Origin of the sequence: Streptomyces africanus, from assembly GCF_002150735.1 — a bacterium.
Taxonomy (GTDB): domain Bacteria; phylum Actinomycetota; class Actinomycetes; order Streptomycetales; family Streptomycetaceae; genus Streptomyces; species Streptomyces africanus.
The window spans coordinates 1-57,671 of the sequence record NZ_MUKA01000100.1 but is presented as its reverse complement, the minus strand read 5'-3'; the positions used below and the strand labels follow the sequence as shown (position 1 = coordinate 57,671).

General features: G+C 70.0%; 44 protein-coding genes and 1 pseudogene (1 of these 45 running past the window's edge). 14 read left to right on the top strand and 31 right to left on the bottom strand.

All coding sequences use genetic code 11. The annotated features are described in order from the left end of the window. Nucleotides 1-220: the start of an ATP-binding protein gene (locus CCL05_RS15490; RefSeq protein WP_086561087.1), read on the bottom strand. The gene continues 281 nt to the left of window position 1, outside the view; 220 of the gene's 501 nt are visible here — the first part of the coding sequence; the start codon lies at nt 218-220; the stop codon falls past the left edge of the window. A 235-nt stretch (nt 221-455) separates the two neighbouring features. Here CCL05_RS15490 and CCL05_RS15485 point away from each other — a divergent pair, with 235 nt between their 5' ends. Further along, on the top strand, nt 456-2,198 hold the full coding sequence (locus tag CCL05_RS15485; protein ID WP_086561086.1) for a SpoIIE family protein phosphatase: 1,743 nt from the start codon (nt 456-458) through the stop codon (nt 2,196-2,198). Nucleotides 2,199-2,213: 15 nt separating this feature from the next. Here the strand turns inward: CCL05_RS15485 and CCL05_RS15480 are convergent, their stop codons facing one another. Further along, complete coding sequence (locus CCL05_RS15480) at nt 2,214-3,221, bottom strand: zinc-dependent alcohol dehydrogenase (protein WP_086561085.1); 1,008 nt, start codon at nt 3,219-3,221, stop codon at nt 2,214-2,216. 102 nt (nt 3,222-3,323) lie between these two features. Here CCL05_RS15480 and CCL05_RS15475 point away from each other — a divergent pair, with 102 nt between their 5' ends. Beyond that, entirely contained in the window at nt 3,324-5,039 is a 1,716-nt protein-coding gene (locus tag CCL05_RS15475) for an IlvD/Edd family dehydratase (protein ID WP_086561084.1), read from the top strand. Nucleotides 5,040-5,060: 21 nt separating this feature from the next. Here the strand turns inward: CCL05_RS15475 and CCL05_RS15470 are convergent, their stop codons facing one another. Beyond that, the gene (locus tag CCL05_RS15470) at nt 5,061-6,272 is read right to left on the bottom strand and encodes a cytochrome P450 (RefSeq protein ID WP_086561083.1); all 1,212 of its coding nucleotides are present in this window, start codon (nt 6,270-6,272) and stop codon (nt 5,061-5,063) included. A gap of 139 nt (nt 6,273-6,411) precedes the next feature. Between CCL05_RS15470 and CCL05_RS15465 the strand changes: the two genes are divergently transcribed. Further along, nucleotides 6,412-7,068, top strand: a complete 657-nt coding sequence (locus CCL05_RS15465) for a TetR/AcrR family transcriptional regulator (RefSeq protein WP_244204281.1) — start codon at nt 6,412-6,414, stop codon at nt 7,066-7,068. A 9-nt stretch (nt 7,069-7,077) separates the two neighbouring features. Here CCL05_RS15465 and CCL05_RS15460 read toward each other — a convergent pair whose 3' ends face one another. The 3 genes from CCL05_RS15460 to CCL05_RS15450 form a co-directional block, all read right to left on the bottom strand. Then, the gene (locus CCL05_RS15460; RefSeq protein ID WP_086561082.1) at nt 7,078-7,725 is read right to left on the bottom strand and encodes an FMN-binding negative transcriptional regulator; all 648 of its coding nucleotides are present in this window, start codon (nt 7,723-7,725) and stop codon (nt 7,078-7,080) included. Between the two features lie 16 nt (nt 7,726-7,741). Beyond that, nucleotides 7,742-8,449 (bottom strand): B3/B4 domain-containing protein, encoded by a 708-nt coding sequence (locus CCL05_RS15455; protein ID WP_086561081.1) that lies wholly within the window; start codon nt 8,447-8,449, stop codon nt 7,742-7,744. Nucleotides 8,450-8,523: 74 nt separating this feature from the next. Then, nucleotides 8,524-9,360: an EamA family transporter gene (locus tag CCL05_RS15450; RefSeq protein WP_086561080.1), complete on the bottom strand. Its 837-nt coding sequence runs from the start codon at nt 9,358-9,360 to the stop codon at nt 8,524-8,526. A 118-nt stretch (nt 9,361-9,478) separates the two neighbouring features. Here CCL05_RS15450 and CCL05_RS15445 point away from each other — a divergent pair, with 118 nt between their 5' ends. Together CCL05_RS15445 and CCL05_RS15440 are read left to right on the top strand one after the other, a co-directional pair. Further along, complete coding sequence (locus CCL05_RS15445; RefSeq protein WP_086561079.1) at nt 9,479-10,063, top strand: helix-turn-helix domain-containing protein; 585 nt, start codon at nt 9,479-9,481, stop codon at nt 10,061-10,063. Between the two features lie 256 nt (nt 10,064-10,319). Next, nucleotides 10,320-12,209 carry an ATP-binding cassette domain-containing protein gene (locus tag CCL05_RS15440; protein WP_244204280.1) on the top strand — a complete coding sequence of 630 codons (1,890 nt, stop codon included), beginning with the start codon at nt 10,320-10,322 and terminating at the stop codon, nt 12,207-12,209. A gap of 30 nt (nt 12,210-12,239) precedes the next feature. On the opposite strand, the gene CCL05_RS15435 is transcribed toward CCL05_RS15440, so the two are convergent. From CCL05_RS15435 to CCL05_RS45590, 4 genes are all read right to left on the bottom strand, one after another. Continuing rightward, the gene (locus CCL05_RS15435; protein ID WP_086561107.1) at nt 12,240-12,830 is read right to left on the bottom strand and encodes a TetR/AcrR family transcriptional regulator; all 591 of its coding nucleotides are present in this window, start codon (nt 12,828-12,830) and stop codon (nt 12,240-12,242) included. A 115-nt stretch (nt 12,831-12,945) separates the two neighbouring features. After that, the gene (locus CCL05_RS15430) at nt 12,946-13,761 is read right to left on the bottom strand and encodes an oxidoreductase (protein ID WP_086561077.1); all 816 of its coding nucleotides are present in this window, start codon (nt 13,759-13,761) and stop codon (nt 12,946-12,948) included. Nucleotides 13,762-13,864: 103 nt separating this feature from the next. Continuing rightward, complete coding sequence (locus CCL05_RS15425; protein ID WP_086561076.1) at nt 13,865-14,680, bottom strand: oxidoreductase; 816 nt, start codon at nt 14,678-14,680, stop codon at nt 13,865-13,867. A 312-nt stretch (nt 14,681-14,992) separates the two neighbouring features. Further along, nucleotides 14,993-15,187, bottom strand: coding sequence for a hypothetical protein (locus CCL05_RS45590; RefSeq protein ID WP_208641522.1), 195 nt, complete (start codon nt 15,185-15,187; stop codon nt 14,993-14,995). Between the two features lie 83 nt (nt 15,188-15,270). Between CCL05_RS45590 and CCL05_RS45585 the strand changes: the two genes are divergently transcribed. Together CCL05_RS45585 and CCL05_RS15415 are read left to right on the top strand one after the other, a co-directional pair. After that, nucleotides 15,271-15,486, top strand: a complete 216-nt coding sequence (locus tag CCL05_RS45585; protein ID WP_208641520.1) for a hypothetical protein — start codon at nt 15,271-15,273, stop codon at nt 15,484-15,486. A gap of 119 nt (nt 15,487-15,605) precedes the next feature. Continuing rightward, nucleotides 15,606-16,829: an acyltransferase family protein gene (locus CCL05_RS15415; protein WP_086561075.1), complete on the top strand. Its 1,224-nt coding sequence runs from the start codon at nt 15,606-15,608 to the stop codon at nt 16,827-16,829. A 77-nt stretch (nt 16,830-16,906) separates the two neighbouring features. Here CCL05_RS15415 and CCL05_RS15410 read toward each other — a convergent pair whose 3' ends face one another. From CCL05_RS15410 to CCL05_RS15385, 6 genes are all read right to left on the bottom strand, one after another. Then, a complete protein-coding gene (locus CCL05_RS15410; protein WP_086561074.1) occupies nt 16,907-18,118 on the bottom strand; it encodes an NAD(P)/FAD-dependent oxidoreductase in 1,212 nt (403 codons plus the stop codon). A gap of 105 nt (nt 18,119-18,223) precedes the next feature. Then, nucleotides 18,224-19,168 carry an RNA polymerase sigma factor SigJ gene (gene sigJ, locus CCL05_RS15405; RefSeq protein ID WP_086561073.1) on the bottom strand — a complete coding sequence of 315 codons (945 nt, stop codon included), beginning with the start codon at nt 19,166-19,168 and terminating at the stop codon, nt 18,224-18,226. A gap of 19 nt (nt 19,169-19,187) precedes the next feature. Then, the gene (locus tag CCL05_RS15400) at nt 19,188-20,192 is read right to left on the bottom strand and encodes a TAXI family TRAP transporter solute-binding subunit (protein WP_086561072.1); all 1,005 of its coding nucleotides are present in this window, start codon (nt 20,190-20,192) and stop codon (nt 19,188-19,190) included. Further along, nucleotides 20,189-21,580 carry a sensor histidine kinase gene (locus tag CCL05_RS15395; RefSeq protein ID WP_086561071.1) on the bottom strand — a complete coding sequence of 464 codons (1,392 nt, stop codon included), beginning with the start codon at nt 21,578-21,580 and terminating at the stop codon, nt 20,189-20,191. Before CCL05_RS15395 ends, CCL05_RS15400 begins: the two co-directional genes overlap by 4 nt. A gap of 27 nt (nt 21,581-21,607) precedes the next feature. Continuing rightward, nucleotides 21,608-22,267, bottom strand: coding sequence for a response regulator transcription factor (locus CCL05_RS15390; protein ID WP_086561070.1), 660 nt, complete (start codon nt 22,265-22,267; stop codon nt 21,608-21,610). A gap of 21 nt (nt 22,268-22,288) precedes the next feature. Further along, a complete protein-coding gene (locus tag CCL05_RS15385) occupies nt 22,289-23,638 on the bottom strand; it encodes an MFS transporter (RefSeq protein ID WP_086561069.1) in 1,350 nt (449 codons plus the stop codon). Nucleotides 23,639-23,818: 180 nt separating this feature from the next. Here CCL05_RS15385 and nshR point away from each other — a divergent pair, with 180 nt between their 5' ends. Continuing rightward, complete coding sequence (gene nshR, locus CCL05_RS15380) at nt 23,819-24,628, top strand: NshR/TsnR family 23S rRNA methyltransferase (RefSeq protein WP_086561068.1); 810 nt, start codon at nt 23,819-23,821, stop codon at nt 24,626-24,628. Between the two features lie 55 nt (nt 24,629-24,683). Here nshR and CCL05_RS15375 read toward each other — a convergent pair whose 3' ends face one another. The 13 genes from CCL05_RS15375 to CCL05_RS15315 all read right to left on the bottom strand — a co-directional run bounded on the left by CCL05_RS15375 (nt 24,684) and on the right by CCL05_RS15315 (nt 40,860). After that, nucleotides 24,684-25,052, bottom strand: coding sequence for a hypothetical protein (locus tag CCL05_RS15375; RefSeq protein WP_086561067.1), 369 nt, complete (start codon nt 25,050-25,052; stop codon nt 24,684-24,686). A 5-nt stretch (nt 25,053-25,057) separates the two neighbouring features. Beyond that, on the bottom strand, nt 25,058-25,630 hold the full coding sequence (locus CCL05_RS15370) for a DUF5825 family protein (RefSeq protein WP_244204283.1): 573 nt from the start codon (nt 25,628-25,630) through the stop codon (nt 25,058-25,060). Nucleotides 25,631-25,747: 117 nt separating this feature from the next. Beyond that, nucleotides 25,748-27,685: a RiPP maturation radical SAM C-methyltransferase gene (locus CCL05_RS15365; RefSeq protein WP_086561065.1), complete on the bottom strand. Its 1,938-nt coding sequence runs from the start codon at nt 27,683-27,685 to the stop codon at nt 25,748-25,750. An 89-nt stretch (nt 27,686-27,774) separates the two neighbouring features. Next, the gene (locus tag CCL05_RS15360; RefSeq protein ID WP_208641518.1) at nt 27,775-28,827 is read right to left on the bottom strand and encodes a hypothetical protein; all 1,053 of its coding nucleotides are present in this window, start codon (nt 28,825-28,827) and stop codon (nt 27,775-27,777) included. Between the two features lie 204 nt (nt 28,828-29,031). Next, nucleotides 29,032-29,220, bottom strand: coding sequence for a thiocillin/thiostrepton family thiazolyl peptide (locus tag CCL05_RS15355; RefSeq protein WP_086561063.1), 189 nt, complete (start codon nt 29,218-29,220; stop codon nt 29,032-29,034). A gap of 83 nt (nt 29,221-29,303) precedes the next feature. Next, on the bottom strand, nt 29,304-30,245 hold the full coding sequence (locus CCL05_RS15350; protein WP_086561062.1) for a thiopeptide-type bacteriocin biosynthesis protein: 942 nt from the start codon (nt 30,243-30,245) through the stop codon (nt 29,304-29,306). Next, nucleotides 30,226-32,895 (bottom strand): lantibiotic dehydratase, encoded by a 2,670-nt coding sequence (locus CCL05_RS15345; protein WP_086561061.1) that lies wholly within the window; start codon nt 32,893-32,895, stop codon nt 30,226-30,228. The genes CCL05_RS15350 and CCL05_RS15345 overlap by 20 nt, the downstream gene beginning before the upstream one ends. A gap of 29 nt (nt 32,896-32,924) precedes the next feature. Beyond that, nucleotides 32,925-34,796: a YcaO-like family protein gene (locus CCL05_RS15340; RefSeq protein WP_086561060.1), complete on the bottom strand. Its 1,872-nt coding sequence runs from the start codon at nt 34,794-34,796 to the stop codon at nt 32,925-32,927. Then, on the bottom strand, nt 34,793-36,517 hold the full coding sequence (locus CCL05_RS15335; protein ID WP_086561059.1) for a hypothetical protein: 1,725 nt from the start codon (nt 36,515-36,517) through the stop codon (nt 34,793-34,795). Before CCL05_RS15335 ends, CCL05_RS15340 begins: the two co-directional genes overlap by 4 nt. A gap of 87 nt (nt 36,518-36,604) precedes the next feature. Beyond that, on the bottom strand, nt 36,605-37,303 hold the full coding sequence (locus CCL05_RS15330; RefSeq protein ID WP_086561058.1) for a tpaF: 699 nt from the start codon (nt 37,301-37,303) through the stop codon (nt 36,605-36,607). A 4-nt stretch (nt 37,304-37,307) separates the two neighbouring features. Next, on the bottom strand, nt 37,308-38,912 hold the full coding sequence (locus CCL05_RS15325) for a tpaE (protein ID WP_086561057.1): 1,605 nt from the start codon (nt 38,910-38,912) through the stop codon (nt 37,308-37,310). A 33-nt stretch (nt 38,913-38,945) separates the two neighbouring features. Then, nucleotides 38,946-39,518, bottom strand: coding sequence for a TOMM precursor leader peptide-binding protein (locus CCL05_RS15320; protein ID WP_244204279.1), 573 nt, complete (start codon nt 39,516-39,518; stop codon nt 38,946-38,948). Nucleotides 39,519-39,570: 52 nt separating this feature from the next. Further along, nucleotides 39,571-40,860 (bottom strand): YcaO-like family protein, encoded by a 1,290-nt coding sequence (locus tag CCL05_RS15315; RefSeq protein WP_244204278.1) that lies wholly within the window; start codon nt 40,858-40,860, stop codon nt 39,571-39,573. 548 nt (nt 40,861-41,408) lie between these two features. Here CCL05_RS15315 and CCL05_RS15310 point away from each other — a divergent pair. The 5 genes and pseudogenes from CCL05_RS15310 (at nt 41,409) to CCL05_RS15290 (ending at nt 52,972) form a co-directional block, all read left to right on the top strand. Continuing rightward, nucleotides 41,409-42,041, top strand: a complete 633-nt coding sequence (locus CCL05_RS15310) for a class I SAM-dependent methyltransferase (protein ID WP_208641516.1) — start codon at nt 41,409-41,411, stop codon at nt 42,039-42,041. Nucleotides 42,042-42,151: 110 nt separating this feature from the next. Continuing rightward, entirely contained in the window at nt 42,152-43,342 is a 1,191-nt protein-coding gene (locus CCL05_RS15305; RefSeq protein ID WP_086561054.1) for a cytochrome P450, read from the top strand. Nucleotides 43,343-43,654: 312 nt separating this feature from the next. Next, a pseudogene (locus CCL05_RS15300) lies at nt 43,655-48,865 on the top strand (family 43 glycosylhydrolase); the annotation flags it as partial. A 72-nt stretch (nt 48,866-48,937) separates the two neighbouring features. Beyond that, nucleotides 48,938-50,980 carry a DNA/RNA non-specific endonuclease gene (locus CCL05_RS47275; protein ID WP_341868262.1) on the top strand — a complete coding sequence of 681 codons (2,043 nt, stop codon included), beginning with the start codon at nt 48,938-48,940 and terminating at the stop codon, nt 50,978-50,980. Between the two features lie 54 nt (nt 50,981-51,034). Beyond that, nucleotides 51,035-52,972 carry a S41 family peptidase gene (locus CCL05_RS15290; RefSeq protein ID WP_086561053.1) on the top strand — a complete coding sequence of 646 codons (1,938 nt, stop codon included), beginning with the start codon at nt 51,035-51,037 and terminating at the stop codon, nt 52,970-52,972. 19 nt (nt 52,973-52,991) lie between these two features. Here the strand turns inward: CCL05_RS15290 and CCL05_RS15285 are convergent, their stop codons facing one another. Both CCL05_RS15285 and CCL05_RS15280 read right to left on the bottom strand, forming a co-directional pair. Beyond that, complete coding sequence (locus CCL05_RS15285; protein WP_086561052.1) at nt 52,992-54,212, bottom strand: metallophosphoesterase; 1,221 nt, start codon at nt 54,210-54,212, stop codon at nt 52,992-52,994. A gap of 138 nt (nt 54,213-54,350) precedes the next feature. Continuing rightward, complete coding sequence (locus tag CCL05_RS15280) at nt 54,351-55,793, bottom strand: non-reducing end alpha-L-arabinofuranosidase family hydrolase (protein ID WP_086561051.1); 1,443 nt, start codon at nt 55,791-55,793, stop codon at nt 54,351-54,353. 348 nt (nt 55,794-56,141) lie between these two features. Between CCL05_RS15280 and CCL05_RS15275 the strand changes: the two genes are divergently transcribed. Further along, nucleotides 56,142-57,572, top strand: a complete 1,431-nt coding sequence (locus CCL05_RS15275; protein ID WP_086561050.1) for an endo-1,4-beta-xylanase — start codon at nt 56,142-56,144, stop codon at nt 57,570-57,572. The last annotated feature ends 99 nt before the right edge of the window (nt 57,573-57,671 follow it).

Here is a 57,671-nt window from a genome sequence, read left to right as displayed (position 1 = left end):
TGGTCACCAGTTCGCTGACGACGAGTTCGGCATCCATGGCCGAGGAGGCCGGAATCGGCGTGAGGGCGGTGCGCGGGCCATGGGCGAGGAAGGCGCGCAGGGCCAGACGTGCGTCGACGGCGCTTGCCGCGCCGTCCGCCCAGGCCGCGCCGAAACGCAGCGTGGCGTGCTCGTCCGCGCCCGGCCGATCTGCCGCCTGCTTCCCAAGCGGGTGGACCATACGGAGGCTCTTTCGTTGTGTTCGCCCATGTCGGGCTGCTCTGTCGCCCTGCGTTTACCCGGGTGCGGACCACACATACCAGGGCAACCCCCGGGCATTCCGGGGCTGCCCGGATCGGCAGAGCCACGCGGGGCTGGTTTCGCCACGACGGGGCACACGGGGAACGCCGGTCGGCAGCCCGCGGGGGACGGGCCGACGGCCGGCAGGGGCGACCGATCAGCAAGGAGGCGACGACATGGCAGGGCCGGACCGTACGGAGACCGCCGCGCACCAGCCCGTGGCCGTGCTCGACACCTCGCTGACCCGAGGCCTGGAGGCCATCGGAACCGGGGCCTACGTCGTGGACGAGGAGGGCCGCATCCTCGCGGTCAACACCCGCGCCCGGGACCTGCTCGCCCGCACCACCGAGGACCTGCTCGGGCACGACGCGCACGACCTGCTGCACCGGGACGCCCACGGGCAGCCGCTGCCCACGTCCCGGTGCGGAATGCGGCAGGCCTTCCACGCCGGGCGGACCGCCCAGGGGGAGGAGGACTACTTCGCACGCGGAGACGGCTCCCTGCTGCCCATCGCCTGGCTGCTCACCCCTTACGACATCGGGGACGCCGGAGCCGGCACGCTCGTCGTCTTCCACACCGTCGGACACACCCCGGAAACCGGCTCGCGGCCGGAGCCGACGGCCGGGCCGTTGCGGGAGCTGGAACGACTGGCCCTGCTGGCCGACGCCACCACGCGGCTGACCTCCACGCTCGACGACGACGAGGCGCTGGAACGCCTGGTGAGCCTGGTCGTGCCCCGGCTGGCGGACTGGGTGATCGTCGACCTGATCACCGAGCACGACGAAGTCTGGCGGACCGCCGTCGTCCACGCCGAGGGCGGCGCCCTGGTGCGCCGGGACGACCTTCAGGGCCCGATGCCACCGGTCCCGGAGGAGTCCCCGATGCCCCTGTCCAGAGCCCTGCGCGGCGTGGCCTCCACGGTGGCCGGGCCGGGCACCTACCAGCGCGAACCGGATTCCGGCATCGCGGTCGAGCAGCGCCGGCTGTTCGACGCCACGGGCATGCACTCGGCGGCCATCGCGCCCATCCGCAGCACCCGCGCGGTGCTGGGGGCCCTGACCCTCGGCCGGGCCGAGGACCCGGTCGCCTTCACCTCCGCCGATCTCCCGCTGGTCGAGGACATCGCACGCCGGGCCGGCCTCGCCCTGGACAACGCCCGCCTGTACCAGCGCCAGCGCAAGGTCGCCGAGACCATGCAGAACCACCTGCTGCCCCAGATGCCGGGGGTCCCGGGCCTCCAGATGACCGTCCGCTACCTGCCCGCCCCCGACGCCTCACAGGTCGGCGGCGACTGGTACGACGCCTTCCCCCTGTCCGACGGATCCACCGCCCTGGCCGTCGGGGACGTCGTCGGGCACGACCTGGAGGCGGCGGCCGGCATGGCCCAGGTGCGCAACATGCTCCGCGCCTACGCCTGGTCCCAGCACGAATCGCCCAGCCGGATCGTCACACGGCTCGACGAAGCGCTCCAGCACATCACGGACGTCGACATGGCCACGATGGTCTTCGCCCGGATCGAGGCGGCCGGCGACGGCCAGTGGCGGCTGTCCTGGACCAACGCGGGCCACCCGCCGCCCCTGCTGATCAGCCGCGACGGCCTGGCGCGCTACCTCACCGACGGCCACGGCATCGTCCTGGGCACCGGGGCCGATCACAGCCCGCGCCCCGACGCCACGACCCTGCTCGCGCCCGGATCCACCCTCGTGCTGTACACCGACGGTCTGATCGAAGCACCCGGCCACAGCCTCGACGAGGGCCTGAACCGGCTGCGCCGGCACGCCGCCGCCCTCGCCCACCGCCCCCTGTCCTCCTTCACCGACCACCTGCTGGGCCGTGTCCGCCCCGCCGACAACGACGACGACGTCGCCCTCCTGGCCCTGCGCACACCTGCCCCCAAGGCATCAGCCGCCGGTCGGTGACCCGACGTCGGGCCCTCAGGGTTCGACATGGATCTTGGGGCCGGGCCCGGAGCCGGCCGGGCGCTCGCCGGCGAGGACGGGGCCCACCGCGTCGAGGCCCACGGTGGTGGCGACCAGCGGTCTGGGATCGACCGATCCGTCGGCGTACGCCCGGATGGTGGCGTCGAGGCCGGGGGAGGCGGACAGGACACCGGTCGCGGTCACGTCCTTGAGGACGAGCGTGCGGGTGTCGACCTTGCTGGGCTCGCCGGCCAGCCCGATGTACACGAGACGGCCCCCGGGCTCGACCAGCTCCAGGGCCAGATCCGGCAGCGAGGCGGCGTTCGAGGCGTCGACCACCGCGTCGAACGGCACGTCCGGGACGGAGTTCCGCGTCCACACGTGCTCGAAGCCCAGGGAGCGGGCGAAGTTGAGGGAGCTCTCCGTCGTACCCAGGAGGTGCACCTCGGCACCGGACGCGCGCAGGAACATCGCCACCAGCAGCCCGATCGTCCCCGGGCCCAGGACCAGGGCGCGTTCCCCGGGCGCAGGCTTGGCGGCCCGGGCGGCGCGCAGGGCGTTGCCGCCGGGCTCGACGAGCGCGCCGAGCACGGCGTCGACGGAGTCGGGCAGGGCGTGCAACGAGGAGGCGGGTACGGCGAGTTGCTCCGCCAGCGCACCGGGCAGGCCCCCGCGTATGCCGACCTCCCGCCGCCGCTCGCACACATGCCGGCGGCCGCGCCGGCAGCGGCGGCAGGAGCCGCAGCCGAGCATGGTGTCGCCCATGACGCGGCGGCCGAGCCAGGCGGGATCGACACCGTCACCGACGGCCGCCACCCGCCCGGCCCACTCGTGGCCCGGCCGCATCGGGTAGGTGGAGTGGCCTTGGCGGAGGTAGGCCATCGTGCCGGTGAAGAACTCCGCGTCCGTGCCGCACACCCCGACCCGCTCGACGTCGACGACGACCTCACCGGGACCGGCCACCGGCGCCGGGAGCTCCTGGACCTCGTACGCGCCGGGCCCGGTCAGGACGAACGCGCGCATCACAGGGCGGCGCACGGTGGGCGTGTCGCTCGGTCGACCGTCTGCCTATGCTTCATGACGTTCCGGAATCTAGACCGCTGTACCGTCCATTGGAAGGGCTCCATGGAGAGACTCCGCAGCGCGCAGTGGTACGAGGGACAGGACCGCAACGCCTACATCCACCGGGCATGGATGCGGCGCGGCGTGCCCGGCGACGCGTTCAGCGGCCGGCCGCAGATCGCCATCGCCAACACCGCCTCGGACCTGACTCCGTGCAACGCGCATCTGAACGAGGTCGCGGCCTCGGTGCGCAACGGCGTGTACGAGGCGGGCGGCATCCCGCTGGACCTGCCCGTGGTGTCGCTGGGCGAGACCCAGGTGCGGCCCACCGCCATGCTGTGGCGGAACATGGCCGCGATGGCCACGGAGGAGATGCTGCGGGCCAACCCCGTCGACGGCGTCGTCCTGCTCGGCGGCTGCGACAAGACGATCCCCTCGCTGCTCATGGCCGCCGCCTCGGTGGACCTGCCCGCGGTGGTGGTCCCCGGCGGTCCCATGCTCAACGGCACCTTCCGCGGCGGTCTGCTGGGCTGCGGCACCGGGGTGTGGCAGCTGTCGGAGGAGGTCCGCGCGGGCACGCTCTCCCAGGAGGAGTTCACCCGCTCCGAGTCGGCGATGATCCGCAGCCGCGGCCACTGCAACACCATGGGCACGGCCTCGACGATGGCGCTGGTGGCGGAGGCGCTCGGCACGGTCCTGCCCGGCACGGCCGGGACCCCCGCCCCCGACAGCCGGCTGCTGGAGGCCGCGCACCACACCGGCCGGCTGGCGGTGGACATGGTGGGCGCCGGACGGCGGCCCGCGACCTTCCTGACCGAGGCGTCCTTCCACAACGCGATCGTCGCGCTGGCCGCCATCGGCGGCTCGACCAACGCCGTCGTCCACCTCCTGGCCATCGCGGGCCGGCTGGGCGTCGACCTGTCGCTCGACGACTTCGACCGCATCGGCTCCCGCGTGCCGGTCCTGGTGGACCTCCAGCCGGCCGGCCGCTTCCTCATGGAGGACTTCCACCGTGCCGGGGGTCTGCTCGCCGTGCTGCGCGAGGTGCGCGACCTGCTCGACCCCGACGCGCTGACCGTCACCGGCAGGCCGCTCGTCGCCTGCCTGGACGACGCCGGGATCTGGGACGGCGAGGTCATCCGCACCCGCGGCCGGCCGCTGGTCGCCGAGGGCGGCATCGCCGTCCTGCGCGGCAACCTCGCCCCCGACGGCGCGCTCGTCAAACCGGCCGCCGCCTCCCCGCACCTGCTCCGGCACCGGGGCCGGGCCGTCGTCTTCGACAGCATCGAGGACTTCCGCGCCCGGATCGACGACCCCGGTCTCGACGTCGACGCCGACTCCGTGCTGGTGCTGCGCGGCTGCGGCCCCAAGGGCTATCCGGGCATGCCCGAGGTCGCCAACATGCCGTTGCCGAAGAAGCTGCTGGAACAGGGCGTGCGGGACATGGTCCGGGTCTGCGACGGCCGGATGAGCGGCACCGCGTACGGCACGGTCGTCCTGCACGTGGCCCCCGAGGCCGCGGCCGGCGGCCCTCTCGCCCTCGTACGGACCGGGGACTTCATCACCCTCGACGTCGAGGCCCGCCGCATCGACGTCGACGTGCCCGACGCCGAACTAGCCCGCAGAACCCCCGGCCAGGCCACCGTCACCGGCTTCGCCGCTCCCCGGCGCGGCTGGGAACGCCTCTACGTCGACCACGTCCTGCAGGCCGACACCGGAGCCGACCTCGACTTCCTCGTCGGCTCCAGCGGCTCCGAGGTGACCCGTGAGTCGCACTGACACCGGGTCACCCCGGGGCATTCACCACGTCACGGGCAGCTCCGTGACGCCACCGGTGAGGGTGGTGCGCACCTCCAGCTCGTCCAGCTCCTTGGCGAGCCGCAGCCCGGGCAGACGGCGGGCCAGCGTGGCGAACACGATGCGCAACTCCACCCGGGCCAGGCTCGCGCCGATGCAGAAGTGCACGCCGTGGCCGAAACCGAGGTGGGTGCGCTCGGGGCGGTCGGGGTCGAAGGTCTCGGCGTCCGTGTAGACGGAGGCGTCGCGGTTGGCGGCGTTGACCGACAGGACCACGGCGTCGCCGCGCCGGATGGTGACACCGGCGACGTCGACGTCGGTGTGCGCGTACCGCAGCAGCCCGAGGTCGCCGGGCGCGCCCAGCCGCATGATCTCCTCGACGGTGGCGTTGACCCGGCCGTCGGGGTCGGCGGTCAGCGCCCGCCACTGGTCGAGACGCGTGAGCAGGAAGAGGATGCCCAGGCCGATGCGGTTGACGGTGGTCTCGTGGCCGGCGAACAGCAGCCCGACGCAGAGCTGGATCATGTCGGCGTAGTCGTAGTCCGCGTCGGTGCTCTGCGCGCGGACGAGGTCGGAGATCACGTCCTCGCCCGGCTGCGCGCGCTTGGTCTCGGCCAGTTTGGTCATGTACGCGTTGAACTCGTCCCGCGCCCGGTGGGCTTCGTCGCCGATGGCGTAGTTGGACATGCGCTCCGACAGCGAGGCGAAGAGCTCACGGTCGCTCTCCGGCACCCCGAGCAGCCGGCAGATGACCGCGACCGGCAGCGGGAAGGCCAGCCCGGCATGCAGGTCGACGACCCGGTCGGGGGCGGCGGCGTGCTCGGTGATCAGCCGGTCGACGCACGTGTCGACCAGGTGCTGGACGTGGTCGGAGAGCATCCGCATCCGCTTGGCCGAGAACGCCGGTGTCAGCAGCCGGCGCATCCGCGTGTGGTCGGCCTCCTCGGTGGCGTAGTTGCCCGTGGGTCCGTCCAGGACGGCGGCGGACGTCAGCCGGGAGGCCCGCTCCGGCTCGGGGTGGGAGCGGCCGAGTCGCTTGTCGCCGAGCAGGTCGCGCACCTCCTCGAAGCGGGTGACCAGCCAGGCGGGGTCACCGGCCGGTGTGGTGACCGGCGTGACCGGCGCCTCGCGGCGCAGGACGTCGTAGAGAGGTGCGAGGTCGAGAACGTTCGGCCTCGGGAAGGGCAGTTGCTGACGCTCGGCGGTAACGCTCATGGCGCTCCTCCTGTGATCTCCGCATGCGATCTTCGAGCCGTCCCGACCGTAGCAGTTTATTGGCAGTAACTGTCATTAAAGTTTCGGCCAGTCGTCTCCCTTGTCGCGCGCGTGTTTAGATCGCCTGATGGAGGACGTCATGGTGGACAGCGGTCGTACATCCCGCCGGGGCCGGCCGCCGGTGAGCGAGGAGCAGCGCGGGCGGCAACGCCTCGACATCTCCCGCCACGCGGTCCGGCTGTTCGCCGCGCAGGGCGTGGCCGCCACCTCCGGCGAGCAGATCGCGCGGACCGCCGGAGTCTCCGAGCGCACGCTGTGGCGCTACTTCCCCACCAAGGAGAGCTGCGTCGAGCCGCTGCTCACGAAGATGCTCGACGCGTTCCGGACGGTCCTGCACGCCTGGCCGCCCGGATCCGGCCTGATCGAGCACCTGCGCGCGGCCTACCAGCCCGTCCTCGGCTCGTCGTCCGGTGAGGACGTCGAGGCGGTTCTCGCCGTGATCCGCATGACCCATGACGAACCCGCGCTGCGGGCCGCCTACCTCGTGCTCCGGGAGCGCGCGGAGGAGACGTTCACCGAGGTGCTCTCCGCGCGCATGAGCATGCCGCCCGAGGCGTTCGAGGTGCGTGTGCAGGCCGCCGCCATGAACGCCGTGCTCAAGGTCGCGGCCGACGAGTTCGCCCGGGAGACGGCCGGCCGGGGCATCACCCCCGAGGTGCTGAACGACCACCGCGAACAACTCGCCCACGCGCTCGGCCTCGTCACCAGGAGGCTCTCGGGCACGGACGGCGACTGAGGGGTCCTTTCACCATGTCCGGGCGCGGTGCGGGTCGTGGGCGCGTACCGCTGCCGCGACCGCGGCGTCGCCGGCCCGGCCGCGTGCTTCTAGGCCCGCGGCGACGCCCTCGACGGCGCCCTGCGGCTGGTTCTGGCTGAGCTTGAACTTGGCCTCGACGCGGCTGATGACCACCTCGACGCCGACGACGGCGCGCAGTTGCCGCTCGACGAACTCCGCCGGGGCCTGGCCGACGGACCAGGGGTCGGCGCGCCCGGCCTCGTGCCGGTCGGTCAGGCGGCGTATCCGGCTCTCGATCCAGGCCGGGTCGTCGTGCACGACCAACTGCCCGTACACATGGGCGGTGATGTAGTTCCAGGTCGGCACCACCCGGTGGTGCTCCTCCTTGGCCGGATACCACGACGGCGTCACGTACGCCTCGGGTCCGCGGACGATCACCATGGCCTCGCCCTGCACCGGCCGGCGCCACTGGTCGTTGCCGCGCGCCATGTGGCCGACGAGAGCGCCGTGTTCGCCCGCCTCCGGGTCGTACTCGAACGGCAGCAGGGTGGCCACGAGGCCCTCAGGGGTCATGGTGATCAGGTCGGACGCGCCCTGATCGGCCAGCAGTTCACGGACCGCGTCCTCGTCGGGGACGAAGTGCTTGGGGAGGTACATCGGCAGCCTTTCGCGTTCAGGCGGTGGCCTCGGGGCCGGCCGGGCCGAGGTGGTGCACGGCGGTCCGGGCGGCATGCGGGGCGAGCAGGCCCTGCAACTCCTCCGCCGCGGCCTTGAGGAGACCGCCGTCGCGCGGGGCTCGGAGGGTTTCCAGGACGAAGGCGACGTGTGTGGAGTCCTCGGTGACGCGGGTGCGGTGGGCGTCGCGGTGGTTCCAGTGGCGCGTCAGGACGCCGGTGGCGTCCGCGTAGATGATCTCGCCGGCCTTGGGGTGCTCGACGGTGTCGGGTTCGCCGAGCGGAGTGAAGGACTCGGTGCCGTCCGCGTAACGGATGGCGACGTCCCCGGCGACCCGCGACAGGTCGAAGGCGCCGGCGGGCAGGCCGTGCCGGACGGAGACGGCGTTGTAGGAGTCGACCGCCGGGTTGATACGCGGCAGTGTTCCCTTCTTGGCGAGGCGGCGGCCGAGCGCGTCGACGCTGGGGCGGATGCGGCGCGGGTTGGTGCCGAAGGAGCGGTAGGCGGTGTGCCAGGCCTCGATGCGCGGGTCGGTCTCGTCGGCGGGCCGCCAGGTGCCGTCGGAGAGCCGCTGCTCCAGTTCCTCCAGGGCGGTGGCGGTGTGCGGCCAGGGTTCACGGCCGCGCAGGCCGGTGGCGGTGACCAGGGCGATGAGGGTGTCGGGGAACGCCTCCGCCACGGCGGGGGTGAGGTGGAAGGTGGGCACGGCGGGTTTTCCGTTTCTCGACTCGGGGGTCAGGGCGGGGTTGCTCAGGGGCGGACTGCTCGGTTCGGAGTTGCTCAGGTCAGGGCCAGGAGGCTGACCGAGACGGCGGCGGTGCCCAGGCCGACGAGCTGGCCGCGGTGGATGCGTTCGGCGAGCACGCCGCGGGCGAGCAGCACCGTACCGGCCGGGTAGAGGGCGGTGATCACGGCGACGACGGCGAGGTCCCCGCTGCGGGCGGCCAGCAGGAACAGCAGGTTCGCCACGGAGTCCAGCACGCCCGCGGCGGCCGACACGGCGTACGCGGGCCGCTCGGTGCCCAGCCGGCGGTGCATCAGCCCCGCCGCGGCCAGGGTGACGGCCGAGGAGACCGCCCGGCCGATGATCAGCGGGGCGACCCCGCTGTCGGACGGCGCCTGGTGCAGGCAGACCAGCTGGAGGGCGATGGCGGTGCCCGCGCCGAAGGCCGACAGCAGCGCCGTGCGGGAGGGACGTGCCGAGCCCGCGCCGTGCCCGGCGCTGACCAGCACGACCGCCACCAGCGCGAGCGGCAGACCCACCAGCCCCGCGGCGGCCAGGTGCTCGCCCTGCACCAGGCCCACACCGACGGGCAGTGCGGCGGACACCAGGGCCGTCACGGGCGACAGCACGTTCATCGGACCGATCGCCAGCGTGCGGTAGAGCAGGGCGAACGCGGCGGCGGAGGCGACCCCGGAGGCCGCACCCCAGCCGAGGGCGCCGGCGCTGAAGGAGGCTCCGAGCACCGGCCACAGCGCCAGCTCGACCGCGAGGCTCGCCGGGGCCGCGATCATGACGGTCCGCAGCACATGGGCCTTGCGGGCGCCGAGGCCGCCGAGGAAATCGGCGCACCCGTAGGCGAGCGAGCTGCCCAGGGCCAGCAGCAGAGCGATCACAGGACATCCCTTACTATCCAGTGGAACGACCAGACCGTACAACAGAACGACCGTCGGATGTCAACCAAACGACCGTCCGGTGCAGTCGAATGTTCCAGCCGGTAAGGATGGTGATCAGGTGGCCGAGACAGCCGCAGCCCTGCGGACGGTCGCACACAACGTCCGGGCGGCCCGCATCCGCGCGGGCCTCACCCTGGAGGAACTCAGCCGGCGCGCCCAGGTCAGCAAGGGCGCCCTGGTGGGCCTGGAGAAAGCACAGGGCAACCCCAACCTGGCCACCCTGGTCCGGCTGGCCGACACCCTCGGCATCTCGGTCTCGGCCCTGATGCAGGGATCGCCCGAAGGCCGGGTCCGGGTCGTGTCCGCCGAGGCCGTGGCACCCCTGTGGACCGGAGAGCGGGGCAGCGAGGCCCGGCTGATGCTGACGACGTCGGGGCCGACGCCGGTCGAGATCTGGCGCTGGCGGCTCGAACCGGGCGAGGAGTACCCGAGCCACCCCCACCAGGGCGGCGTCGTGGAAACCGTCAGCGTCACCTCCGGCCGGATGACCCTGGTCGTCGACGGCACCGAGCGCACCGTCGAGGCGGGCCAGACCGCCACGTTCGACGGCGACACCCCGCACACCTACCGTGGCTCGGGCACCGAAGCGTGTCACCTGATCATGACGGTCCACCTGCCGCCCGGCCCGGCCCCGGTGAGCTGACCCCCGGCCGGCACCGGCACCGGCTTCTCGCTGAAGGCTTGCGAACCCCATCCGTCACGCTGGTTTCAGGACTCGGCGTTTCGGCCAACTCGGGCCGCCCGGGGGCGGCCTGAGTACCGCGTCCATCCGTTCGAGCCCTTGCCGCGACTGGGGGGCACACCCGTCCGGAATCGATCGCGTTCGATTCCCGCGCCGCGTCGTTATGCCGTGCACCGCCGAGCCGTCCGGGCGCGGCACGACCCGAGGAGCGATGCAGGTGACCGTGACTGACACCTCGTCCGGCAACGCGCAGACGCCGCCCCCTCCACCCCCGGCCGCCATCACCTTCGAGGGCAAGTTCGGCAAGAACCCGCTCGCGGACGCCGGCTTCGCCGCGATGTGCCGCCGCCTGCCCGCCGTGCTCGGGCACACGGCCCGGATGGCGTGGGCCGTCGACAGGACCGGCGTCGTACTGCTTCTCGCCTGCCAGGCGCTGACCGGCGGCGCGGCCGCCGTCGTCCTCGCGTTCACCGCACGGGCGATGGCCCACATCCTCGGCGCCGGAACCGTGTCCGAACGCCTGCACGCCGCGCTGCCCGCCCTGATCGTCGTCACGACGGCCGCGGCCCTCGGACGGATCAGCGGCGCGCTGTCCTCGTACGCCGACGGACGGATCACCCCGCTGCTGACGACCGAAGCGGACATCGCGCTCGTGACCGCCGTGTGCCGCGTGGAGTCGAGCGCCTACGGCGAGGACGGATTCGCCGACCGCCAGGAGGCCGCCGAGATCGGCGTCACCCGGACCCGGCTGATGGTGCAGGACGCCCAGCGGTTCATGTCCGCCCTCATTCGCATGATCGCCGCGAGCGGGGTCGTCACGACTCTGCACCCGCTGCTGCTGCCCCTGCTCCTGCTGGCCGTCCTCCCGGCCGGCGCCGGAGCCGTCCTGTCGGCACGCGTCGACTACGAGACCCACTACCTCAACCTCGGCGACCGCAACGTGCGGTCCATGATGCGCTGGTGGGCCACCTACTCCCGGTTCGGCGACGAGGTCCGCGCCAACGGCATGACCGGCTACCTCACCTACTGGTACCGCGCCCTGTCCGACCGCATCGACCGGCGCACCCTGACCGCAGCCCCGCGCATGCTGCGCATCACCCTCGGCACCAGCGCCCTCGGCGGGATCTTCCTGCTGTGCACCTGGGCCACGCTCGCCTGGCTGGCCGCCGGCGGCCGCATCGCCCTGCCCGTCGCGGCCACCGCCGTGGTCGCCGTCCAGACCACGCTGGCCGCGCTCTCCCAGTTCGTCATCCACGGCGCCGCGATGTTCCACACCTCGCTCTACCTCGCCGACATGCGGTCCTTCCTCGACATGGCGACGGAACGCGCGCCCAGGCGCGGGGACCTGGCGGTCCCCGAACGCGTGGACCGGATCCGCCTCGACGAGGTCGTCTACCAGTACCCGGGCAAGGAGGAGCCCGCCGTCGCGGGAGTCTCGCTCACCCTGCGGCGCGGCGAGATCCTGGCCGTCGTCGGCGAGAACGGCTCGGGCAAGTCGACCCTGACCAGACTCATCACCGGCGTCCTCCTCGCCGACAAGGGCCGCGTCCTGTGGGACGGCGTCGACCTCGCCCAGGCGGACCCCGACGCCGTGTGGAAACGCACCGCGCTCGTCCCGCAGAACTTCGCCGCCTGGCCCCTGCGCGCCCGCGAGAACATCACCCTCGGCCAGCCCCGGACGAGCGACGACGGACCGGTGTGGAACGTCGTCGACGCCGTCGGCATGCGCGAGGCGATCGAGAAACTGCCCCGGCAGCTCGACACCCTCCTCGCCAAAGAGCTGTGGGGCGGCGCGGAGTTGTCCGGCGGGCAGTGGCAGCGCCTCGCGTGCGGCCGGGCGCTCTACCGGCAGACCCCGCTCCTCATCCTGGACGAACCGACCTCGCAGATGGACGCCCGCGGGGAGCACGCCATCTTCCTGGAGATCAAGCGGATCGCCGCCGAGCGCATCACGATCGTCGTCACCCACCAGCTGGAGAACACGAAGCTCGCCGACCGCATCCTCGTCATGGACCAGGGCCGCGTCATCGAACAGGGCACGTACGAGGACCTGGCGAACGCCGGCGGACTCTTCGCGGAACTCGTCTCCCTGTCCAAGGACCGGTGACGCGGAGAAGGTCCAGTTTCCCCGCGCCTCTCAGTTGTGCTGCTCGGCATCCAGCAGTGCGAGGGCGTTGCGGATGCCCTGTTCGAGCAGTTGGTCGGCGAGCTGCCGGTCGGTCAGGGCACGGGAGAGCTGCAGTGTCCCGGCCATCATGCCGAGGAGGCCAAGCGCCTTCAGACGCGCCGACGGCGGATCGTGGGGTGCCATGCGGGCGGCGAAGCCGTCGATGAGGACCAGCGCGCCGTTGGTGTAGGCCTGCCTGGTGGGATCCGTGGAGCGTGCGATCTCGTCGAGCAGCGCGGCATTGGGGCAGCCGTCCTCTATGTTGTCGCGCTGCTCGGGGGAGAAGTACCAGCGCACGATCTGTTCGAGTCCGGCACGGCCGGGCGCCGCCTGCGCGACGATGTTCGCGTGCTGTGCGCGCATCTGGTCGGCGACCGCGGTGGCGACGAGGTGGTCCTTGGAGTCGAAGTAGGCGTAGAAGGTGCCGCCTGTCAGGCCCGCGTCCTTCATGAGCGTGGCGACTCCCGAGCCGTCGATGCCGTCCTGCTTGAGCCGGCGGCCGGCCGCCGTGATGATCCGCTGCCGTGTCTCCTGCTTGTGTTCTTTCGGGTACCGCACGATGTGTTCCTCCTGGAAGCCGGGGCTCGCGCCCGGCTGCCGCTGGTCCAGCGCAGTTTTGGCGACGACGGCGAGGTCGTCGCCGGCCTTCATCGCTTCCGCGATCACCTCGTGGGCGTCAGTTCGGCATCCGGTTGAACCTGCGGACGATGCGGTCGAAGATCCGGGCCGGAAGGACGCGGTGGAACACGCTGATGCCGGCGGCCGTCCTGCCGGCGGTGCGCCGCAGTTTCGGGTTGCGGTCGGTGGCCGCCGCGACGATGACCTTGGCGACGGTGGCGGGATCGTCGCCGCCGCTGGTGTTCTTCGCCAGTACCTCGTCGAAGGTGCGCCGTCCCGACGCGTAGAGCGGCAAGGGGGTGTCGCCCTGCACGCTGTGGTCCCCGAACGGGGTGTTGATCGGGCCGGGCTCGACGAGCAGGATCCGCACACCGTGCTCGCGGACCTCGTGGTCCAGCGACCCGGAGTAGCCCTCGACCGCGTGCTTGGTCGAGGTGTAGATGGCCATGAACGGGCTGGGGACGAACCCGCTGAGGGAGGAGACGTTGATGACGCGTCCGCTCCGTTGCGTGCGCATGTGCGGCAGGACCGCCTTGGTCATCCGCATGATGCCGTAGACGTTGACGTCGAAGACCTCCTGGGTGCGGGCGACGGAGAACTCCTCGGCGGCGCCGTTGGCGCCGACGCCGGCGTTGTTGACCAGGACGTCGATGCGCCCGAACCGGTCGATCACCTGCTTGACCACGGAGGCGACCGATTCGTCGCTGGTCACGTCGAGGTCGAGGTAGGTCACCCCGGCGGGGGCGGTGACCCGCGCGGTGTTGCGGGCGGTTCCGATCACCTCGAAGCCCGCCGCGGCGAAGGCGCGGGCCGTCTCCTTGCCGACCCCCGATGAGGCACCTGTCACGAGCGCCACCGGTCGAATTGTCGCCATCACGGTCTCCTTGGTTTTGAAGTACGTCCGTATGTCTTGCGTGAGGTCGGGAAATGTGGCTGGGGCGACGGGAACCCCCGACCCGGTTCATCGTCTGCAGAGCTCAGCCGGCGAGCTTGTTGGTCTTGCGGACCTGTCCGTCGAAGACCCCGGCGGGAAGGATTCGGTGCGCCGCGCTGAGGAGCCGGGCGCTCCGGCCGGCGGTGTACCGCACCTTCGGCTTGGAGTCGGTGGCGGCCGCGACGATCGCCTTCGCGACGGTGGCGGGGTCGTCGCCGCCCTCGTTGACCGCCAACGCCAGCTTGTCGGCGATGCGCCGCTGCTCCGCGTAGATCTGCATGGGCATGTCGGGCTCGACGGTGTTCGCCTCGAACGAGGATTTGGTACCGCCCGGCTGGACGATCAGGGCCCGGACCCCGTGTTCGCGGATCTCGTGGTCCAGGGACTCGGTGTACCCCTCCAGCGCATGCTTGGACGCCGAGTAGGTGGCCATGTAGGGCGCGGGGAGGAACCCGAGGACGGACGAGATGTTGATGATGCGCCCGCTTCCCTGGGCGCGCATGTGCGGGAGAACGGCCTTGGTCATGCGCATCACACCGAAGACGTTGATGTTGAAGAGGCGCTGGGCCTGCGCGAGAGAGTTTTCCTCGGCGGCGCCCGAGGAGCCGATGCCCGCGTTGTTGACCAGGACGTCGATCCGCCCGAACCGCTCGATCACCTGCTCGACCGCGGCAGCGACCGAATCGTCACTGCCCACGTCGAGGGCGAGGAACGTCACGCCGTCGCGCCGGTCGGCTCCCGACGTCTTCCGGCTCGTTCCCACCGTCTCGAACCCCGCTGCGGCGAGCGCGAGGGCGGCCGCCTTTCCGATACCGGTGGAGGCACCCGTCACGAGTGCCACCGGCTGAGTTGTCGCCATCACGGTCTCCCTTGGTATTGGCATACATCCATAAGTCTTACGTTCGTATGTCTTACGTTCGTACGACCATACGGGCATCGTCGGTCGAGGGCAAGTGGTCGCGTCCGGTGATTCGGGAAGGATCCGGGAAACGTGGGGTGCGGCACGGGAAAGGCCGCGAGCGGACGACCAGCCGGAACGGTCGTTCTCGCCGCGCGGCGCCGGCAAAGGCCTGGGTACTGCCAGTCCTGGTGACGGGGACGTCGCTGGCCGGCGGCGGCGCACCCGGCGAGCGTGGAGCGAGGCGCCCGAGCCGGGGCACCGCCGGGGCACTCACGGCTGACCGGAGAACGTGCGGCGCACCATCGTGATGACGGGCGCGAGCGCCGTGGGATCGTTCGCGTCGCCGTGGGGCACATCCTGCGCCGGTCGCCGGACACACACCTCCACGTGGTCGCCCGTGGAACCGCCGCCACCGCCCGGATCGTGATCACCGCCGGCGACACGCACTTCGGCGACTTCAGGCACAACCTGGGCATGGTGCACGGCGGGGCCTGGAAGTCCCCGGCACCGGCCTCGCCCGCAACGCCGGCCCCGTCTCCCGCTTCGCCATGCGGCGCATCCTGCCGCTGATGGCCCTCACCCCGTTCGCCACCGGCCGCAACGCCGCGGGCCGCTGCCTCGCCGACGTCGTCCTGGGCACGACCGGGGCGCCGGCCGGCTCCTGCGCCGACCGCAACCGTGTGGACCCCTGGTCCGAGGAGTCCTGCGACCCGCGGCGCGACGGCGAACTCTGGGATGCCGTCGAACAGTTGACCGCAGCGTGAGCACCCCGGACGGATGGCGCTCGCGCCGAGTCGCACCACGTCTTCGGCCGCGGGTATGGCCCTCGACGGCCGGCCGCCCAACACTGTGGGAACGCACGCGAATCGGGGGAGGGCGCGGCATGGCGACGCGTACGGAGTCACCACAGGCGGGGTTACCGCAGGGGCGGCGTCCGGAGCTGGACGTAATGCGGATGGTGGTGGTCATCGGGCTGGTCTTCTTCCACTCGGCGCTGGTGTTCGCGACCGAGGGCGACTTCTACGTCAGGAACGCCGAGACCACCGAAGTCATCACCGTCATCGCCGGATTCGGGGTCGTCTGGGCGATGCCGCTGCTGTTCCTGATCTCCGGCCTGGGTGCCCGGCACTCGCTGCAACGCCGTGGCGCGGGCACCTTCGCCGCAGAGCGCCTGCTTCGGCTGGGCATCCCGCTGCTCCTCGGGACCCTCCTGCTGAACCCCCTCCCGCAGTGGCTGCGGCTGCGCTCGTCCGACCCGGACTACGACGAGTCGTACCTCCACTTCCTGCCCCGCTTCTTCGACGTGCACGTGGAGTTCGACGAACTGCCCTTCCTCGTCCAGGGGGAGCACTTCGAGACCGGTCATCTCTGGTTCGTCGTACTGCTGCTGACGTTCTCCCTGATGCTGGCGCCCCTCCACCGTTTCCTGCCCCACGAGCCCTTCCGCCGGCTCGCCGACCGCGTGGCGGCCGTGACCCTGCGCCGGCGCGGCGTCGTACTGCTCCCGGCCCTCGCCTTCGCCGCGATCTGCGCCTTCGCCGGCATGGAGGAGGACTACGCGGGCTGGCACCGCTGGTCGTACCTCCTCTTCTTCGCCGCCGGCTTCACTCTCGCCACCGACCCTCGCTTCCGCACCGTCATGCGCCGTGACGCACGCTCCGCGGCCTGCCTCGGCGCCCTCCTTTTCACGGCTGCCGCCCCGGGCTTCACCACGGCCGACGACCCCTTCACGGAGGCGACCCCCCTGGCCGTCGCCTCCCGGGCCCTGTTCGGGGCGGCGGGCTGGTGCCTGGTGGTCGCCATCCCGGGCCTCCTCGACCGCCCCCGCCGACAGCCACGCCAGGGGCCCCGGCCCCCGGCGGCTCCGACTCCTCCGACGAGGCGTCAGCGCGTGTACGGGTACCTCGCCGCCGCCGTCCTTCCGCTGTACGTCCTCCACCAGCCGATCGTCGTCGCCGTCGCCTACTTCGTGGTGGGCTGGGCGGCGCCGATTCCGGTCGAGTACGTGGTGCTGGTGACGATCTCCCTCGCCCTGACGCTCGCGGCGTACGAGCTGCTGGTGCGCAGGACGCGGGTGACGCGTTTCCTGTTCGGGATGCGCGGCTGAGGAAACCGCCTCGTCAGCCCGTGGCCGCGGGGAACGAACACGACACCCCGAGCGTGGCGTACGACGTCGCCGCGCCGTCAGGCCGCCGTGCCGACCGGCGAGCCCGCCCGGGCCGGCTGCCGCACGACGTGACGGCGGCGGGCCGGCAGGCCGAGCATCGGGTTGGCGACGCCCCAGACCGCGCCCTTGCAGACCAGTTCCTTGTAGACGGCGGCGAGCCGGCCCGTCAGGGCCGCGCGGACGGAGCGGTCGTCGGCGGTGACGTACTGGATCAGGCCGTCCCCGCGGCCCAGCGAGATGCACTGGTTGAAGTAACGCAGCGGCACGTTCGGGAGCTTCCCGCCGGTCAGGCGGGCCGCGATGGCGTCGGCCGCCTGCCACGCCATGGGCGTGCCGGAGGCGCACGACATCCGCAGCGGCTTGTCGCCCGGGCCCATGGCCAGGGCCGCGTCGCCGATGGCGTACACGTCCGGGTGCGAGACCGAGCGCATGGTCCCGTCGACCACGATCCGGCCGGTGTCGGTGACGTCCAGGGTGGTGGCCCGCGCGATCGGGTGGACGGCGAAGCCGGTGGTCCACACGGTGACCGCGGCGGGGATCGTCTCGCCGCCGGCGGTACCGACCCGGTCGGCCTCGACACCGGTCACCAGGGCGTGCTCGTGGACGGTGATGCCGAGCTTGTCGAAGACCTTCCGCAGGTGCCGGCGGCCCTTGGGCGAGAGCCAGTCACCGAGCTCGCCGCGCGCCGCGAGGGCGACGTCGAGGTCCGGGCGGGCCTCGGCGATCTCGGTCGCGGCCTCCAGGCCCGTGAGTCCGCCGCCGACCACGACCACGGACGTTCCGGCGTCCAGGCGGGCCAGGCGCTCGCGCAGCCGCAGTGCGCCGGGCCGGCCGGCGATCTGGTGGGCGTGCTCGGCGGCGCCGGGGACGCCCTGGTCGTTCCAGCCGCTGCCGAGGGCATACACGAGGGTGTCGTACTCCAGCTCCCCGGCCTCCGGCTCGCCGGGGCCGCTCGCGTCGACGACGGCCACGGCCTTGCGGTCGACGTCGACGCCGGTGACCTTCGCGATCTTCAGCGCGACGCCGGTGCCCGCGAACATCTCGCCCAGGGGCCGGGGACGGAGGTCCTGGCCGGCCCCGAGCTGGTGCATCCGGACCCGCTCGACGAAGTCGGGCTCGGCGTTGACGAGGGTGATGGCGACGTCTTCACGGTGCAGCCGCCTGGCGAGGCGGCCGGCGGCGATGGCTCCGGCGTAGCCGGCTCCGAGGACGACGATGCGGTGCTGCATTTCCGGACTCCTGTCTTTGAGCGGGACTCGCCCCCTGAACCGGGCAGCCCGCCGTTTCCTGACAGGAAGGAGGTGTGAAGCACGTCACATCATGGTCGGCCGGGGTCAGAAGACCGTGAGCAGGGGATCGCCGTGGTCGGAGGCCGCCCACCGCCTGGTCGCGCGTTCGAGCTTGTCGGGGTTGACCTGGTTGCGGAACGCGGCGATGCCCTCGGCGGTGATCTCCAGGCACATGACGCCGATGACCCGGCCGTCGAGGACCACGACGAGGGCGGGGCCGCCGTTGGCGGTCGTGGCGTAGACGTCGGGCGAGCCGCCGACCAGGTCGCGCTTGGCCTTGCCGGGCTTGAACAGGCCCCGCATGAACTTCGCGACGGCGAGGGCACCCTCGAACGCCTTGGCGCGGGCCGGGACCTTCCCGCCGCCGTCGCCGACCGCGATGGCGTCCTGGGTGAGCAGCCGCACGAGCGGCTCGGTCCGGCCGCTGGTGGCGGCCGCGAGGAACTCGTCGACGATCCGCCGGGCGGCGGCCTCGTCGACCTCGGTGCGGGCCCTGCCGTCCGCGACGTGCTTCTTGGCGCGGTGGAGGATCTGCTGACTGGCGGCCTCGGTGATGTCGAGGATCTCGGCGATCTCCCGGTGCGGGTAGTCGAACGCCTCCCGCAGGACGTACACCGCCCGCTCGTTGAGGGAGAGGCGCTCCAGCAGGGCGAGGACCGCGTACGAGACCGATTCGCGCTGTTCGGCGGTGTCGGCCGGGCCCAGCATCGGGTCCCCGGCGAGCACCGGCTCGGGCAGCCACTGGCCCACGTAGGTCTCGCGGCGCGCGCGGGCCGAGGTGAGCTGGTTGAGGCACAGGTTGGTGAGCACCTTCGTCAGCCAGGCCTCGGGGACCTCGATGCGGTCGACGTCGGTGGCCTGCCAGCGCAGGAAGGTCTCCTGCACGGCGTCCTCGGCCTCGCTCGCGGAACCCAGGAGACGGTAGGCGATGGCCTCCAGGCGGGGCCTGGCTGCCTCGAACCGGTCGAGGTCGTTCATGGTCAGGGCCATGACCATGATCCTAGCGTCGCTAGCCGTGCAGTTCGCGATAGGCGGCGACCGCCCCTGGATGCAGGGGGACGGCGCCGGTGGAGATCAGGCTGCGGGCGTCGAGGAACTGGGTGCCGAGGGCCGGGGCGGGGACGAGGCGGGTGGCCCGGCGGACCAGGACGTGGGTGAGGGCGGCGGCGACGGGGTCGGGGAGGCCGGGCCGGCACAGCAGCAGGTTGGCGACGCCGATGGTGCGGACCTCGGGGGTCCCCCGGTAGGCCCCGGCCGGCACCGTCACCGCCTCCAGGCCCGACCCTTCCGGGCCGAGGCCGGCGCGCAGCCGCGGCAGCAGGCCGGACAGGGGGAGCAGACGGATGCCCGGGCGGGTGTCGAGCCCGGAGAGCACGGGGAGCGGCACACCCCCCGCGACCAGCAGGGCGTCGATCGTGCCGGCCCGCATCGCGCGGGCCGCCTCGGGCATCAGCAGATGCCGGACCTGTACGTCGGTGCCGGGGGTCAGGCCCGCGGCCCGCAGCAGACGGTCGCCGAGCACGGCACCGCCGGACGCGGGCGCGCCCAGCGAGAGGGTGCGGCCCGCCAGGTCGGACACGCTGTGGAGGGGCGCCTCGGCGCGCACGGCCAGTTGGACGTAGTTCTCGTAGACCCTGCCGATCGCGCGCAGCGGGACGCGGTGGCCGAACGGTGCGGTGCCGCCGTACGCCGCCCACGCGATGTCCGACAGGGCCAGGGCCACGTCGGCCCGGCGGGCCCGGAGCAGCCGTACGTTGGCGACGCTGCCCTCGCTGTGGACCACCTCGCAGGACAGCCGGGGGTAGGCGGCCGTGACCTGGGTCGCGAGCAGCCGGCCGAAGGCCGCGTAGAACCCGTCCGTTTCACCGGTCGCGACCCTCAGAACCCCATCCGGGCCGCTGTCCGCGCGCCGCGCGTCCGCCGCCGCGGAACCCGCGAGCAGGCCGGCGCCGGCCGCGCCGAGGCCGACACGCAGGACGGCGCGCCGGGTCGGGGGGCGGGCGGGGCCGGTCATGCCGTGTGTCCCTTCGGGAGGACGACCCGGACGCGCAGGCCGTGCGGTTCGGCCGCCGTGAACTCCACGTGTCCGGCGTGACCGGCCACCAGTCGCTCGGCGATCGCCAGGCCGAGGCCGCTGCCGCGTACCTCGCGGTGCCGTTCCGAGCGCCAGAAACGGGTGCCCGCGCGGGGGAGTTCACCGGTGTCCAGGCCCGGCCCGTCGTCCCGCACCTCGCACACCGCGTCCACGCCGTCGGTGAAGCAGCGGGCCTCCACGCGGGCACCCCGTCCCGCGTACTTGATCGCGTTGTCGAAGAGGATGTCGGCCACCTGGGCCAGCTCGCCCTCCGGGCAGGCCATGAGGACGGCGGGGCCGGGGACGAACTCCAGGCGGACTCCGGCCTGTTCGGCCACCGGCTGCCACAACCGGACCTGGGCCGCGGCGACCGCCGTCGCGTCGCAGCACGCTTCCCCCGCGTCCGTGACGGCCAGCTCACCGGCGCGGTGCTCGGCGTTCGCCAGGGTGAGCAGGTCGTCGAGGAGGTGCTCCATGCGTTCGAGTTCGGAGGTCACGCCGGTGTAGGTGCGGGTGGCGGAGGTGCGCAGATGGGGCTGGAGCGAGTCGATGCGCAGCCGCAGGGCGGCCAGGGGGTTGCGCAGCTGGTGCGAGGTGTCGGCGACCAGCCGGCGCTGCTGTTCCAGCGCGGTGGTGACCGCGTCGGCCATCCGGTTGAAGCCGGTGGCCAGCTGGCGCAGCTCCGGCGGGCCGCCGGCCCGCGCGTGCTCGGGCGGCAGGCCGGCGGCCAGCGCGCCGACCGCGCGGTCGAGGCGGTGCAGCGGCCGTACGACCCACTGCGTGGCCCGGCGGGCGAGCAGCACACAGGCCACGGCGAACAGCCCGGCGCCTGCCAGCACGAGCGCCCACCGCAGGGCGATGTCGTCCGCGGCGGCCCGCACCGAGGCCCGCAGCACCACGGCGCCGGACACCCTGGTGCCGGTGCCCACGGGACGGGCGAGCAGCCGGTCGGCCCGCGACCAGGGCCGCAGCGTCCCCCCGGGCGACACGGGCTGGTTGCGCAACGCCGCGTCGACGAGCCGGGCGACGCCCGGGTCGGCTGCGCGCAGGCCGCCCGTCTGCACCAGCGGGGCACGGCGGGCGTCGACGACCACGACGGCCTCGCCGTACAGCTCGGTGTAGCGGCGCACGTCGGCCGTGAGCGCGCCGGTGTCGTCGCTCTCGGCGGCCTGCTCGGCCAGCCCGGCGAAGCGGTCGAGGTCGGCGGTGCGCGCCGCGACGAGCTGCTGGGTGCGCTGCGCGGCGGTGACGGCCAGCAGCGGTACGGCGAAGCCGGCCACGGCGAGGACCACGAAGGCCAGGACCACGGTGAGGACGCGGGTGCGCATGAACAGGGCCTGCCGTCTGTGACCGGCTCAGTCGCCGAAGCGGTAGCCGAAGCCGCGGATGGTGGTCAGCACCTCGGGGCGGCCGAGCTTGGCCCGCACCTGGGTGAGGTGCACGTCGAGCGAGCGGGACACGGCGAGGAAGGCGTCGCCCCACACCTCGTCCATCAGCTGCTGGCGGCTGACCGCCGTGCCGGCCCGGGCCGCCAGCGCGGCGAGGACCTCGAACTCCTTGGCGGTCAGCCGCACCTCCGTGCCGCCGACCGTCACCCGGCGCGCGTCGAGGTCGACCTCGACGTCGGCGACGCGGACGGTGCGCGGCGCCGGGGCGGCGGGTGCCGTGGCGCGGCGGGTGACGGCCTCGATACGGGCCAGCAGCTCGGCCAGCCGGACCGGCTTGACCAGATAGTCGTCGGCGCCCAGCCGCAGACCGCGCACCACCGACCGCTCGTCGCCGCGTGCGGTGAGCACCACCACCGGCAGGGCGCTGACCGCGCGCAGCTTGCGCAGCACCTCCAGGCCGTCCAGGTCGGGCAGGCCGAGGTCGAGCAGCAGCAGGTCCGCCTGCCGGTGGCGGGCGAGCACGTCCTCACCGCGCCGCACATGGGCCGGCAGGTGACCGTTGTCGTACAGCGCCTCGGTCAGCGCGCCCGCCACGCCGTCGTCGTCCTCGGCCAGCAGCACCCGCACGGTCGCCTCCTTCCCGCCTCGTCAGTCGCGAGACCGGGAAGCGTCCTCGTCCAGCGGCGACGCGTCGGAGGTCTCGCGCATCCGAATGTAGACGAGCAGCGAGATCAGGACACAGGCGGTGACGTAGTAGAAGTACCAGTTCTCGTGTCCGGCGTTCTTGAACCAGAGGGCGACGTACTCGGCGGTCCCGCCGAACACGGCCACGGTCAGCGCGTACGGCAGGCCGACGCCGAGCGCCCGGATCGAGGTGGGGAACAGCTCGGCCTTCACCACCGCGCTGATCGAGGTGTACAGGGAACTGACCGCCAGCGGCACGACCATCAGCACGAACGCGTACACCGGGTCGCTGGTGTGCGACAGCAGGGTCAGCGAGGGCACCACCACCACGGTGCCCAGCACCCCGAACGCGATCAGCAGGGGACGCCGCCCCACCCGGTCGGAGAGCAGGCCCATGACCGGCTGGAGCACGACGAACACGAGCAGCGCGAAGAAGTTGATCCAGGCCGCCGTGGGCTTGGCGATGCCGCTGGTGTTGACCATGAACTTCTGCAGGTAGGTCGTGTACGTGTAGAAGAACAGCGTGCCGCCCATGGTCAGCCCGACGACGACCAGGCACTGGCGCGGGTAGGACAGCAGCAGCCGCAGGCTGCCGCGGGCCGGGCCGCTCTTCTCCTGCTCGCCTTCCGACGCGGCACGCTCAAAGCTCTCGGACTCGTCCATGCCGCGCCGCAGCCACAGCACGACCACCGCCCCGGCGGCGCCGACGACGAACGCGATCCGCCAGCCCCAGGACTCCATCTGCGCGGCGCTGAGCACCTGTTGCAGGACGATCTGCAGGGCGAGCGCCGTCAGCTGGCCGGCGATGAGGGTGACGTACTGGAAGCTGGAGTAGTAGCCGCGGCGGCCGGGCGAGGCCACCTCGGACATATAGGTGGCGGAGGTCGAGTACTCGCCTCCCACCGAGAGGCCTTGCAGCAGCCGTGCGGTGACCAGGAGGATCGGCGCGGCGACCCCGATCGAGCCGTACGACGGCGTGAGCGCGACGATCAGTGAACCGGCCGCCATGAGCGTCACCGACAGCGTCAGCGCCGCGCGGCGGCCGCGGCGGTCGGCGTACCGGCCCAGGACCCAGCCGCCGATCGGCCGCATCAGGAAGCCGACGGCGAACACCGCGGCGGTGTTCAGGAGCTGGGCGGTCTGGTCGCCGGAGGGGAAGAAGACGGAGGCGAAGTAGACGCTGAAGGCGGTGTACGCGTACCAGTCGTACCACTCGATCAGGTTGCCGATCGATCCGCGCACGATGTTGCTGACGACCCTGCGTTCGTCCCGGCGCGGTGTCCGCGCACGCTCGGCGGTGGTCTGTGTGGCCATCGGAACTCCCTTGTCTGCGGCCCGGAAGCACACAGAGTCGACGGCGCGAACAGGCTCACTCAATGCCGGGAACCAAGTCCTTACAGTCCCTTAGGGCTCGGGCGCACCGGCCGCTCGCGGGCCGACGAGATCTTGCTATCGTGAACCGCGCGGCCTCGAACGGGGAAGAACAGGACGACCATGAGTGAGCTGGACATCATCGACAATCCGTCCGATCCGGCGGTGCAGCGGATCATCGACGTCACCAAGCCGTCGCGATCCAACATCAAGACCACGTTGATCGAGGACGTCGAGCCCCTCACGCACAGCATCGCGGCCGGGGTGGAGTTCATCGAGGTCTACGGCAGCGACAGCAGTCCTTTTCCGCCTGAGTTGCTGGATCTGTGCAGGCGGCAGAACATTCCGGTCCGCCTCATCGCTTCCTCGATCGTCAACCAGCTGTTCAAGGGGGAGCGGAAGGCCAAGACGTTCGGCATCGCCCGCGTCCCTCGCCCGGCCAGGTTCAGCGATGTCGCGAGCCGCAGCGGGGACGTCGTCGTTCTCGACGGGGTGAAGATCGTCGGGAACATCGGCGCGATCGTACGGACGTCGCTCGCGCTCGGAGCGTCGGGGATCATCCTGGTCGACAGTGACATCACCAGCATCGCGGACCGGCGTCTGCAACGAGCCAGCCGGGGTTACGTCTTCTCGCTTCCCGTGGTCCTGTCCGGGCGCGAGGAGGCCATCGACTTCATCCGGGACAGCGGCATGAAGCTGATGACGCTGAAGGCGGACGGCGATATCTCCGTGAAGCAGCTCGGGGACAGCCCCGACCGGCTGGCCCTGTTGTTCGGCAGCGAAAAGGGCGGGCCTTCCGACCTCTTCGAGAAGGCGTCTTCCGCCTCGGTCTCGATCCCCATGATGAGCTCGACCGAGTCCCTCAACGTGTCCGTCTCTCTCGGAATCGCGCTGCACGAGCGGATCGACAGGAATCTCGCGGCCAACCGGTAGGCGTACGTCGGTGGTGACCACCGCACACGGCGGCGATCACCACCGACGCATCGAGTCACGCCGATTCACCGGCCGGGTCCGCGGCGGCGGACACCTCCTCGAAGGCGCGGCCGACGCCCGCGAACGACTCGATGGCGCTGACGCCTTCCGCGATCGCCTCGACAGCGAACACGCTCGTGGACGTCGGCGGATAGCCGATGAGTTCGATCGCCCGGCTCACCGACAGCGGATTCTGCATGTTCACGCCGTCCCAGAGGTACACCGCGCCCCAGTAACCCCTCTCGGCGTCCGCGAACCAGGTCTTCATCCGCATCCCCCTGAGCGTGGAGAACGCGTCCACCGCGTAGTCACGGAGGTACTCGCGAAGGCTTTCGACCGTGGCGTCCGACTTCTCCAGATTCCAAATGACGATCTGGATGTACACGCCGCTCACACCTCCCAGGCCGGCAACGCCCAGCGCTTCAGCCGGTACGGTGCCCACCACACATCGCCGCCGATCCGGACGACCAGGTGCTGCTTCTCGAACACCGACATCGCCTGGTCCGGCATGGAGTCCGCGCCGCGGTCGGCCAGCAACGAGTCGATCGCGGAGACGAGGGCGCCGTCCGAGACCGTGAGCCGGCGCAAGCCGGCGTGGCGCCGGTCCCGGATCTGCAGGAATCCGGGTCCCCGGCGGAAGAAGCACCGGCCGACGTGGTACCTCGCCCGCCAGACGGCCAGCACCTCGTCACCGCGCGGACCCTCCAGGACCGACGGGGGGAAGAGGTGGCCGAACACCCACCACACGGGGCCGTCCGACGCCAGGCGCGCCCGCCAGTCCACTTCCACGCCGTAGCTGGTGAGTTCGCGGATGAAGGAGAGCACGGGGATCATGTGCTCGGTCCCGGGCCGCCCGCTGAGGTCGACAAGGGGTTCGACCGACACGAACCGCGCGCCGGACTCATGGATCCGGCGTGCCTCGTCCGCGACGTCCCCGCCGAGTACGCCGTCGCCGAGGTGCATGTTCGGCAAGGACCGTACTCCCCGGGCACCGTGGCGCCACAGGCTGAACCGTACGTCGAACCCGCTCCCTGGGATGGTCGTGACATCGTTCGTCGTCGGCACGTGCACACTCACCTCTCACACCGCCACGGGCGTCGGAGCCGGGCGGTCGGATGCCGACAGCCCCTGGCCCACCTGGATCTGCATGAACCTCTGGTTGCGGTCCCTGGTGACGACGTGAATCATCCGGCCGTCGTCCGTGAAGATCAGGCCCAGTTCCATCCACCGGTCGATCACGGCGCTGACGTCCGTCTGCCCGAACCGCTTCGAGCATTCGCGCTCGAGGTACTGGAGCGTCCTCGGCTGGTCGAGCAGTTGGAAGAGCGCGAGCTCGACGTCGGTGGTGAGCTGGACGACGTCCCAGTCGAAGCCAGGCCGGGTGTTGGTGATCGTGACGCCCTCGTCGGTCTCGAAGTAGGACAACTGGCTGCGCCAGTGCTGGTTGCGCCACTCGTCGAGTCCGACCCTCAGTTTCCACGCCATGTCGTTCCCGATGCCCTGGTGCGTCGCGTCGAAGATGTACGCGATGTCGAACAGTTCCTTCTCGGGAAGGTCGTAGGTGAGCGCGTACTGAGAGGCCGCCCACCGCTCCTGGAAGCCGAGCGAGGGGTTCTCGAAGTACGGGGCGAAGCGCTGGACCGCGAGCCGGTCGTCACCGCCGGCCGGGCCCAGGTGGTGCAACCTCGGGAACTGCTCGATGATCTTGGCGTAGTCCTCGTCCGTCTCCCCGGGGAATCCGTAGAGGTAGGCCCAGATGACGGTCAGCCCCAGCGACTCGGCGTCCCGCAGCATGCGCACGTTCAGGCAGCCGGAGACACCCTTGTCCATGAGCTTCAGCACCTTGCTGCTCAAGCTCTCGACCCCGGGCTGAATGCAGACCACGCCGCCCTTCGAGATGATCTCGAGCTGCTCGTAGCGCAGGTTGGCCTTGATCTCGTACATCAGGCGCAGGTCGATCCCCGCCTCGGCGAGATGAGGCAGCAGCGAGTCCAGGTAGGCCATGTCCAGGATGTTGTCCACGATCATCACGTCGAGGATCCGGTGGCGCTTCGCCAACGTCACGAGGTCGTCGATGAACTGGTCCGGCCGCTTGCTGCGGAACATCATGCTGGCGCCGTTCAGCCCGCAGAAGGTGCAGTGGTGCTTCTCGCCCCACCAGCAGCCGCGGGAACTCTCGATGACCAGCCTGGGCTCCAGCCAGAACCGGGCGTGCGACTTCGAGAACTGCGCGAAGTACTCGTCGTAGTGGGGCAGGACCATCGCGGCCGGCGGCAGTGGCTTGGTGCTGACGGCGTTGAACACCGAGGTCCCGCTCTCGTCCCGCCAGCACAGACCCGGGACGGCCTCGAAGGCCGGTTCCTCGCGCAGTGAGCGCAGCAGACCCGGCCAGGCCAACTCGCCTTCGCCGCGGACCACGTAGTCGATGAAGCCGAAGTTGCGGTGCAGCGCCTCGCCCATCGGCCCTTCGCAGTTGGCGCCGCCGAACACCGTCACCGTCCGGGGGGACAGCTCCTTGAGCCGCCGGGCGACCGCCAGGGATGCCGTGAGCGTCTGGAACGTGGTGGTGAAGCCGACGACGTCGGGTTCGCCGGCGGCGATGCGCTCGGCGAGTTCATTGGTGAACTCCTCGGCGTGTTCGTGCAGCCACAGCGTGGTCTGCGTCCGGCTTTCCACGGTCGTTCCGTGGGCGAGGTCCTGCCCGGGGTCGGTCGGCGCCTGGGGGCCGAACTTCTCGAGGAACTCCGGCACCTTCCACTTCGGGTCGTGGTAGAGGGCCGAGGAGAAGACCCAGTCACCGGTCCCGATGTAGCAGCTTTCGAGGTCGTAGTACCGGTAGTCCTCGTAGCTGAAGTCGGGACGGCGCGAGGTGATCCAGTCCACGAAGTCGAGGTTTCCGTACACCACGTCGACCTGGGCGTCGGGAAATTCCTTTAGCGTGAGACTCTTGAGCAGTCCGAGTGCCAGAGATGGAAACCCGATCGGACTCCACGGCACATTAGCGAGCACAATGTGCATGATTCTCCTCCGTTGAGGTCGATTTCGGCCGGACCATTGCGTAGCTGGAGGCGTGCGGAGCCAGATCCAGACGGATTCCGGTAAGAGAGCTATTTGTTCGCGAGTTCCTTGGCGACGGCGTCAAGTCCCGCCGCCAGTTCCTCGGTCGACTTTCCTGCCAGCTCCTCGTTGGCGCGAGCGAGGAGGTAGCAGAAGAGGAACCGCTCAGCCAGGTTGAATCCCATGGTGTAGAGACAGCTGTACAGCAGGCTCGTCTGAATCCGGTACGCCAGGAAATCCGGGTTCCGGTGCAGGAGGTCCGACATCTCGTGCGACAGTTCCTTCGAGTGGAAGCTGCTGCGCGACAAGGCGGCGTCGGGGGTTTGGTGCAAGTCGTCGAGCGTGGGCCCGTCGTGGGCGATGAGTCCGGCGCGGCATTCGTCGCGCAGGGTGCCGAAGTGCTGCTGGACGACGTCCACCCAGGCGCGGGCCGGCTGGTCGTCGGCGGCGGGCAACGGGGCTGACGCACAGTCGCCGATGAACTCCAGGGCAGCCGAGCCGAATTTCTCGTAATAGGCGGCACAACGACGCTCAAAGGCATCGGGGTCCTTGGCCTGCGCGGTCTTGGCGCCTTCGTAGTGTGAGCGGTAACTGAGCATACGGAGGCTGAGCAGTTCGCCGAAGTCGCGGGACGACATCTGCCGCTGCTCGGACTCCAGCAGGGTGGCGCCCGAATTCGCGACCATCAGGCGCAGTGCGAGCAGGTAGGCCTTGGCCGTGTCGCCGCCGATCTCCGACATGCTGCGGGCGAGGACCGGTGCCACGGCGCGGTAGAGCCGCTTCGCCGCGGCGTCGAACCCGTCCCCGCCGATCCCGGAGTTCCACAGCGGGGAGGGGATCTCCTCGAAGGGGACCTCCGCCGTGGCCGGACGCAAGCCGTGGCCGTCCGCCGCGCGTTGGACCCGGTCGCGCGCCTCGCCTGCGGTGGCCGTATCGGATGCGAGGCTGATCTGCAGACAGTCGCGTCCGGTCGCCTGGTCCCACGTGCGCACGAAGTAGAAGCCACCCGGCCAGGGGGGCTGGGCCGGCCCGAACAGGTCGGTGATGAAACCGCGGACCACCTGCGGCAGCGTTCTGTCGCCACCGTCTAAGGGGATCGTCACAAAGACATGCACAATACGTACCTCCGGGTACGTCGCTGCCGCCGGGCGCGCATTCGTTGAATGGCGCCCGGCGACAGCAACTATCCTCGCCGCCTCATCAAGAAGACGACGATGATGTCGCGCAGGCAGTGCCGACGCAGGACGATGCCTGCGACAGCGTCTCGTCACTGTGGCTCAGTGACAGCGACATGTTGAGCTGTCCGGTCAGGACGACGAGGACGACGACGAGCTGGTCGTACAGCCGGTGGTCGTGCACGAGGCCGCCATGACCTGCGACAGCGTTTCGTCGCTGTAGCTCGAGTCTTCAATCAGATCCGAGATCTCCAGCGCGTTCAGGTCGAGCTGTTCTGCAGCATCCACTTGAAACACCTCCCTTTCGGTTTCGATTGCCATTCCATCTTACCGCCATATAGCGGTAGTTGTGGTGACAAGAGCCAAGAAATCCAAAAAGTCACGAACGGATTCCTGTACTCCGGTCAAGCCCTGTGCGGCACCCGCAGTTCGGTCAGAGAACTCCGGATGACATACGCCAGGAATGCCTCCGCAGCCGGAAGGATCCCCAGGCGGTTGTTGGTCGTGTGTATGTAGTTGGCCAGGCAGCCGGCATACGGGGTTCCTTCGAGCGCGAGCTCCGCGAAGTCACTCCCCGTCGGTTTTTCCTGCACCGACAGTGTGGAATTCAGCGCAGTGGCATAGATGTCGTGGAAGACGTCGGTGGCTCCGTCGCGCCAGACCGCGCCGCACAGGTTCGTCACCCTGCTCCGCGTCTTCTCGTACACGGCCGCCCATTTCTCCTCGTAACCGGGCGGCACCCACCTGCGCCAGTCCTCCTCATAGGCGCTGAGGAAATCCTGGCTCTGCTCCATGTCCAGCCCGGAGCCTTTGAGGGACATGGCCATGATGCGCATGGCCAGACCCGCCGGCGACGCCTTGAGTTCACGGTCCGACCGGTCGGCGAGGAGATCCAGCACCGCCGCCGAAGTGGAGCGGAAGAGCTCCTCGGCGATGCGGAGTCCCGTGGTCCCGCCGTACTTCGCGTACTCGGGCGAGTAGGGGGCGGGTTCGATGGTGCCCGGCGCCCTGACCTCCTCGGGCTTCGCCCCTTCGAGATCGGCCAGGCCCGGCTGGAGGGAGGACTGCTCCTCGTACTCTGAGGCTTGCTCGGCGTTGAGCGTGGGCATCGCCGCGGCCAGCATGCCGCGCACCGACTCGACGGTCTCGTCCGACGCCCGGTGGAGCCTGAGCCGGATGTGCGGACCGCCCTGCCAGTACCGCAAGTACCAGAAGCGGTCCCGCATCCCGGCGTCCCGCACGACTGGATGGATCACGTCCCGCAGGAAGGTGGGCTGGAGGGACATCGGCAGATAGATATGGAGTGGCCGCCACTCGGCGTCGCGATCAGTCCCTGTAGAGCTCAACGAAAAACTCCTCTGCCGCTGCCGGTCCTGAGCCGCCGTACTCGTCGGTCGCCGGCATGCACTCTCGAATGGACACGTAGACGTCGTCCCGCGTCAGCGCGGTCTTCGCGAGACTGCGGACCAGATACGGATTGCGGAAGTCGACGTACATGGGCTTGTGGACACTGGCCCTGTGCAGGTGGTTGAAGTCGGTCCAGTCCCGTGGGATCTCCTCGACCAGCCCGGACAGCAGGTTGTACTCGTCCAGGCGCTGGGTCAGGACGAACGCGTGCTGGGGCAGGCCCTGTTCGATGCGCCACTGGTCGAAACGCAGCAACGCCGGGTACGAGTCCTTGCTCAGCTCGGACAGTTCGGGGATCTCGCGTGCCGGCACCGTCCAGGTCCTGCGGCTGGCGACGACGTCGCCGACCATCAGCCGGGGGGACGAGCCCGGGTACCCGCGGTGACCCATCGCCCGCCCGATGTCGTCCATCGGCGCGTAGTTGTACCGGATGGTCGGACTCAGGACCTCTATGAGGTTGTAGAGGACCGGCACCACGATGGGGAGGAGGAAGTTCATGGGGGTCAGATGGACGCGCTCGTCGAGCTCGGGGTCCCACAGGAGCAGCCCGCGGTGGGCGTGGTCGATCCGGATCATCAGCTTGTCGAGGCTGTAGGCCTTCATCTCCGGCGAGGTGGGCCAGGTGCCGGGGTAGTTCAGCACCCGGTCGGTGAGCGGCGGGTGCAGGTTGAAGTTGAGCCCGGCGACCATGTTGAGGTCCACCTGCCCGGGGAATGCCTTCCTGAGGTGTTCCCGGACGGCCGACCGGAGCGTCCAGCCCTCGGCGGCCGAGCCCTCGATGAACGAGCTGAAGCGCGAGAAGTAGACGCCGTATCCCGTCAGGACGCCGTTCACCACGACGTCGGGCGACGGGGCGCCGCCCGCGAACTGGACCCGGAAGGTGATCGAGTCGGGGTCGACGCAGTCCTCCACGCCCGCGCACGCGTCCTTGAGGGCCTCGGGGGTCATCCGGACGACGCCGTCCTCGGGTACGAGCTGCCCGCCGATGTCACGCAGGGCCTGGTCGCGCTGCGCGATGAAGGTCTCCGCCGCCGGGGAGTAACGCCCCCAGAACACCGCGTCCTGCTCGGCCTCCGAGAGCTGTACGAGCTTCTCGAAGAACGTCAGGAAGGGCACGGTCTCGCGGTCGCCGAACGTGTCCGCCGCGAAGGCGTACACCCCAAGGCGCTTCGTGTGGCCGTAGTCGAGCATCGACGACAGACGCCACAGGCTCTCCAGCGCGGGGACGCTCTTGGCCACGGATTCCCGGTTCCAGGTGGCGGGACGGTCGGGTGTCCAGAGGTCCTCGTACACCGGCGCCCGGGAGATCTCAGCGGGGGGCGCTTCCAGCCCGCAGACCTCGGCGATGCCGGTGAGGGCCTTGTCCGCGGCGCTCAGCAGCGGCCTGCGCTTCTCCGTGGGCGCGTCGGAAAGCGCCGTTTCCAGTTCCACGAGCGTGTCGAGGTGACCGCTCAACGCGGCTACGGGCGGGGTCGTCCCGGCGCGCAGCACCCCCGCCAGCTTCTGGGAGTATCCCGGGTCCTGTTCGTCGAAGCCGGGGCTGACGTACAGCAGCTCGAGCCGCAGCAACGCCCGCAGGGCCTTCCTGCCGGCCTCCTCGTTGCCGGTCAGCTCCGTCAGTGCCCGGAGCACCTCGGACACCGACGCCGTGCCTGAGGCCATGACGGTCAGGATGCGGTTGACGACCTTGTCGCGCTTGAGCCTGACGACCGTCTCCGACAGGCCTTGCCCGCCGGCGTCGGGGACCAGCCCGATGAACTCGATCGTCTTGTCGTCCGCGCGCAGCGACGAGTTCAGCAGCACCTGGCACAGGTCGATGCCGCCGTCGACCCGTCGCACTCCGGCGACCAGCCAGTTCACCAGCACCCGGTTCAGTGTCGACGTCGAGTACGTCCGGGGCTCGGACACGGCGTGCCCGGCCTCGGGAAGATCCGTGGGGAAGGCTCCGACCTCGGTGAACCGGCCGAAGGGCGACGGCTTCAGCGCGGCGCGATAGGCGAAGTTCACCAGCGTGGACTCAAGGACGCGCAACCGGCTCGGCTTGACCGAACCCATCTCGCCCGAGGTGTACCGGCGCAGGCTCTCGTAGAGCTGGTCGCCCGAGAGCTGGATGCTCCTCGCCATCGAGTCGTGCTCGAAGAGCCGGGCGAAACCGGCGCGTGCCGTCTGCATCCTCGCGTCGAACAGCGACTGGGCCTCGTCCTCGCAGCGCCGCGTCCGCTGAATGAGGCCGAACCACTCCCGCAGCCCGGCGACCGCGTCCTTCTCCAGGTGCGGTTCCACGACGTCGATCCGCCGCGCCGCCGGCTCGGCACGCTGGTTGTAGACGTCACGGCGCAGCCGGACGAGATCGGCACGCACCGACTCGTCCACGTGCGGGACGAACCCGGCCAGACAGTCGGACACCTCTTCCGCACGCCGCGCACATTCCGCCCGGAGACGGCGGCTCTCCTCGATCCGCGCCCAGGTCTCGTCGAACCGGAGGTCCGCCAGTTCGGTCACCGGCAGCCGACTACGCCGGAAGAGGACGTAGGGGCTGACCCTCGCGGTGGACTCAGCCGGCGGCTCCGCATGCTCATCCGATCGCACGAAAGGGCTCTCCTTCTCTTACCAGCGGGCTACGCAAAGGGGTGCGGCGGGACGTCCGCCGGGGTCTGGTCGTCGGGCAGCAGGGAGGCACAGGGGAGCCGTCCGCCGTGCAGGCGTGGCAGCCCCTCCATACGCCGTGTGCCGTGCCCGAACGTCATCGGCAGGCATCCGGGTACGAAGCTGCGCGTGCACACCAGCCCGCGCCAGCGCAGCTCCGGCGTGGTGAGATCGGCCGCGTAGACGTGACTGCCGACGGCCTCGATCTGCGTGCGCACGTAGTCGAGGTCGCCCTTGAGGGTGCCGAACACCGGGGCTGCCGCGGCCGCCGCGCTGAGACTGATCTCGGGCCGGTCCGCCGTCGTCAGGAACGCGAACCACTCCCGGGAGGTGGGCAGCGCACCGAGCAGGCTGTGGTCGTCCATGGTGACCAGTGAGTCGAAGTCCTCCGCGAGCCGCTGCCGGTGCTCCGGGTCGTCGTCGTACACGCACCTCATGGAGGCCACGCGTGCGGCCACCTCGAAGATGGCCGACTCGGCCGCCGCCCGCGGATACAGGCTGGCCGCCGTCGACACGAGCGTGCAGGGACCCGAGTCCGCGTCGCGCTGGGCGAGTGCCAGCACGACCGGGACCTCGATGTCCAACGTCGCCCAGTACAGGCGGATTCGGAATCCGGTGACCACTTCGACGCGCTCCATCAAGTCCCTGATGTCGCTGTCGGCCGGTCCCAGGGTGAGTTCGGGGAGGAGCAGTTTGCGGTACCACGTGAGCAGGAACGCGTCCCGTTCCACGATCTCGAAGAGCCCGTGCAGGGTCGCTTCCTCGTGACTCTGGCCCAGCGCGAAGCCGTTCGACGTGTCGTAGAAGAACGGCTGCCGTGTCTCCGGGCGGCGCACCCACGACAGCGCGACCTCCGGAAGGTACCGGGCGGGTCCTTCGCCGAGCGGCGTGACCGGGACCCATTCCACCGTTTCGGCCGCGTCCAGCGGCGACCAGGGAAAGTCCTCGCGCGCGTACTGGTCGGGGGAGTGATAGCCGAGGGTGCGGGGATCGATGGCCTGTGTCCCCAGCTCCGAGAGCGAGGCCTCCACAGTGCCGTCGACCGGCTGGTAGCAGAAGCCCGCGAGACGCTCCAGGCCTTCCAGCACAGCGGTCGTCCGGCTCTTGGCGAAACTCCGGGAGCGCCCCACCCCGGGCTCCAGCACGCCGTTGCCCAGCGGCAGGCCCACCTGTGCCGTGGGGAGAGGGCCGTCCAGATCGGCGAGCGGTTCCCTGAACAGCGAGTGCGGTCCCAGGTAGTCGGACGCGAGTGTCGGCGGCAGCGGGCGGCCGGCCCGGAGCGCACCGTCGGACTTCTCGAGCAGCTCGGGCGCGGAGCCGAAGGGGACCGTGGTCGTGGTCGTCGCCGGCTGGCAGGCCGGGCATCCCGTCCTCGGCGGTACGAGTCCTTGTCGCACCGCGCCGCCGGCTCGGTCGACCACGGCGAGCGTGCCGGCGGGCGCGTTCTCCCGCAGGAAGAGTGCCGCGGCCCGAGTGACGACTTCGCGCACCGCGGGACCGGCCTGCTGCCAGAGCGCGTAGCTGCGCGCGCCTCCCGCGGAACCGCTGCCGGACGCCTCCTCGAACGGTATGTCGGCAGAGTCCACGTGCCTGGTGAGGGACCACGCCAGGCACCGCGGGCATCCGCCGCCACCCTCGTCCGCCGGATCGTAGGCCAGGACGTAGACGCTGCCGCACCAGAACAGCACGGCTACGCTCCGCCCCGACGCGCCTCCGTCGGCATGTACCCGTGTGGGGTCGGTCAGCGGGCCCAGGAGCACCTCCGCGGGCGCGGGTGCGCCGGCATCGGCCAGCAGAGCGGAGACCAGGTCCGCAGCAGGTGGAACTCGCGTTTCCGTACTCATGCCATCTCCACCAGTCGGACCTGCTGCCGCGCGAAGGGCACCGTTTGCGCGGTCACCTCCGCACTCCGCGGCCGTGCGATGTGCCGCCATACCTCAGTCCAGGTACGGAAGTGCGGGTTGAGCGGAACCAGGGCGCCGGCGTCGTTGACGAGCCGGAGCAACGCCGTCGACACCGCTTCCGCGTAACAGGCGCCCGCGCCCTGGATGACTGCTTTTCCGGTGGCGCGCCCCAGGACCCGGTAGACGCCGTTCGGCAGGCGGGTGCCGAACCACTGCAGCGCCTCGCAGCCACGGGTGCGCTCGACACCCCGCTGGATGTACCGGCTGAAGGCGGCACACTCGTCGTGCCCCAGGTCGTCGTCGGACACCGGCACCCACTCGGCGTCGTCCGCCGGCGTCAGCATCGACTGCCTCAGCAGGGCACGGTAGATCGCCTCGTCCAGAGTCCATCCGGCGCTGAGGTTCGGCCGCGGTCCGTCGTGCTGCGCGGCGAAGACTTCGAGGCCGCCCAGCGCTGCCTGATACAGGGCCTCCCGGGACGACAACGTAGCGGCGGTGATCTCGTGCGCCTCGGCAGGTCCGACGAGGAGGGTGGCCCGTGCCTGTCCGAACGGGACCTGGGGCAGGTCGCCCCCGTCCAGGTACCGGAAGGGGCCGACGAATTCGTCCGTCCAGCCGGCCAGGACGTCGATGATGTGCTCGTGGTCGTCGTCCAGCCGGTCGTCGTCGTCGGGACTGACGATGTTCCTGCGGACCAGGGCCTCTTCCACGTCGTCGCTCCGGTCACCCGTGGTGGGTGGCACCACCGCCCGGTGGCAACGACAGCCCGCCGCCGACCACGCGGGATGCGGTTTCACCGTCGGCGGGCTCGAGTCGAGGGGCATGGCCACCGCTGCCGCCGTGTGCTCACCGAGCCCGGCAGTGCGCTGGTAGATCGCGTGGATCACGGCTGCCGCGGTGAAGTCGTCCGGTGCCGGTGACACGGTGTCGGCGGGAGCATCGGGCTGCGCCGTGCGACCGTATCGGCACAGGCAGGCCCAGCAACCGGTCGACTTGTCGTCGGACCAGAGGATCCAGCGGCGCCGGCCCGCCTCGCCCACGATGCCGTGCGGTACGCCCCGGTCGAGCAGTGCGTCCTGCAGTCGCACGGTGCGTTCGTACGGGAGGCTGTCCGCGTCGATGACGACCAAGCCCGCGTCCTCCCACTGCGGTACCGGGTCCGCGTCCGAGACGGTGTGGTACTCGGTCCGCAGCCCGAACAGCGGTGAAGTGACCAGCAGTTGGCGCAGGCGCCCGAGCCAGTCGGCGCCGCCGTACAGGTGGAGGGTGGTGGCGAGCACGCGGTCCAGCGCGCGCACCGGTTCATCCGTCAGCTGTGAGAAAAATGGAATCAGCCACTCCGCAGCGGGGCCTTTGACGGTGACCTGATGGGCGATCGGCGCGTCGAGGACGGTCACGCACCGATGGGCCACCAACGCGTCGAGCACACGCGACACCGCCGCGCGCGACCCGGCCGGGAACGCACCGACCAGGTCATGACCGGTGCGACTGCCGTCCGACCGGTCCAGCAGAGTCGAGACCACGCCGAAGGCGCCCGCACCCTTGATCGTGAAGGACGCGGAGCCGACGCCGATCCATGCTCCTTGCTTCGTCCGCAGCGCGGACACGTCCGGACGGGCGAGGACGACACCCGCCGCGTGCGACGCACCCTCGTTGGACATCAACTCACTCACTTTCGTCGCGCAGCATGTCGCGTCGCCGGCTGACCGTCGACGGGGTGGGGGATGGGCGCGGTTCGACGCCGGTGATCACGGCGCCGGGTGGGCATAGGTCGCGGCGAGCAGAGGGTGCCGGGTGACACCGTCGCTCTGGACCAGGTTCCGGACGGCCGAGCCGATGAACCCGCCGAACATGGTGCCGACGAGATCGTGGGACTGGCATCTCAGGTGGAAGTCGTAGAGGGCCATGGAGGCACGCACCGCGCAGAGACGGTAGCCGTGCGATCCCGCCCACGAGTCCGCGCGGTCGATGTTGGCGTAGAGGCTGACGATTCCGCCCGCGTCGGCGAACTCGCGCTGGACGCCGAGGAGTTCGGGATCGCGGAGGGCTGAGGCCGGGGCGATGAACGACAACTCCCGGGCGGTCACCCGGTAGATTCCGCCCGGCTTCCCCTCGCTGCGCAGCGCGAAGACGAATGCCTCGAGTTGGCCGGCGTCGTCATCGAGCTCCCAGCCGTCGGAATCACGCCGCAACGCGGTCTGCACCAGGCTCAGGACCAGGTCCGTGCGCACTGGTGCGTCCGCGTAGTGCAAGGACGACCGGCGTGTCAGGAGGGTGGCGGCCAGATCGCGGGGGTGCCCGTGGGTCACCTCCTGCTCATCGATGGCGACGGGCGTGGCATCCGCGAACGGCGTCGGTGACCGGTGTGCCGCGAGACCGTCGCTCGTACGGGCACGAGCGGCGAAGCCATCGAGCAGCGGTCGCATCATGGACGAGTCGGATCGCATGGATTCAGCCCACTTCCATGACTGCGGCGATGGGTTCTTCGGTCGGGGAGAGGCCCAGGTACTCACTCAGCAGGTGGTCGTCCCAGTCCGTGACGAGTGAAGAGTCCAGGTTCAGGTGATCGGTGACCCTCCGGGCGGTGGACAGTCCGACGCCCGCGTCGCAGAGCGAGAGCCGCAGCCCGAACGTGCCGTATTTGGCGGCGATCTTCTTGAGGTTGGAGGTGACGACCAGCAGCAGCGGCCGGTCGCCCGGCAGCTTGTCGGTGGTGAGTTGTGCGAGGGAGTGGTCCTGGTCGCGGTACGCGTACCCGCCCACGGGCAGTACGGCCTCGTCACGGCTCACCACATAGGCCGTCGCCGAGCCGATGTTCCCGCCGGCCGCGGTCCATCGCTGTACCCACCCGTCGGTCCGCTCGCGGATGCCGAATGCCATCGCGAGCAGGAGGGCGACATCAGGCCGGCCGAGGTCCGCCCGGTCTCCGGCCGGCGCTCCGGCCAACCTCGATACGTCCGCCTCGGGCAGCGCCACCCGCGGGCAGCTGGGCCAGCTCCGGAACTCGAACTGCAGCTTGATGTTCGAGGACTGGAAATGGGCCAGATGCCCTTTGGGATCCAGGAACCTGCGCGGTGGCAATGCCACCGCCGCCTCGTATGTCGCGCTGGACGGCGGCACGGACGCCGTCGTGCCCTCGCTGAACGAGCACGTGGGACACCCGGGGCGGGTCGCGCTCGGGCGGTGTCGCGTCGACAGGGTCGTCAAGTCGATGATGCCTGCGTCGAGCGGCAGGTAGGTGCGGATCGACCGCGAGACGAGCGCGAGCACGTGATGTGCCACGAGGCCGGCGATGAGGTCGTACGCGTGCTGCGGCGGATCGTCCGACAGGTCGTCCTCGCCCGACACGCCGCACTCCAGGCACGGGGTGAACGCGGGGTCCACGTACGGTCCCATGACCATCGAGGTGCTGTCGGCCCGGACGCGCAACAGCGACCGCTTCTCCAGCCAACATCGGCGCTGCAGTTCGACGAGCTCCGGCTGAGACTGCCGGGTCTCGAAGAAGACCACGAAGGCGTCGTCGGCGACCGGCAGCCGATCGATGTCGTCGACCACCTCGCACACCCCGCTCAGGCAGCTCGTCGTGGCCTCCACCAGGGGCTTGTGGCCTGCCACATGGACGGTGGCGCGACCGAGCCTCGCCGCGGCGTCGGTCCAGGACAGGTTCACTCCGGTGGAGTTGCCGAGCCGTGACACCAGGCAGGCGAGCTCGGGCGGCAACGCCGGGTGTTCGCCGACCGGGGTGCCCTCCTCCAAGGCCCCTGACGCCCACAACAGGGCCAGGGCCTTGTGAACGACCGCTTCGTCGAGTCCCACCGCGGCGGCGAGATCGGCATGCGTGGCGGTACCGTCACAAGCGGCGGCCAGCCGGCCGAGATGGCCGCGCGCGAACTCCCCGGTGAAGACCTGCCGTTTGTCCGCGCCATCGAGCATCACGGCGTCGCCGGACTGGCGCAGCCGAACACCCCTGCGGAGAGCGGGGCGGACGGGGACGGCGATCTGCTTGTCCCGACGCGCGACCCGTCCCAGGGTATCTGCCCTCAGCTCAACACCCATCGGTTGCACTCCTCCTCCCCCAAAGCGAAAACCTCACGTGAGACCAGCCACCGCGCCGATGCCGGTCCGCCGGTCGCCCCATCGGGCACCGCAACGTGGACAGCGATCCACCGCCACCGTCGACGCGGTCGACAGCGTCCCCGCGACGAGGTCGAACGTCCGTACCGTGCCGCCGAGCCCCACCGGACCCGTGCGCAGCTCGGCCATGGCCAGTGTCAGCAGACCGTGCGCGATCGCGAGGTGCATCCGGCCGAAGCCCTCCGGCAGGCCTCGGGTCGCCTCGCCCACGGGATCGGTCTGCGCGGGGTCCCGGTGCTGCTCGACGCGCCGCAGATAGCAGTCGTAGCAGGCCGTGGCTCCGGGGATCACGGCCGGACCGCATACGATCCTGGTCGGGAGCAGCTCGACCGCCACCGTCGGGACGCCCCGCTCGAATCCGAGTCGGTCGAGCGCGTCCCGCAGTTTCTCGTCCTGCCCGGAGTACACGGCGGCGATCACCGCGGCGTGCGACAGCCGGTCGTCGTCGGGAAGTTCACTGCCGGTCACCCGGCTCGATGCCGCCGCCTGGTACGCGTCGGCGTACTGCTCCCCGAACGCGTCTCTCACCAGGTACAGGCATTCCTCTGATTGCTCGGACAGCACGTGCCTTGTCCCCTATCTACGCAGCAGGCTGCGGATCCGGATTCAGCGACTCCTCGCCGTGGCTCTCGTGTCCCATCGCCGTCGGCGCGGTGTAGAGCCTGTCCGTGCCGAGGTAGCGCTCGCTGTGAATGAACGACAGGGGCATGGCCTCGGGCACCAGCACCTTGACGGCGTGCATGCCGACCTGTCGTGCCTCGTCCGTGGTGACGTCGACCACGAGCACCTCGGCCCCCCGCGCGGCCACCTGGGAAACCGCGGTCGCCAGCGGGTCCGCGCCGGCGGACAGGTCGGGCAGCTCTTCGAGACGCCGTACGTCGCGCTCGCCTTCCAGCAGGTGCCGGAAGGCGTCACGCCGTTCGGCCGAGGCGTTGTACGCCGCCGAGCCGACCACACTGACGGTCCCGTCGTCGGGCCGCCCCACCGGCCGGCTGTCCACGCGGCCACGCAACGCCACACGCACGGCGGCGAGTTCACGGTAGACCTTGGCCACCGCCCGCTGCGGGTCGACGTCACACGTCGCGCAGACGATCTGCGCCAACCGGTCTTCGTGGGGCGAGAGTTGCACGGCATACACCACAGGGATGCCGAAGTCCGTCGTCGCGTCGAAGAGCCGGACGTCGAGGTGACGAGCGGTCCCGGTCGTGTGGTAAGCGCGTTCCAGCGGCTCCAGGAGCTCAGGATCGACCGACAATCGCGGCAACCGCAGGCGCTGCAGCCACGCGATCGAGAGCGCGTCCCGCTCCACGACCTCGAGCAGCCCGCCGAGCACCGCGCTGCGGAGATCGGAGTGGACGGCCGCTCCCGTGGTGATGCCCCTGGTGAAACGTTCCGACGGTGACTGCGGTGCCATGTGCAGGTACACCGCGATGGCCGGGACGAGGACGGAGCACCGCCGGGTGAGCGACCAGGCCCGGACCCATCTGATCGGAACGGCCGGGTCGTACGGGACCAGACCGCAGTCGTCGCGAGCGAACTCGCTTGCGGAGCACTGAGGCCAGCGCGTGGGCGAGACGAACTCCTCGGTGAGCTCGTCCTCGGCGGCGACCAGGATGTCCTCGTCGTGCCAGGCGCAGACCGAGTACCGTTCGAGCGCCTCGGCGATCGAGATCAGCCTGGCCCGCTCGCCGGCCAGTGCGCTGCCGACACCGTCGACATTGCCCATGTCCCCGTCGTTGCTCCAGCCCCGCATGCTGTGCAGGACCTTCGACGGATCGCCGATGCCGGCGACGCGGATGGCGAAGTCCGGATCGCCGTCGGCCACCGGCAGAGCCGCGGTGCGGGATACGAGGCCGTACGGCGAGACCAAGGACGCGATTTGCTGTAACGCAGGCGTACTGACGTCCACAGTTCTCCCCCGTTGAGAAACCTAGACAGACGGCGGTTGGTCGACCGCCGTGGGTTGATCGTCACCGACGGGACTCAGGCCTGTCAAGCAATCCCCTGCCGGTCACATTAGTTGTGAGTTGAAATTCTTGCTGGTCAGAACGCCCTTTCTGCGTGTAGGCAGCATGCGTGCCACTGGACGAAGTTCGCGAGCTCGGGTGTGATGGTGGCAAAGCACTGGCCGTCCAGGGCGATGTACGGCACCATGTCTGGTCGGCGGAACGGGGAGAAGCGTCGGGACCTGCGGCGATGGGTATGGACCTGCGTGCATGAAGCAGGAGTCCGTGGGGTATGTCCAGGTGTCGGCGCGGCCGAAGTGGCTGGGGCACTCGCGGCGGATTCGTCGCGGACCTGAATTTGCGAACCTGGCCGATGGTGACACTTTTTCTGGCACAGTCGCTGGAACCCCGAACCGAATCCGATGAGCGCGCTGCCCTAATGCCGCGGGCGGATTGACAACGGGAGAACGACGTGACCGACGTGACCAAAGAGAACGAGCGGCTCCTCGCACTGTGGCAGGAATACGCTCCCCGCTACGACCGTGACGCCGGGCGTCTCGAAAAGATGCTGCTCGATGACGGGCGTGCATGGGTGGCCGGCCAGGCAAAAGGGGAAGTACTCGAAGTCGCCATCGGCACCGGCCTGAATCTGCAGTTCTATCCGGCCGGGGTGTCCGTGACCGGACTCGACCTGAGCCCGGCCATGCTGGACCAGGCCCGGGACCGTGCCGCCGCACTGGGCCGGGAGATCGAGCTGCGGGAAGGACAGGCCCACGCGATGCCGTTCGCGGACGACTCGTTCGACACGGTCGTCTGCACGCTCGGGCTGTGCAGCGTGCCCGACGAACGGCCCGTGATCGCCGAGATGTACCGGGTGCTGCGACCTGGGGGGCGGCTGCTGCTGCTCGACCACGTGGGCAGTCACCACCGGTTGGTCTTCTGGTGGCAGCGCATGCTCGAGAAGAACATGCTGCGACAGTGCGGCGACTACCAGACCCGCCGGCCGCTCCCGCTGGTCCAGCAGGCCGGATTCGTCATCGAGCACCAGGAACGGCGCAAGTTGGGCGTCGTCGAGCGGGTCACCGCGCGCAAGCCGGCCGCATAGCGGCCGGCTTCCATTCGGTCGACCACCCATTCGACTGGGCCCAGGACGAAGCCCTCCGCCGGGCGGATCCATACCTACGTTCTAGCAAAGGATGACGAAACGTGACATCCATGGCCGACACCTGGGGAATTCACGAGGCGCAGTTCTGGCTACGTGGCCAGGCGCCGGAGGCCCCGGTGCGCTACGACGCCCAGGCCGGAATCTGGTGCGTCTACGGCTATAAGGAAGTCCAGCACGTCCTGGCCAACCCCGCGACGTTCTCCTCGAATACACAGCGTGTCATACCCAAGGACATGCTGGAGGGCCAGGAGGAGTTCAGCGAGGGCAACCTCATTCAGATGGACGCGCTGGAGCACAAGAAGCTCCGTGGTCTGATCAGCCATGCCTTTACCCCAAAGGTGGTGGCCGATATGGAACCGCGCATCGCCGAGCTGACCAACGAATTGCTCGACGAAGTGGCCGACGGCAACCGGATGGAGCTGGTCAACGACCTGGCCTATCCGCTTCCGGTCATCGTTATCGCCGAACTGCTCGGAGTGCCCAGCTCGGACCGGCACAGGTTCCGGGAATGGGGCGACGCCCTGATGGAGAGCACCCAGGAGTTCTCCTTCGGTGACCGGACCGAAGAACAGCGGCAGCGGCTTCAGGACGCGATGCTGAAGGTCCGGAAACTCTCCGACTACCTGCGCGAACACGTGGAGGACCGCAGGAGGAATCCCCGCGAAGACCTCATCACCAAGCTGATCCAGGCCGAAGTGGACGGTGAACACCTCACCGACAACGAAGTGGTGAACTTCTCCAACGTCCTGCTGATCGCCGGGCACATCACCACCACGATGCTGCTGGGCAATTCGATCCTGTGCCTGGACACCCACCCGGAGTGGTTCGCCAGGGTGCGCGAGGACCGGAGCATGATCCCCGCGGCGATCGAGGAAGCGCTGCGGTACTACAGCCCGTTCGCCGGGACGGCGCGGGCCACCACGACCGAGGTCGAACTCGGCGGCGAGCGCATCCCCGCCGACTCCTTGGTGGTGACGTTCCTCGGCGTGGCGAACCGGGATCCGAAGGTGTTCACCGATCCGCACACCTTCGACCCGATGCGGGACCCGAACCCGCACATGGCGTTCGGCCGTGGGGCGCACTTCTGCATCGGCGCGCCCCTGGCGAGGCTGGAAGGCAGAGTGGCGCTGAACATCCTGCTGGACCGCTTCCCGAACCTGCGGAGCGATCCGGACAGCCCGCCGGTGTTCCTTCCCAGCCTGAGCATGACCGGGGTCAAGAAACTGCCGCTGGTGTTCTGAGCACGCCCCCACAGCCCATCGCCGGGGAAACGCCGAGTGGTTCGTCCCCCATGGGATGGATCACTCGGCGAGCACCGACCGGCCGTTCGCCATCGACCACGAACCGTGAGTCGCACGAACCTGTTCGACCTGCCGTACATTGTTCGGAACCTATTGACGCTGCCCTGGGCGTCGGCTGAGACTCTCGCAACACACGTCACCTGCGTGTAACGGCAGGCTCACGGCAAGGACGTGCCGTCGCCTCGTCGTCTCCGCGTTTTCCGCTTCGCCTTGTCCGTCATCAGCCATGCCTCAGCAGGGACCTCAGAAGACATGACGCACGTCGCACGACTTCGCAGCCGCGCGAGACGTTCGGCGGGCCCTCTCGCCGGACTGACCGCCGCGTCGATGCTGCTCGCCCTCGCCGGACCCGCCGTTTCCGCGCAGGCGGCCCCGGACGCGCCGGCGGCCGAAGCCGCGGACCTCACCGAGGGCCTGGCCCTGTGGTACAAGCTCGACGCAGACTCCGGCGGCACCGTGACCGACGCCTCCGGCAACGGCCGGAACGGCACGGTCAGCGGCACCGCCGACTGGTCGGCATCCGGTCAGGGGCTCGCCTTCAACGGGTCGGACACCTACATCAAGGTGCCGGACGACGTCATGAAGGGCATGGACTCGATCACCGTCTCCCTGGACGTCCTGATCGACTCCGCCCAGAGCACGCCCTACTTCCTCTACGGCTTCGGCAACACGAGCGCGGGCAGCGGCAACGGCTACCTGTTCACCACCGGCAACTCCTTCCGCACCTCCGTCGCGACGGGTAACTGGTCGACCGAGCAGACCACGAAGCCGTCCGACTCCCACAACCTGACCCGCGGCGTGTGGAAGCACATCACCTATGCGCAGACCGGCTCCACGGGCGTGCTCTACGAGGACGGCGTCGAGGTCGGCCGCAACACCTCGGTCACCACCACGCCCGGCGCCATCGGCTCCGGCACCACCAAGGCCAACTACGTCGGCAAGTCCGTCTACGACGGCGACAAGCTCTTCAAGGGCCGGATACGCGACTTCCGGGTCTACAACCGGGCGTTGGACGCGTCGGAGGTCGAGCAGCTCTCCCTCCCCGTATCGTCACAGGGCGTCGCCGACGACAAGGAGGCGCTGAGCCTGGGGGACACCGGCGGCGTCACCTCCGACCTGGACCTGCCCACGACCGGCCCGGCCGGCGGCTCCGCCATCAGCTGGGACAGCGACAACCCCTCGGTGGTGTCGGACACCGGCAAGGTGACCCGCCCCGAGGCCGGCTCACCGGACGGCCGCGCCACGCTCACGGCGACCCTGAAGAAGGGCACCGTGACCGGCACCAAGACCTTCGACGTGACCGTCCGGCCCGCTCTCGACGACGACGCCGCCACCCGGCAGGCCGCCGAGGCGCTCACGGTCCACAACCTCGACGACGCGCGCGGCAACCTCACCCTGCCCAGGGCCGGCGCCTACGGCACGGCCGTCACCTGGTCCTCCGCGAACCCGGACGTCGTCTCCGCCGACGGCCAGGTCCACCGCCCGGCGCACGGCGCCGGCGCCACCACCGTCGACCTGACCGCCACCGTCACCAAGGGCGAGGCGGAAGCGACCCGCGTCATGACGGCCAAAGTGCCCGAACTGCCCGCCGAGGCGGCCCTCAAGGGCTACATGTTCAGCTACTTCACCGGCGAGGGCACCTCCGACGGCGAACAGCTCTACGCGGCCCTCAGCAAGGGCAACGACCCGCTGCACTGGCGCGAACTGAACGACGGGAAGCCGGTCCTGACCTCCACGCTCGGCGAGAAGGGCCTGCGCGACCCGTTCATCATCCGCTCCCCGGAGGGCGACAAGTTCTACCAGATCGCCACCGACCTCAGGATCTACGGCAACGGCGACTGGGACGCCTCCCAGCGCACCGGCAGCAAGTCCATCATGGTCTGGGAGTCCACCGACCTGGTGCACTGGACGAACCAGCGCCTGGTCAAGGTCTCACCCGACAGCGCGGGCAACACCTGGGCGCCGGAGGCGTTCTACGACGCCGAGCGCGGCGAGTACGTCGTCTTCTGGGCGTCGAAGCTGTACGACAACGCCGACCACTCCGGCGACACCTATAACCGCATGATGTACGCCACCACCCGCGACTTCTACACCTTCAGCGAGCCCAAGGTCTGGATCGACCGCGGCTACTCGGTCATCGACTCCACGATGATCCGGCACGACGGGACGTACTACCGCCTGTCCAAGGACGAGCGGAACAACACCTCCTCCACCCCCGACAGCAAGTTCATCTTCCAGGAGAAGAGCGACTCGATCCTGAACCCGTCCTGGACCGCGGTCGCCGAGGGAATCGGCAAGGGCGCGATGAACGCCGCCGAGGGACCGCTGGTGTTCAAGTCCAACACCGAGGAGAAGTGGTACGCGTTCCTGGACGAGTTCGGTGGCCGCGGCTACATCCCGTTCGAGACGACCGACCTCGACTCCGGCACCTGGACCCCCTCCACCGGCTACGACCTGCCGTCCAAGCCCCGGCACGGCACCGTGCTGCCGGTCACCCAGGCCGAGTACGACCGGCTGCTGCGCGCCTACCAGCCGGACCAGGTCGTGAAGAGCGTCGAGGACGTGTCGGTCACGACACGGGTCGGCCGAGCCCCGGTCCTGCCGGCCACGGTGATCGCCGAGTACGCCGACGGCGTCGAGCGGCCCGTCGCCGTCACCTGGGAGGACGTACCGGCGTCGCAGTACGCCCGGGCCGGCACCTTCACCGTGGCCGGCAGCCTGCCGGACGGCGCCGCCATCCCGGTCCGGGCCGAAGTCACCGTGTCCGAAGAGGAGCCGGACGTCCCGGCCGGCCTGCTGCTGCACTACGACTTCGACGAGACCGGCGGCAGCATCGCCCGTGACTCCAGCGGGCACGGCCACCACGGCACCTATGTGCGTACACCGGCATTCGGATCCGGTGTCGAGGGCGGCTCGTTCAAGATGTCCGGCGACTCCGGCTCGCCGTACGTGAAGATCCCGAACGGTGTGCTGAAGAACGCCGACAGCGTGACGGTGTCGACCTACGCCAAGTGGAAGGGCGGCAGCGGCTTCCAGTGGCTGTTCGGGCTCGGGCCCGACAGCGACAAGTATCTCTTCGCCACTCCGTCCAACGGCGGCTCCAGCCTCTACTCGGCCATCACGAAAGCGAGTTGGTCGGCGGAGTCGAAGCTGACGGCCGGCTCGCAGCTCACGCCCGGCCAGTGGCGGCACGTCACGGTGACGCTGGACGGCGCCACCGGCACGATGGTCCTCTACGCCGACGGCGTCGAAGCGGCCCGCACGACGACCACCATCAAGCCGTCCGAGCTGTACGACGCGGCCAAGGACCACAGCGGCTACATCGGCCGGTCCCTGTACGCGGCCGACCCCTACTTCGGCGGCGAGGTCGACGACTTCCGCATCTACGACCGTGCCCTCACGGGCGCCGAGGTCATGGAACTCAGCGGCAACACGGCGGGCATCGCCAAGGCGACGCACCCGGCGCTCAAGGTCGACGCCCTCATCGACAACGCGGGCGGCACGATCACCCTGCCGATGAAAGAGGGCACCGACCTCACCGCGCTGGCACCGCAGTTCGCGCTCGCCGCGGACGCGACGATCAGCCCCGCCTCCGGCAGCGTGCACGACTTCACCCGGCCGGTGACGTACGAGGTCACCGGGTCGGACGGCAAGAAGCGCACCTGGAAGGTCTCGGCACTGATCATGAAGACACCGGTCCTGCCGGGTCTGAACGCCGACCCGAACATCGTGCGCTTCGGCGACACCTTCTACCTCTACCCCACGACCGACGGCTTCGAGGGCTGGAGCGGCACGTTCAAGGCCTACTCCTCCACGGACCTGGTCCACTGGAAGGACCACGGCGTCATCCTCGACCTGGGGCCCGACGTCAGCTGGGCGGACAGCAGGGCCTGGGCGCCGACGATGACGGAGAAGGACGGAAAGTACTACTTCTACTTCTGCGCCGACGCCAATATCGGCGTCGCGGTTTCCGACTCGCCCACCGGGCCGTTCAAGGACGCCCTGGGCAAGCCGCTGCTCAAGGCCGGTGACTTCCGCGGCCAGATGATCGACCCGGCGGTCTTCACCGACGACGACGGCAAGACGTACCTCTACTGGGGCAACGGCCGCGCCTATGTCGTCCCGCTCGGCGACGACATGACCTCCATCGACACCTCGAAGGTCACGGACATCACCCCGAGCGGCTACAACGAGGGCACCTTCGTCATCAAGCGCAAGGGCACCTACTACTTCATGTGGTCGGAGAACGACACCCGGGACGAGAACTACCGCGTCGCCTACGCGACCGGCCCCTCGCCCACCGGCCCGTGGACCAAGCAGGGCGTGATCCTGGAGAAGGATCTCTCCCTGGGCATCAAGGGGCCGGGCCACCACTCCGTCGTCCACGTCCCGAACACCGACGACTGGTACATCGCCTACCACCGCTTCGCCCTCCCCGGCGGTGACGGCACCCACCGCGAAACCACCATCGACAAGCTGGAGTTCGGCTCCGACGGCCTGATCAGGAAGGTCGTCCCGACCCTCGGGGGCATCGACCCGGTCACCGTCGTCCACGCGGGGCCGGACGTCACCGGCGCCGAGGGCGAGGCGATCACGCTCGCCGGCACCGTCTCGGGGGCCGGCACGCCCCGGTGGGCCGTGCAGGACGGTGCCCCGTGTGCCGTCCAGGACCCCGCAGCAGCCCGCACAACCCTCAGCTGCACCGACGACGGCACCTTCCAGGTCACCCTGACCGGCGGGCGCGGCACCGACACCGCGACCGTCAAGGTCTCCAACGCCGCCCCGGCCATCACGTCCGCCAAGGGCCCCGGCTCGCCCCTCCCGGTAGGCAAGGCCGCCGTCGTCACCGTGTCCTTCGACGATCCGGGCTCGGCCGACCGCCACACCTGCACGGTCGACTGGAAGGACGGCGGGCGGCCGGCGACCGGCACGGTCACCGACTCCGGCTGCCGCGCCGCACACGTCTACGGCGACGCGGGCATCCACCGCCCGGTCGTCACCGTCACCGACGACGACGAGGGCAAAGACCGCACCACGTTCGGGGAGCTGGTCGTCTACGACCGTGCCGCCGGGCCCGCTGCCGGCGCCGGCACGATCATCTCGCCGGCCGGTGCCTACCCGGCCGGGCCGGGGCTGACCGGAAAGGCGGCGTTCACCCTGGGCGCCCAGTACCGCAAGGGAGCCACTGTCCCCACCGGCAAGGCCTCGTTCGTCTTCGGCTCCGCCCGGCTCACCTTCCGGTCGACCGGCTCCGACTGGCTCGTGGTGAACGGCTCCCGGGCCGTCTACCAGGGCACCGGCACGGTGGGCGGCAAGGGCGGCTACGCCTTCAGAGTCACCGCCACCGACGGCCCGGACACCTTCCGCATCAAGATCTGGAACACGTCCACCGGCGATGTCCTCTACGACAACAAGATCGGCGCCAGGACGAAGGGCATCGTCAGCGTCGGAGACCACCGGCGTCAGGTCCCTCTTCAACAATTGACGCTTCATTGGAACGTGTTGGCCCGACTTGCCGCCTCGTGCCGCTCGGCCATGATGGATAGGAGGGGCAAAGTCGCCTTTCCCGCCGCATCTCCGGTGCCGTCTCGCCCACGAAGGATGCGTGCCAACATGGCCACCAGAAGCAGGAACACGAAGAAGACCACCTCGAAGACCCCGCAACGGCAGGCCGCGTCCAAGTCCGCGTCCGGGTCCGCGCCCAAGCCGCCGTCGAGGTCCGCTGCGAAGACGGCCTCGGCGAAGAAGGGCTCGTCCTCCGACGACGAACTCATCTCGTCGCTGCGGCAGTACGTCCGCGTCCGGGGCCCGCACCTGCTGGAGGATCCGAACATCACGTCGGTGGGCGTCGGCCGCAAGGTCACCGGCGATCAGCCGGGCGGCGACGTGGCCCTGCAGTTCACCGTGGCGACCAAGGCCGAGCCGGAGGCGCTGGAGTCCCTGGGCACCTCGCTGATCCCGGCCACCATCACCGTCGACGGCTTCGAGGTGCCCACCGATGTCATCGAGCGCACCTACAAGCCGAGTTTCCACATGGTGGCCGAGGTCGAGAGCCCGACGCGCAAGAGCCGGCTGGATCCCATCCGGCCCGGGGCCAGCGTCGGCGCGGTGACGGTGTCGGCCGGCACCATCGGCTGCATCGTGTTCGACCGGGCCGACGGCACACCGTACGTGCTCAGCAACTGGCATGTGCTGCACGGGCCGTTCGGCGAGCTGGGGATCGAGGTCGTGCAGCCCGGCACACGGGACGACAATCGCATCGACCGCAACAGGATGGGCGTGCTCAAGCGCTCCCACCTGGGCGTGGCCGGGGACTGCGCGGTGGCGACCATCGAGGACCGCGACTTCCGACCGGAGTTCCTCGAACTGGACGTCGCCCCCCGGACCCTGGGGGAGCCCGAGCTCGACGACAAGGTGGTCAAGAGCGGCCGGTCCACCGGGGTCACCCATGGCATCGTCCGCCGCGTCGACACCGTAGCGAAGATCAACTACGGCGGGGTGACGGGCCAGCAGACCATCGGGTGCTTCGAGATCGGCCCGGACCCCGACCATCCGTCGGCGGACGGTGAGGTCAGCAGCGGCGGTGACTCCGGCGCGGTGTGGCTGTTCAAGGAGGGCGACGACCGGGTGAGCACGGTGCTGGCCGGGCTGCACTTCGCCGGCGAGGGCACCGGCGACCCGGACGAGCACGCCCTCGCCTGCCTGTCGACCTCGGTGTTCGAGAAGCTCGACATCACCCTCGGCCAGCCGGCGCCGGAGGAGCTGGAGATCATCGCCGGCTACGACGCCGACTTCCTCGGCGAACGGGTCGAGGCTCCGGAGCTGGACGCCGACCTCGCGCGCGACGCCGCACTCCTGGACGGTTCGCCGGTCATCCCGTACACGCATTTCTCCCTCACCCTGAGCAAGAAGCGGCGCTTCCCGTTCTGGGTGGCCTGGAACGTCGACGGCGGCTCGCTGAAGAAGCTCAGCCGCAGCGGCATCCCCTTCGTCAAGGACCAGCGGCTGTCCGGCACGGTGCAGGTCGGCAACGAGCTGTACCAGGCCAACCGGCTCGACCGGGGACACATCGCCCGCCGCGCCGATCTGCTCTGGGGCAGCCTGCCGGAGGCGCAGAAGGCCAACACCGACTCGTTCTTCTACACCAACATCACCCCGCAGATGGACGACTTCAACCAGAGCGCCAAGCACGGGGTGTGGGGTGCGCTGGAGAGCGCCGTCTTCGACGACGTCGAGGTCGACGACCTGAGGATCAGCGTCTTCGGCGGGCCGGTCTTCCGGGACGACGACCGGGTCTACCGGGGCGTGCGGATATCCAGGGAGTTCTACAAGGTCATCGCCTTCACCGAGAACGGCGAACTGAAGGCCAGGGCGTTTCTGCTCACCCAGAACCTGGACCAGCTCGAAGCGCTGGAACTGGACGAGTTCCGGGTCTTCCAGGTCACCCTCGGCGAGGTCGAGGACCGCACTCGGGTGCGTTTCCCCGCCGCCCTCCACAAGGGCGACACCCTGCAGGTGCCCGAGGCGGCGGCGGACCGCGCGCCGCTGGAGACCACGGCCGACATCCAGTGGGGCTGACCGACCAGCCTCCTCGAAGCCCCGATCACAACCACGAAGGGCCGGCGCATCACCATGACCCGACCGGTTCATGAGAACGCATCCGAGTTCCTGCAGAACGCGGCGGAACCGGTACGCGACCACCTGCTCGGTGCGGCTCCCCTGCCCGCCTTCCTGCACGACGCCGGCCAGTTGTCGCTGGAGGACCGCCGCCTCCTCGTCGACCAGGCCCTGGTCCTGCTGGAGCAGAACTACGTCCATCTGCCGCTGAAGACCGCGATGCACGGCGTCAACCCCGTCCAGCGGCTGCGGCTGCTGCGCCGGCGCATGGAGCGGCAGACACCGCAGACCATGCCGAGGGAGTGGCTGTTCCACGCGGAGATGTCGGAGATCTTCCACTCGGTGCGGGACCTGCACACCAACTACCTGCTGCCCGACCCCTTCAAGGGGAAGATCGCCTTCCTGCCGTTCCTCGTCGAGTCCTGCACGGACCAGGACCGCACCCGGTTCCTGGTCACCCATGTGGCGAGCGGCTTCTCGGCGCCGGGGTTCGAGCCGGGGGTGGAGATCACCCACTGGAGCGGCATCCCGGTCCTGGACGCGGTCGACCTCAACGCGGCCCGGTTCGCGGGCAGCAACACGGCGGCCCGGCGCAGCCGGGGTGTGCAGTCGCTGACCGTCCGGCCGCTCACCATCCATCTCCCGCCGCTGGAGGAGTGGGTGACGGTCAGTTATGTCGACCTCGCCGGAACGGCCCGGGAACTCCGGCAGAGCTGGCAGATCGTGGAGAACCTGCCCTCGTTCGTCTCCGCCGACCGGGGCACGGCCGTGTCCCAGGGCATGGACCTCGACGGGGACGAGACCCAGCGGGCCAGGGTGCTGCTGTTCGCGCCCCGGGTGGTCGCCCAGGAGCGGGCCGCCGAGGCGGACCAGCCCCCGCCGGACCTGGAGGCGGGCGAGATCGTCACCACCATGCCCAAGGTGTTCCGGGCCCGGGCCGTCACCACGCCGTCCGGAACGTTCGGCCACATCCGCATCTTCACGTTCAACGTCGACAGCCCCGGCACGTTCGTCGCCGAGTTCGTCCGGCTCGTCCGGCAACTGCCGCAGGGCGGCCTCATCGTGGACGTCCGGGACAACGGCGGAGGGCACATCCACGCCGCCGAGTTCACCCTGCAGACGCTGACACCGCGCCGGATCGCCCCCGAACCGGTGCAGTTCGCCAACACCCCGCTCAATCTGCGGATCTGCCGGCGCTTCCAGGGGGGTCCGGGACTGGATCTGGGCCCGTGGGTGCCGTCCATGGAACAGGCCGTCGAGACCGGCTCGGTGTACTCCGGAGCCTTCCCGATCAGCCCCGAGAACGGTGCCAACGCCATCGGGCAGCAGTACTTCGGGCCCGTCGTGCTCATCACCAACGCCCGGTGCTACTCGGCCACGGACCTCTTCGCGGCCGGCTTCCAGGACCACGGCATCGGCCCCGTGCTCGGCACCGACGACAACACGGGCGCCGGCGGCGCCAACGTCTGGACGCATGACCTGCTGTCCGGGTTCCTGGCGGACGACCCGGGCACGCCCTACGCGCCCCTGCCGAAGGGCGCCGGAATGCGGGTGTCGATACGCCGCACGCTGCGGGTCGGCCCGAACTCCGGCACGCCGGTGGAGGACCTGGGCGTCACCCCCGACGAGCTGCATCGTATGACCCGCCGCGACCTGCTGGAGGGCAACACCGACCTCCTGGACCACGCGGGCCGGCTCCTGCACGGTCTGGCTCCGCACGCCGTGACGATCACGGAGGCCGCCCCCGCCGACGGTGCGCTCCATCTGAAGCTCACCGCGGAGAACGTCGACCGCGTCGACGTCTACCTCGACCAGCGCCCCCGCGCCTCCGTCGACCTCACCGGCGGCCAGGCAGACCTGCTGGTCCAGGGCGCCGCCTCCGCACACACCGCCCACCTGGAGGGCTTCGAGGTCGGCCGTCTGGTCGCGAGCATGACCAGGGACCTGTCGTAGGCGACCGGGAAGAAGCCGGCTACGGCGAGGTGGGCAGGTGCGGGGAGCGGAGCACGAGCAGGGTGATCTCGCTGGGGGCGAAGACGCGGAACGGCGGGCCCCAGAAGCCGGTGCCGCGGCTGGTGTAGAGGAGGGTGCGGGTGCCGTGGTGGCTGAGGCCGGCGAGGGCGGGCTGGTCGGTGCGGACCAAGTAGTGGAAGGGCCAGATCTGGCCGCCGTGGGTGTGGCCGGAGAGTTGAAGGTCGATGCCCTCGGCTGCCGCCCGGTCGACGAACTTGGGCTGGTGTGCCAGGAGCAGGACGGGCAGGCCGGGGTCGGCACCGTTCAGGGCTCCGGCGAGGTGGGCGCGGTGGCCTGCCAGTCCGGAGGACTCGGCGGTGACGTCGTCCACGCCGGCGACCACGAGGGTGTCGCCTCCGCGTTCGAGCAGCAGATGGCGGTTGCGCAGCGGCTCCCAGCCCAGCTCGTCCATCAGGTCGACCCAGCCCTGGGCCTCGCTGTAGTACTCGTGGTTGCCGGTGACGTAGACACGGGCCCGGGTGGCCCGCACGGTACCGAGGGGGACGGCCTGGGCGCGGCGGCGTTCGGCCGTGCCGTCCGCGATGTCGCCGGTGTGGCAGACCAGGTCGGCTTCCAGAGTGTTCACCGTCTCGCACACCCGCGCCGACCAGCGAGTGCGATCGAGCGGGCCGTAGTGGGTGTCGGTGATGAGGACGACGCGAAGGCCGTCCAGCCCGGCACCCAGCCGCGGGAGGTGCACGTCGAGTCGGCGCACCCGTGGCACGCGGCGGGCCTCGGCATACCCCCAGGCCAGCAGTACGGCGGTGGTGCCGAGGACGGCCCACGTGACGACCCGGGCCCGGTCCTGGCCCTCGCCGACGCCGGCCACGAACAGGGCGAGCCGTAGCAGGACGCCGAGCAGAACGGACCAGGTGAACAGAACCCAGCTGGCGCCCAGCAGGGTGTCACCGGCGATCGCCGCCCGGTCCTGCTGGCGCCGGCCGTGGCCGCGCACCATCGCGAGCGGCATACCGACGAGGCCGAGGGCGAACAGGGCGGTGCCGGCCAGCGTGACGGGCAGCGGCCAGTGCTGGCCGGTGTACAGGAGCACCCAGCAGGGCACGGCCCACAGCAGGACAGGGGCGATCAGGGGCAGGTAGCGGATCAGGCGGAGCAGCCGGTTCTGCCGCGGAGCTTGCGCTTCGCCGTCGGCGGGTCGGGTGTTGCTGGTGTCGGTCACGCTTACCCTCCCTGACCGGGCTGCCGTCTCGCGCACTGTATCCGGTCGCCCTCGGGCCGACCGGACCGGCGTTCACGGAAGCCTGGCCTTGGCGCGTGACCCAGGCGGGCTCGGCCTTCCGCCGAGCCCGCCACGCCGTCAGCGCCGCAGGGTCAGCAGACCCGGACGGTAGGGCAGGAGGCCGTAGTCGCCGCCGGAGTTGGGGCTGCGCCCCTGGTAGAGCAACTGCAGATTGCAGGGATCGACGGTCATGGTCTGATCGGCGCTGGTGCGGATCAGTTCGCCATGGCTGATGTCGTTGGTCCAGGTGGCGCCGCTGTTGGCTTTGCCGGCGAAGGGATTGCTCTCGGTCGCGGCCTGGGGTGTCCATGAGCCGTTCAGACTGGTGGCCGTGAACGAGCGGAAGTAGCGGCCCTGCGAGCCGATCGCCTCGACGATCATGAGGTAGCGGTTCTGGCCCTGGAGTTTGTAGACCTGCGGGGCTTCGAACAGGTTGTTCGTCGTATCGCTCATGATCGTTGTGTAGTTCGAGCCGAAACTGCTTGGGAAGTTCCCGATCGGCATGCTGGCCCGGTAGATCTTGCCGTTGTCACCGGCGAAGAACAGGTACATGTTCGTGCCGTCACCGATGAGCGTCTGGTCGATGGGTCCTGTTCCGGAGCCGGAGATGCTTCCGGAGAAGAGCACCTGCGGGGATGACCAGCCATTCGGGTTGGTGGGGTCGCTCGACGTCCGGTAGGAGAAGGCGGTCCCGCCCCACTGGTAGGTGAGCACCCAGATGTTCTTCGGCGCGAAGTAGAAGAGCGTGGGCGCGACGGTGGAAGACGACATCGTGTTCTGGCTGGCCGAGGCCATCTCCGACCAATTGGTGAACAGGCCGAAGTTCATCGAACCCCAACGCGTCCCCGTGTCGTGCGTCGTCGCATAGACGAGTTGCTTGCCGTTGTAGGGGACGACGGTGAAGTCCTTGAGCGAGACCCACCCCGGCTTGGGCTGCGCCAGCGCGCCCGTCGATGTCCAGCGGTAGGTCGACGGAAGATCGCACGAGCCGGGGTTGTCGGCGCCGACCTTGACGAGCTGCCACTGCTGGTTGGCGCCGCCCCAGTCGTCGTACTGGACGATGTTCGCGTTGTCGGCGGTGGAGGCGCCTTGTGCTTCGAGGGCCTTGTTGCTGTGGCGCGAGATGAGCCTCACGTAGCCGTCCGAGCTGTCGGCCAGCCGCCACTGCTGGTTGGTGGCGTTCAGGTCGGTCCACTGGACGATCGCGCCGCCGTTCGCGGTGGACCAGTTGTGGACGTCCAGCACCTTGCCCGAGTGGCGTGACTTGATGCGGTAGTAGCCGCCCCCGGCATCGACGAACTGCCACTGCTGCTGGGCCTGGTCGTTCCTGGACCACTGGGTGATGCGGGCGCCGTCTTCGGTCGCCAGGTTGTAGACGTCCAGGGCCTTGCCGCTGTTGCGGTTGACCAGCACGTACGAGGCGTTGGGGTCTATGGTCGCCGCGCCGGCGGGCTGGGCACCGAGGAAGGTGGCCACGAGCAGCAGGGGCGCAAGGACGGCGAGTAAGCGTCTCAGACGCATCAGGGGGCACTCCTTTGGGGGCGGGGTGAGGGGAACCCAGAGGAACGATCTCGAAATGTTTCGAAGTTTTCCCGGAAGCTTTGACGCCACAAGCTAGGAATGGCAGGCCCTCTGGTCAAGGCCTGTCGCCGATCTGTCCACAAACAGCGCTTCGCCCGGTCCCGAATGTTTCGGGCAAGGAATCGAAAGTTCTTCTGCGAGGAGTATTGACGATGCATCGTCAATCCCTCAATCATCCGGTCTGAGAAACCGGCCGTAGTTCGAGATGTCGAACCACTGTGCTGCACGACAGGCGCCACTCCCCCTGCGCTCCAGTCCTTCCTTGATTTCTACCTTGGAGGCACAGTCATGGGCTCGTATGCCCTTCCCAGACCCGTTGTCCGCCGGAAGATCCGCGGCCTGCTGCTGGCGCTGGTCGTCGGCGTCCTCGGTGTGGTCACCGCACTGGTCACGCCGCCGGCCGCACACGCCGCCGAGAGCACGCTCGGCGCCGCGGCGGCGCAGAGCGGCCGCTACTTCGGCACCGCCATCGCCTCGGGCAGGCTGGGCGACTCGGCGTACACGTCGATCGCGGGCCGTGAGTTCAACATGGTGACGGCCGAGAACGAGATGAAGATCGACGCCACCGAACCGCAGCGGGGCCAGTTCAACTTCGCCGCCGGTGACCGCGTCTACAACTGGGCGGTGCAGAACGGCAAGAAGGTGCGCGGCCACACCCTGGCCTGGCACTCCCAGCAGCCCGGCTGGATGCAGAGCCTCAGCGGCAGCACGCTGCGCCAGGCGATGATCAACCACATCAACGGCGTGATGGGCCACTACAAGGGCAAGATCGCCCAGTGGGACGTCGTGAACGAGGCCTTCGCCGACGGCAGTTCGGGAGCCCGGCGCGACTCGAACCTGCAGCGCACCGGCAACGACTGGATCGAGGTCGCCTTCCGCACCGCGCGCGCCGCCGACCCGGCCGCCAAGCTCTGCTACAACGACTACAACGTCGAGAACTGGACCTGGGCCAAAACCCAGGCCATGTACGCCATGGTCCGGGACTTCAAGCAGCGCGGCGTGCCGATCGACTGCGTCGGGTTCCAGTCGCACTTCAACAGCGGCAGCCCCTACAACAGCAACTTCCGCACCACCCTGCAGAACTTCGCCGCCCTCGGCGTCGATGTGGCCATCACCGAACTCGACATCCAGGGCGCCTCGGCCACGACCTACGCCAACGTGACCAACGACTGCCTGTCCGTCCCGCGCTGCCTCGGCATCACCGTCTGGGGTGTGCGCGACACCGACTCCTGGCGAGCGCAGGACACGCCGCTGCTGTTCAACGGCGACGGCAGCAAGAAGCCCGCCTACACCGCCGTCCTCAACGCGCTCAACGGCGGCTCCACCACGCCCCCTCCGGGTGGCGGACCGATCAAGGGCGTCGGTTCGGGCCGCTGCCTGGACGTGCCCAGCAGCAGCACCACCGACGGCACCCAGCTCCAGCTGTGGGACTGCAACAACGGCACCAACCAGCAGTGGACGTACACCGCCGCCGGCGAGCTCAGGGTCTACGGCGACAAGTGCCTGGACGCCGGCGGCACCGGCAACGGGGCCAAGGTCCAGATCTACAGCTGCTGGGGCGGCGACAACCAGAAATGGCGCCTCAACTCCGACGGATCCATCGTCGGCGTCCAGTCCGGTCTCTGCCTCGACGCCGTCGGAAGCGGCACCGCCAACGGCACCCTGATCCAGCTCTACTCCTGCTCGAACGGCGGCAACCAGCGCTGGACCCGCACCTGATGGGGCCTGCCACAGACGAAAGGGTGAGTCGATGAAGACCTACGGTGCGGCTTCCTCCGCCCCTCCCCGCAGACATCGCTGGTGGTCCCGGGTCGCCGC

Excerpts from the sequence above, each read along its gene's own strand:
- CCL05_RS15415 (WP_086561075.1), top strand. The coding sequence starts at position 15,606 with ATGGCGACGCGTACGGAGTCACCACAGGCGGGGTTACCGCAGGGGCGG.
- CCL05_RS15340 (WP_086561060.1), bottom strand. The coding sequence starts at position 34,796 with ATGAGTACGGAAACGCGAGTTCCACCTGCTGCGGACCTGGTCTCCGCT.
- CCL05_RS15480 (WP_086561085.1), bottom strand. The coding sequence starts at position 3,221 with ATGCGCGCGTTCGTCCTGACCGGGCCCGGCGCGTACGAGGTCCAGGAG.
- CCL05_RS15485 (WP_086561086.1), top strand. The coding sequence starts at position 456 with ATGGCAGGGCCGGACCGTACGGAGACCGCCGCGCACCAGCCCGTGGCC.
- nshR (WP_086561068.1), top strand. The coding sequence starts at position 23,819 with ATGAGTGAGCTGGACATCATCGACAATCCGTCCGATCCGGCGGTGCAG.
- CCL05_RS15355 (WP_086561063.1), bottom strand. The coding sequence starts at position 29,220 with ATGGCAATCGAAACCGAAAGGGAGGTGTTTCAAGTGGATGCTGCAGAA.
- sigJ (WP_086561073.1), bottom strand. The coding sequence starts at position 19,168 with ATGGCCCTGACCATGAACGACCTCGACCGGTTCGAGGCAGCCAGGCCC.
- CCL05_RS15425 (WP_086561076.1), bottom strand. The coding sequence starts at position 14,680 with ATGGCGACAACTCAGCCGGTGGCACTCGTGACGGGTGCCTCCACCGGT.
- CCL05_RS15470 (WP_086561083.1), bottom strand. The coding sequence starts at position 6,272 with ATGAGCGTTACCGCCGAGCGTCAGCAACTGCCCTTCCCGAGGCCGAAC.
- CCL05_RS15385 (WP_086561069.1), bottom strand. The coding sequence starts at position 23,638 with ATGGCCACACAGACCACCGCCGAGCGTGCGCGGACACCGCGCCGGGAC.
- CCL05_RS45585 (WP_208641520.1), top strand. The coding sequence starts at position 15,271 with ATGCGGCGCATCCTGCCGCTGATGGCCCTCACCCCGTTCGCCACCGGC.
- CCL05_RS15475 (WP_086561084.1), top strand. The coding sequence starts at position 3,324 with ATGGAGAGACTCCGCAGCGCGCAGTGGTACGAGGGACAGGACCGCAAC.
- CCL05_RS47275 (WP_341868262.1), top strand. The coding sequence starts at position 48,938 with ATGATGGATAGGAGGGGCAAAGTCGCCTTTCCCGCCGCATCTCCGGTG.
- CCL05_RS15400 (WP_086561072.1), bottom strand. The coding sequence starts at position 20,192 with ATGACCGGCCCCGCCCGCCCCCCGACCCGGCGCGCCGTCCTGCGTGTC.
- CCL05_RS15280 (WP_086561051.1), bottom strand. The coding sequence starts at position 55,793 with ATGCGTCTGAGACGCTTACTCGCCGTCCTTGCGCCCCTGCTGCTCGTG.
- CCL05_RS15365 (WP_086561065.1), bottom strand. The coding sequence starts at position 27,685 with ATGCACATTGTGCTCGCTAATGTGCCGTGGAGTCCGATCGGGTTTCCA.
- CCL05_RS15370 (WP_244204283.1), bottom strand. The coding sequence starts at position 25,630 with ATGCACCTCGGCGACGGCGTACTCGGCGGGGACGTCGCGGACGAGGCA.
- CCL05_RS15275 (WP_086561050.1), top strand. The coding sequence starts at position 56,142 with ATGGGCTCGTATGCCCTTCCCAGACCCGTTGTCCGCCGGAAGATCCGC.
- CCL05_RS15335 (WP_086561059.1), bottom strand. The coding sequence starts at position 36,517 with ATGTCCAACGAGGGTGCGTCGCACGCGGCGGGTGTCGTCCTCGCCCGT.
- CCL05_RS15460 (WP_086561082.1), bottom strand. The coding sequence starts at position 7,725 with ATGTACCTCCCCAAGCACTTCGTCCCCGACGAGGACGCGGTCCGTGAA.
- CCL05_RS15395 (WP_086561071.1), bottom strand. The coding sequence starts at position 21,580 with ATGCGCACCCGCGTCCTCACCGTGGTCCTGGCCTTCGTGGTCCTCGCC.
- CCL05_RS15430 (WP_086561077.1), bottom strand. The coding sequence starts at position 13,761 with ATGGCGACAATTCGACCGGTGGCGCTCGTGACAGGTGCCTCATCGGGG.
- CCL05_RS15465 (WP_244204281.1), top strand. The coding sequence starts at position 6,412 with ATGGTGGACAGCGGTCGTACATCCCGCCGGGGCCGGCCGCCGGTGAGC.
- CCL05_RS15330 (WP_086561058.1), bottom strand. The coding sequence starts at position 37,303 with ATGCGATCCGACTCGTCCATGATGCGACCGCTGCTCGATGGCTTCGCC.
- CCL05_RS15410 (WP_086561074.1), bottom strand. The coding sequence starts at position 18,118 with ATGCAGCACCGCATCGTCGTCCTCGGAGCCGGCTACGCCGGAGCCATC.
- CCL05_RS15325 (WP_086561057.1), bottom strand. The coding sequence starts at position 38,912 with ATGGGTGTTGAGCTGAGGGCAGATACCCTGGGACGGGTCGCGCGTCGG.
- CCL05_RS15305 (WP_086561054.1), top strand. The coding sequence starts at position 42,152 with ATGGCCGACACCTGGGGAATTCACGAGGCGCAGTTCTGGCTACGTGGC.
- CCL05_RS15290 (WP_086561053.1), top strand. The coding sequence starts at position 51,035 with ATGACCCGACCGGTTCATGAGAACGCATCCGAGTTCCTGCAGAACGCG.